Source organism: Rhizobium sp. PP-CC-3G-465 (assembly GCF_004343445.1).
Lineage (GTDB): Bacteria > Pseudomonadota > Alphaproteobacteria > Rhizobiales > Rhizobiaceae > Ferranicluibacter > Ferranicluibacter rubi.
On sequence record NZ_SLYH01000005.1, the window covers coordinates 230,686 to 285,356 of the forward strand.

General features: G+C 62.5%; 60 protein-coding genes (2 of these 60 only partly in view). 39 read left to right on the forward strand and 21 right to left on the reverse strand.

The genetic code is table 11. The features are described from left to right. Both zigA and C8J33_RS27095 read right to left on the reverse strand, forming a co-directional pair. Positions 1–237 carry the start of a zinc metallochaperone GTPase ZigA gene (gene zigA, locus C8J33_RS18725; protein ID WP_132665021.1) on the reverse strand. 969 nt of this gene lie to the left of the window's left edge, so 237 of the gene's 1,206 nt are visible here — the first part of the coding sequence; its start codon is at positions 235–237; its stop codon lies beyond the left edge, outside the window. A 112-nt stretch (positions 238–349) separates the two neighbouring features. Continuing rightward, positions 350–487: a hypothetical protein gene (locus tag C8J33_RS27095; protein ID WP_165910631.1), complete on the reverse strand. Its 138-nt coding sequence runs from the start codon at positions 485–487 to the stop codon at positions 350–352. Between the two features lie 72 nt (positions 488–559). Between C8J33_RS27095 and C8J33_RS18730 the strand changes: the two genes are divergently transcribed. The 3 genes from C8J33_RS18730 (at position 560) to C8J33_RS18740 (ending at position 3,866) form a co-directional block, all read left to right on the forward strand. Beyond that, positions 560–1,054 (forward strand): transposase, encoded by a 495-nt coding sequence (locus C8J33_RS18730; protein WP_110801635.1) that lies wholly within the window; start codon positions 560–562, stop codon positions 1,052–1,054. Between the two features lie 8 nt (positions 1,055–1,062). Continuing rightward, positions 1,063–1,656, forward strand: a complete 594-nt coding sequence (locus C8J33_RS18735) for a hypothetical protein (protein WP_110801636.1) — start codon at positions 1,063–1,065, stop codon at positions 1,654–1,656. Between the two features lie 506 nt (positions 1,657–2,162). After that, the gene (locus C8J33_RS18740) at positions 2,163–3,866 is read left to right on the forward strand and encodes a methyl-accepting chemotaxis protein (protein WP_422038613.1); all 1,704 of its coding nucleotides are present in this window, start codon (positions 2,163–2,165) and stop codon (positions 3,864–3,866) included. Between the two features lie 92 nt (positions 3,867–3,958). Here the strand turns inward: C8J33_RS18740 and pcaQ are convergent, their stop codons facing one another. Then, on the reverse strand, positions 3,959–4,897 hold the full coding sequence (pcaQ, locus tag C8J33_RS18745) for a pca operon transcription factor PcaQ (RefSeq protein WP_110801638.1): 939 nt from the start codon (positions 4,895–4,897) through the stop codon (positions 3,959–3,961). A gap of 89 nt (positions 4,898–4,986) precedes the next feature. Here pcaQ and pcaD point away from each other — a divergent pair, with 89 nt between their 5' ends. The 5 genes from pcaD (at position 4,987) to C8J33_RS18770 (ending at position 8,690) form a co-directional block, all read left to right on the forward strand. Next, the gene (gene pcaD / locus C8J33_RS18750) at positions 4,987–5,787 is read left to right on the forward strand and encodes a 3-oxoadipate enol-lactonase (RefSeq protein ID WP_110801639.1); all 801 of its coding nucleotides are present in this window, start codon (positions 4,987–4,989) and stop codon (positions 5,785–5,787) included. A 2-nt stretch (positions 5,788–5,789) separates the two neighbouring features. Then, positions 5,790–6,200, forward strand: a complete 411-nt coding sequence (gene pcaC / locus C8J33_RS18755) for a 4-carboxymuconolactone decarboxylase (RefSeq protein WP_110801640.1) — start codon at positions 5,790–5,792, stop codon at positions 6,198–6,200. 1 nt (position 6,201) lies between these two features. After that, a complete protein-coding gene (gene pcaH, locus C8J33_RS18760; RefSeq protein WP_092936626.1) occupies positions 6,202–6,951 on the forward strand; it encodes a protocatechuate 3,4-dioxygenase subunit beta in 750 nt (249 codons plus the stop codon). Next, complete coding sequence (gene pcaG, locus C8J33_RS18765; RefSeq protein WP_110801641.1) at positions 6,952–7,566, forward strand: protocatechuate 3,4-dioxygenase subunit alpha; 615 nt, start codon at positions 6,952–6,954, stop codon at positions 7,564–7,566. Between the two features lie 74 nt (positions 7,567–7,640). Next, positions 7,641–8,690, forward strand: a complete 1,050-nt coding sequence (locus C8J33_RS18770; protein ID WP_110801642.1) for a 3-carboxy-cis,cis-muconate cycloisomerase — start codon at positions 7,641–7,643, stop codon at positions 8,688–8,690. A 104-nt stretch (positions 8,691–8,794) separates the two neighbouring features. On the opposite strand, the gene pobA is transcribed toward C8J33_RS18770, so the two are convergent. Beyond that, a complete protein-coding gene (gene pobA, locus C8J33_RS18775) occupies positions 8,795–9,967 on the reverse strand; it encodes a 4-hydroxybenzoate 3-monooxygenase (protein WP_132665023.1) in 1,173 nt (390 codons plus the stop codon). Between the two features lie 126 nt (positions 9,968–10,093). On the opposite strand from pobA, the gene C8J33_RS18780 reads away from it, so the two are divergent. Continuing rightward, positions 10,094–10,984 carry a helix-turn-helix domain-containing protein gene (locus C8J33_RS18780; protein ID WP_132665024.1) on the forward strand — a complete coding sequence of 297 codons (891 nt, stop codon included), beginning with the start codon at positions 10,094–10,096 and terminating at the stop codon, positions 10,982–10,984. Here C8J33_RS18780 and C8J33_RS18785 read toward each other — a convergent pair. The 4 genes from C8J33_RS18785 to C8J33_RS18800 all read right to left on the reverse strand — a co-directional run bounded on the left by C8J33_RS18785 (position 10,965) and on the right by C8J33_RS18800 (position 14,368). After that, positions 10,965–11,969 (reverse strand): helix-turn-helix domain-containing protein, encoded by a 1,005-nt coding sequence (locus C8J33_RS18785; protein WP_110801644.1) that lies wholly within the window; start codon positions 11,967–11,969, stop codon positions 10,965–10,967. The genes C8J33_RS18780 and C8J33_RS18785 overlap by 20 nt on opposite strands. 76 nt (positions 11,970–12,045) lie before the next feature. Continuing rightward, positions 12,046–12,765 carry an SDR family NAD(P)-dependent oxidoreductase gene (locus C8J33_RS18790; protein WP_110801645.1) on the reverse strand — a complete coding sequence of 240 codons (720 nt, stop codon included), beginning with the start codon at positions 12,763–12,765 and terminating at the stop codon, positions 12,046–12,048. Further along, on the reverse strand, positions 12,762–13,835 hold the full coding sequence (locus tag C8J33_RS18795; RefSeq protein ID WP_110801646.1) for a 2,3-butanediol dehydrogenase: 1,074 nt from the start codon (positions 13,833–13,835) through the stop codon (positions 12,762–12,764). Before C8J33_RS18795 ends, C8J33_RS18790 begins: the two co-directional genes overlap by 4 nt. Next, entirely contained in the window at positions 13,835–14,368 is a 534-nt protein-coding gene (locus C8J33_RS18800; protein ID WP_110801647.1) for a 2,4'-dihydroxyacetophenone dioxygenase family protein, read from the reverse strand. Before C8J33_RS18800 ends, C8J33_RS18795 begins: the two co-directional genes overlap by 1 nt. A gap of 259 nt (positions 14,369–14,627) precedes the next feature. On the opposite strand from C8J33_RS18800, the gene C8J33_RS18805 reads away from it, so the two are divergent. Genes C8J33_RS18805 through C8J33_RS18825 form a run of 5 tightly spaced genes read left to right on the forward strand, consistent with a single transcriptional unit; the run spans position 14,628 to position 19,246 of the window. Next, positions 14,628–15,905: an ABC transporter substrate-binding protein gene (locus C8J33_RS18805; protein WP_132665025.1), complete on the forward strand. Its 1,278-nt coding sequence runs from the start codon at positions 14,628–14,630 to the stop codon at positions 15,903–15,905. After that, a complete protein-coding gene (locus tag C8J33_RS18810; protein ID WP_245420149.1) occupies positions 15,902–16,657 on the forward strand; it encodes an ABC transporter ATP-binding protein in 756 nt (251 codons plus the stop codon). The genes C8J33_RS18805 and C8J33_RS18810 overlap by 4 nt, the downstream gene beginning before the upstream one ends. Next, complete coding sequence (locus C8J33_RS18815) at positions 16,654–17,388, forward strand: ABC transporter ATP-binding protein (protein ID WP_110801648.1); 735 nt, start codon at positions 16,654–16,656, stop codon at positions 17,386–17,388. Before C8J33_RS18810 ends, C8J33_RS18815 begins: the two co-directional genes overlap by 4 nt. Next, positions 17,375–18,232, forward strand: a complete 858-nt coding sequence (locus tag C8J33_RS18820) for a branched-chain amino acid ABC transporter permease (RefSeq protein WP_110801649.1) — start codon at positions 17,375–17,377, stop codon at positions 18,230–18,232. The genes C8J33_RS18815 and C8J33_RS18820 overlap by 14 nt, the downstream gene beginning before the upstream one ends. A gap of 15 nt (positions 18,233–18,247) precedes the next feature. Then, positions 18,248–19,246 (forward strand): branched-chain amino acid ABC transporter permease, encoded by a 999-nt coding sequence (locus C8J33_RS18825; protein WP_110801650.1) that lies wholly within the window; start codon positions 18,248–18,250, stop codon positions 19,244–19,246. A 36-nt stretch (positions 19,247–19,282) separates the two neighbouring features. Here C8J33_RS18825 and C8J33_RS18830 read toward each other — a convergent pair whose 3' ends face one another. Together C8J33_RS18830 and C8J33_RS18835 are read right to left on the reverse strand one after the other, a co-directional pair. After that, positions 19,283–20,296, reverse strand: a complete 1,014-nt coding sequence (locus tag C8J33_RS18830; protein ID WP_110801651.1) for a LacI family DNA-binding transcriptional regulator — start codon at positions 20,294–20,296, stop codon at positions 19,283–19,285. Between the two features lie 33 nt (positions 20,297–20,329). Next, complete coding sequence (locus tag C8J33_RS18835) at positions 20,330–21,088, reverse strand: SDR family oxidoreductase (RefSeq protein ID WP_110801652.1); 759 nt, start codon at positions 21,086–21,088, stop codon at positions 20,330–20,332. Between the two features lie 141 nt (positions 21,089–21,229). On the opposite strand from C8J33_RS18835, the gene C8J33_RS18840 reads away from it, so the two are divergent. Together C8J33_RS18840 and C8J33_RS18845 are read left to right on the forward strand one after the other, a co-directional pair. Next, positions 21,230–22,177 (forward strand): 2-hydroxyacid dehydrogenase, encoded by a 948-nt coding sequence (locus C8J33_RS18840; RefSeq protein WP_132665038.1) that lies wholly within the window; start codon positions 21,230–21,232, stop codon positions 22,175–22,177. 10 nt (positions 22,178–22,187) lie between these two features. Continuing rightward, positions 22,188–23,219, forward strand: a complete 1,032-nt coding sequence (locus C8J33_RS18845) for an L-idonate 5-dehydrogenase (protein WP_110801653.1) — start codon at positions 22,188–22,190, stop codon at positions 23,217–23,219. A gap of 28 nt (positions 23,220–23,247) precedes the next feature. On the opposite strand, the gene C8J33_RS18850 is transcribed toward C8J33_RS18845, so the two are convergent. After that, entirely contained in the window at positions 23,248–24,186 is a 939-nt protein-coding gene (locus C8J33_RS18850) for a LysR family transcriptional regulator (RefSeq protein WP_132665026.1), read from the reverse strand. A gap of 124 nt (positions 24,187–24,310) precedes the next feature. On the opposite strand from C8J33_RS18850, the gene C8J33_RS18855 reads away from it, so the two are divergent. From C8J33_RS18855 to C8J33_RS18875, 5 genes are all read left to right on the forward strand, one after another. Then, a complete protein-coding gene (locus tag C8J33_RS18855; RefSeq protein WP_110801655.1) occupies positions 24,311–25,150 on the forward strand; it encodes a transporter substrate-binding domain-containing protein in 840 nt (279 codons plus the stop codon). Positions 25,151–25,268: 118 nt separating this feature from the next. Continuing rightward, entirely contained in the window at positions 25,269–25,967 is a 699-nt protein-coding gene (locus C8J33_RS18860; protein WP_110801656.1) for an amino acid ABC transporter permease, read from the forward strand. Beyond that, positions 25,967–26,677: an amino acid ABC transporter permease gene (locus tag C8J33_RS18865; RefSeq protein WP_110801657.1), complete on the forward strand. Its 711-nt coding sequence runs from the start codon at positions 25,967–25,969 to the stop codon at positions 26,675–26,677. Before C8J33_RS18860 ends, C8J33_RS18865 begins: the two co-directional genes overlap by 1 nt. After that, positions 26,674–27,405 carry an amino acid ABC transporter ATP-binding protein gene (locus tag C8J33_RS18870; RefSeq protein ID WP_110801658.1) on the forward strand — a complete coding sequence of 244 codons (732 nt, stop codon included), beginning with the start codon at positions 26,674–26,676 and terminating at the stop codon, positions 27,403–27,405. Before C8J33_RS18865 ends, C8J33_RS18870 begins: the two co-directional genes overlap by 4 nt. A gap of 20 nt (positions 27,406–27,425) precedes the next feature. Further along, the gene (locus C8J33_RS18875; protein WP_110729481.1) at positions 27,426–28,100 is read left to right on the forward strand and encodes a 4-carboxy-4-hydroxy-2-oxoadipate aldolase/oxaloacetate decarboxylase; all 675 of its coding nucleotides are present in this window, start codon (positions 27,426–27,428) and stop codon (positions 28,098–28,100) included. A gap of 57 nt (positions 28,101–28,157) precedes the next feature. Here C8J33_RS18875 and C8J33_RS18880 read toward each other — a convergent pair whose 3' ends face one another. Next, positions 28,158–29,084, reverse strand: coding sequence for a DMT family transporter (locus C8J33_RS18880; RefSeq protein WP_110801659.1), 927 nt, complete (start codon positions 29,082–29,084; stop codon positions 28,158–28,160). A 191-nt stretch (positions 29,085–29,275) separates the two neighbouring features. On the opposite strand from C8J33_RS18880, the gene C8J33_RS18885 reads away from it, so the two are divergent. From C8J33_RS18885 to C8J33_RS18915, 7 genes are read left to right on the forward strand one after another with little or no spacing between them, the layout of a single operon-like run. Continuing rightward, entirely contained in the window at positions 29,276–29,677 is a 402-nt protein-coding gene (locus C8J33_RS18885; RefSeq protein ID WP_110801660.1) for an acetyl-CoA carboxylase biotin carboxyl carrier protein, read from the forward strand. Next, positions 29,677–31,065, forward strand: a complete 1,389-nt coding sequence (locus C8J33_RS18890) for an acetyl-CoA carboxylase biotin carboxylase subunit (protein WP_110801661.1) — start codon at positions 29,677–29,679, stop codon at positions 31,063–31,065. Before C8J33_RS18885 ends, C8J33_RS18890 begins: the two co-directional genes overlap by 1 nt. Further along, on the forward strand, positions 31,062–31,463 hold the full coding sequence (locus C8J33_RS18895) for an acetyl-CoA carboxylase (RefSeq protein ID WP_110801662.1): 402 nt from the start codon (positions 31,062–31,064) through the stop codon (positions 31,461–31,463). Before C8J33_RS18890 ends, C8J33_RS18895 begins: the two co-directional genes overlap by 4 nt. After that, entirely contained in the window at positions 31,460–32,155 is a 696-nt protein-coding gene (pxpB, locus tag C8J33_RS18900) for a 5-oxoprolinase subunit PxpB (RefSeq protein ID WP_110801663.1), read from the forward strand. Before C8J33_RS18895 ends, pxpB begins: the two co-directional genes overlap by 4 nt. Then, positions 32,152–33,147 carry a biotin-dependent carboxyltransferase family protein gene (locus tag C8J33_RS18905; RefSeq protein WP_110801664.1) on the forward strand — a complete coding sequence of 332 codons (996 nt, stop codon included), beginning with the start codon at positions 32,152–32,154 and terminating at the stop codon, positions 33,145–33,147. The genes pxpB and C8J33_RS18905 overlap by 4 nt, the downstream gene beginning before the upstream one ends. 14 nt (positions 33,148–33,161) lie before the next feature. Beyond that, a complete protein-coding gene (locus tag C8J33_RS18910) occupies positions 33,162–33,932 on the forward strand; it encodes a 5-oxoprolinase subunit PxpA (RefSeq protein WP_110801665.1) in 771 nt (256 codons plus the stop codon). Between the two features lie 38 nt (positions 33,933–33,970). Continuing rightward, positions 33,971–35,173, forward strand: a complete 1,203-nt coding sequence (locus C8J33_RS18915; protein WP_110801666.1) for a pyridoxal phosphate-dependent aminotransferase — start codon at positions 33,971–33,973, stop codon at positions 35,171–35,173. A gap of 24 nt (positions 35,174–35,197) precedes the next feature. Here the strand turns inward: C8J33_RS18915 and nac are convergent, their stop codons facing one another. Then, entirely contained in the window at positions 35,198–36,112 is a 915-nt protein-coding gene (gene nac / locus C8J33_RS18920; RefSeq protein ID WP_110736957.1) for a nitrogen assimilation transcriptional regulator NAC, read from the reverse strand. 257 nt (positions 36,113–36,369) lie between these two features. On the opposite strand from nac, the gene C8J33_RS18925 reads away from it, so the two are divergent. The 5 genes from C8J33_RS18925 to C8J33_RS18945 are packed head-to-tail and all read left to right on the forward strand — an operon-like array spanning position 36,370 to position 40,265. Continuing rightward, positions 36,370–37,149 (forward strand): SDR family oxidoreductase, encoded by a 780-nt coding sequence (locus C8J33_RS18925; protein WP_110801667.1) that lies wholly within the window; start codon positions 36,370–36,372, stop codon positions 37,147–37,149. After that, complete coding sequence (locus C8J33_RS18930; protein ID WP_110736954.1) at positions 37,146–37,853, forward strand: amino acid ABC transporter permease; 708 nt, start codon at positions 37,146–37,148, stop codon at positions 37,851–37,853. The genes C8J33_RS18925 and C8J33_RS18930 overlap by 4 nt, the downstream gene beginning before the upstream one ends. Then, a complete protein-coding gene (locus tag C8J33_RS18935; protein ID WP_110729491.1) occupies positions 37,850–38,611 on the forward strand; it encodes an amino acid ABC transporter permease in 762 nt (253 codons plus the stop codon). The genes C8J33_RS18930 and C8J33_RS18935 overlap by 4 nt, the downstream gene beginning before the upstream one ends. Beyond that, the gene (locus tag C8J33_RS18940; protein ID WP_110801668.1) at positions 38,608–39,387 is read left to right on the forward strand and encodes an amino acid ABC transporter ATP-binding protein; all 780 of its coding nucleotides are present in this window, start codon (positions 38,608–38,610) and stop codon (positions 39,385–39,387) included. The genes C8J33_RS18935 and C8J33_RS18940 overlap by 4 nt, the downstream gene beginning before the upstream one ends. A gap of 41 nt (positions 39,388–39,428) precedes the next feature. After that, positions 39,429–40,265 carry an ABC transporter substrate-binding protein gene (locus tag C8J33_RS18945; RefSeq protein ID WP_110801669.1) on the forward strand — a complete coding sequence of 279 codons (837 nt, stop codon included), beginning with the start codon at positions 39,429–39,431 and terminating at the stop codon, positions 40,263–40,265. An 81-nt stretch (positions 40,266–40,346) separates the two neighbouring features. On the opposite strand, the gene C8J33_RS18950 is transcribed toward C8J33_RS18945, so the two are convergent. The 4 genes from C8J33_RS18950 to C8J33_RS18965 all read right to left on the reverse strand — a co-directional run bounded on the left by C8J33_RS18950 (position 40,347) and on the right by C8J33_RS18965 (position 44,274). Continuing rightward, on the reverse strand, positions 40,347–41,096 hold the full coding sequence (locus tag C8J33_RS18950; protein WP_110729494.1) for a GntR family transcriptional regulator: 750 nt from the start codon (positions 41,094–41,096) through the stop codon (positions 40,347–40,349). Between the two features lie 170 nt (positions 41,097–41,266). Beyond that, on the reverse strand, positions 41,267–42,397 hold the full coding sequence (locus C8J33_RS18955) for a sugar phosphate isomerase/epimerase family protein (RefSeq protein ID WP_132665027.1): 1,131 nt from the start codon (positions 42,395–42,397) through the stop codon (positions 41,267–41,269). A gap of 73 nt (positions 42,398–42,470) precedes the next feature. After that, the gene (locus tag C8J33_RS18960; protein WP_132665028.1) at positions 42,471–43,337 is read right to left on the reverse strand and encodes an amino acid ABC transporter permease; all 867 of its coding nucleotides are present in this window, start codon (positions 43,335–43,337) and stop codon (positions 42,471–42,473) included. A 4-nt stretch (positions 43,338–43,341) separates the two neighbouring features. After that, positions 43,342–44,274 carry an ABC transporter substrate-binding protein gene (locus tag C8J33_RS18965; protein WP_110801672.1) on the reverse strand — a complete coding sequence of 311 codons (933 nt, stop codon included), beginning with the start codon at positions 44,272–44,274 and terminating at the stop codon, positions 43,342–43,344. A 608-nt stretch (positions 44,275–44,882) separates the two neighbouring features. Here C8J33_RS18965 and C8J33_RS18970 point away from each other — a divergent pair. The 6 genes from C8J33_RS18970 to C8J33_RS18995 are packed head-to-tail and all read left to right on the forward strand — an operon-like array spanning position 44,883 to position 50,864. Then, complete coding sequence (locus tag C8J33_RS18970; RefSeq protein ID WP_132665039.1) at positions 44,883–46,007, forward strand: ABC transporter ATP-binding protein; 1,125 nt, start codon at positions 44,883–44,885, stop codon at positions 46,005–46,007. Between the two features lie 18 nt (positions 46,008–46,025). Continuing rightward, positions 46,026–47,066, forward strand: coding sequence for an ABC transporter substrate-binding protein (locus C8J33_RS18975; RefSeq protein WP_110801744.1), 1,041 nt, complete (start codon positions 46,026–46,028; stop codon positions 47,064–47,066). Positions 47,067–47,078: 12 nt separating this feature from the next. Beyond that, positions 47,079–47,906 (forward strand): ABC transporter permease, encoded by an 828-nt coding sequence (locus C8J33_RS18980; RefSeq protein ID WP_110807798.1) that lies wholly within the window; start codon positions 47,079–47,081, stop codon positions 47,904–47,906. Further along, a complete protein-coding gene (locus C8J33_RS18985; protein WP_110801675.1) occupies positions 47,899–48,720 on the forward strand; it encodes an ABC transporter permease in 822 nt (273 codons plus the stop codon). Before C8J33_RS18980 ends, C8J33_RS18985 begins: the two co-directional genes overlap by 8 nt. A gap of 43 nt (positions 48,721–48,763) precedes the next feature. Beyond that, positions 48,764–50,188 carry a M24 family metallopeptidase gene (locus C8J33_RS18990; protein ID WP_110801676.1) on the forward strand — a complete coding sequence of 475 codons (1,425 nt, stop codon included), beginning with the start codon at positions 48,764–48,766 and terminating at the stop codon, positions 50,186–50,188. Between the two features lies 1 nt (position 50,189). Then, positions 50,190–50,864: a flavin reductase family protein gene (locus C8J33_RS18995; protein WP_110801677.1), complete on the forward strand. Its 675-nt coding sequence runs from the start codon at positions 50,190–50,192 to the stop codon at positions 50,862–50,864. Positions 50,865–50,990: 126 nt separating this feature from the next. Here C8J33_RS18995 and C8J33_RS19000 read toward each other — a convergent pair whose 3' ends face one another. The 4 genes from C8J33_RS19000 to C8J33_RS19015 all read right to left on the reverse strand — a co-directional run. Further along, a complete protein-coding gene (locus tag C8J33_RS19000; RefSeq protein WP_110801678.1) occupies positions 50,991–52,082 on the reverse strand; it encodes an ABC transporter ATP-binding protein in 1,092 nt (363 codons plus the stop codon). Further along, positions 52,079–52,906, reverse strand: a complete 828-nt coding sequence (locus C8J33_RS19005; protein WP_132665029.1) for a carbohydrate ABC transporter permease — start codon at positions 52,904–52,906, stop codon at positions 52,079–52,081. Before C8J33_RS19005 ends, C8J33_RS19000 begins: the two co-directional genes overlap by 4 nt. Next, entirely contained in the window at positions 52,903–53,805 is a 903-nt protein-coding gene (locus C8J33_RS19010; RefSeq protein WP_110801745.1) for a carbohydrate ABC transporter permease, read from the reverse strand. The genes C8J33_RS19005 and C8J33_RS19010 overlap by 4 nt, the downstream gene beginning before the upstream one ends. A 122-nt stretch (positions 53,806–53,927) precedes the next feature. Next, a protein-coding gene (locus tag C8J33_RS19015; RefSeq protein WP_110801680.1) for an ABC transporter substrate-binding protein crosses the window boundary here: on the reverse strand, positions 53,928–54,671 show its 3' portion. It continues 489 nt past the right edge of the window; 744 of the gene's 1,233 nt are visible here — the last part of the coding sequence; its start codon lies beyond the right edge, outside the window — the gene reads right to left on this strand; it ends in the stop codon at positions 53,928–53,930.

A 54,671-nucleotide genomic window follows, 5' to 3' on the forward strand; every position in this document is an offset into this window, starting at 1 on the left:
GTCGCGAAGCGTGCAGCAGATGCAGCCATTGGTCATCTCCACAAGCTGCTCTTCCGTGCGCGACAGGTTCGCCCCGCCGTCACGCACCAGCGCGGCGTCAATGTTGACCTCGCTCATGTCGTTGACGATCAGCGCAACGCGCAGCCCCTGACGGTTGGAAAGGATGTGGTTCAACACCGTCGTCTTGCCGGCTCCAAGGAAGCCGGAGAGAACCGTGACAGGAAGTTTCTTGGCCATAATCGCGTCCATCCAGTTTTGTAACGTTATTTAGTTACGTATGCCGGAATACGCGATGGACGGTCAAGACGGTTTGGTCAAATTTTATCGCTCGTGGCGGTCGATACGGAGATCAGGCGCGGAATGAGCGCATCAGCACACGCATCTGCATCGAGACGCGCTGGGCGAACGCCGTCGTGGAGACGATGCCCGATCGCTCAAGGTGAACACGCGCAATTTTATAGTGGCCGTCAATAAACGCTTCTTTCAACGGAGCAACCTTGCTCTACTTGCATGTTACCGCTAGCAGATAAGCTTGACTGCGCTGTAATTGGAGAGTGCCATGATTGGCGACGAACATCAGAATGCACCGACTGACGTATCCGGGGATGTGCAGGACACGGACGTACAGCCATCAGATGACGGCGGCCGTAAAGCCCGGAAAAGGACACCCAAGAAGGTCCCGAGCGAAAAGCCCGTCACGCGCCAGATCCGGCGTCACACGCCCTCGGAACGCGCGGAAAAGATTCGCCGCATCGAAGACAGCCTTGCAAAGGACGGTCTTTCGCTGAAGGCTGCCGTTGAAGCCGTCGGAATCTCGGATCAGACCTATTACCAATGGAAGCGTGCAGAAAAGCCCGCAGACGTCTCCTCAACGCTCTCGGCATCCTCAGTACCTTCGGTATCCTCGCCATCCGCTACACCACCGGCCTCGGTCGGGAGCGAACTGGCCGAACTCATCAAGCTTGAAGAAGAGAACCAGAGACTGCGTCGGTTGCTCGGCGAGAAGCTTCGGGCGGAGAACGCCGAACTGCGTCGACGCCTCGAACTGGATTGACACGCGTCATGCGAAAAACCCAACCTAATTTTGTGGTGGAATACAAAGGCGGTCGGCGCCAGAAATCGTCGCCGAAGACGTCGATATGGGGAGCTGTAGACTTCACCAAGCTCACAAGCGAGATCGAATATGATCTTCCCCCTGAGGTGCGGAGCGACGTTGCCGACATAAACAACGGCGGCGGCCAGCATCCGGCCGAACATCACATGCCAAACAAGGATCTCGTTGCGGCGGACGTCGAGATCGGCGGCCGACCAGCCTCGTTAGCAGAGCCGTCGTTGACGAGCGATGTTGGTGGTGAAAGACGCGGCCGCATTCTGGAAGCTGTGCACACGCAAAGCGAAGAGATAGCCTCACCCGCGTCAGAACATCGTGTCCTTGAGCATGGATCGGATGGCGAGCCGAGACCCGAGGACCACCAGCATGGTCCAATGTTCGTATCTCGGGATGGCAGCGAACCTGCACTGTCAGCAGAGCCAGTTTCGCGACGGCAATTGGCGGCTCTCGAGAGTGAGAATAGAGAGCTCAAAAGGCTTCTTGTAGAAAGACTTACGGAAGAAAATCACTGTCTTGAGAAAATGCTGGAGCGATTCTTGGATTAGTGCGTCTTTTGCGGGAGCGAAGGCGAGCGTGTTCAGCGGTTAGAGCTGGAGCTTGCCGTTCTTGAACCCTGACAGCCTGCACCACATGCGGCGACAAGCGCAGGCTTGCTGCTGAGCGCATTCACGCCCAAACAATGGCCTTTCCATCACCGTCTAGCCGAACGTACCTATGACGTCCGTTAGACGAACTGTGATGTCCTCGAAATGCAGGTGACTACTTTTCGTATGGAAAAGCTGTCTTGAATTCATGTCAGCGCGATGGCAAAGCGTACTGATACAATATATCCTAAAAATAGGGGTATTAATTAGATATTCCGCATATATTACTATGATGAAAGCCCGAAATATTGGAGGGGAAATTCCTTAATTTCATATCTTCTCAAATAAAACGAAATTTTAAGCATCTTTATTTAATCTCATCCACAGTTCGGGTCGCGATTGCTTGGTGGTCCGCAAAGCAAACTGACGAGGGTGAATACGTGTTTGGGATATCGAAAATTGCTGGCATGCAGCGCGAAGCGATGAAGTCGATTACGGCGAACATCATGATCGCGGATGTCGATCTCAATATTCGTTACATGAACAATGCGGTGACGGATCTGCTGAAGGAAGCGGGGCCCGACCTGAAAAAGGAACTGCCACGGTTCGATTTCGACAAGTTGATCGGTAGCAACATCGATATTTTTCATAAGAACCCGTCTCACCAGCGCAATATGCTCGCGGCTCTCAAGACCCAGCACCGGGCAACGATCTGGATCGGCCACCGGGCCTTCGATCTGATCGTCACGCCGCTGACCAACGGGGCGAAGACGACCGGCTTCGTCGTCGAATGGAGCAATGCTAGGGAACGACTGCAGAATCTGGATTACCAAGCGCAGATGGTTGCCATCAGCCGCTCTCAGGGTGTCATCGAATTTACGACGCAGGGAGAGATCGTATCGGCGAACGCCAACTTCCTGAAAGCCATCAATTACAGCATGGATGAGATCAAGGAGCGCCCGCACAGCATTCTGGTGGAGCCGGGTTACGCGCAGTCGCCGGAATACAAGGCGTTCTGGGACGCGCTGCGACGCGGCGAGGTGCAGTCTGCCGAATTCACCCGATATGCCAAGAACGGCAAGGCGATCTTCATCAACGCGTCCTACAACCCGATCCTCGATGCCAAGGGAAAGGTCACCAAGGTCGTCAAGTTCGCGACCGATGTAACCGAGCGGGTGGAGGCCGTGAGTGCCATCGGCGAAGCCCTGACGAAGCTTGCGAATGGTGACCTCTCGTTCAGCCTTGATCAGCCGTTCGCATCCGACTTCGAAAGCCTTCGCAGCACGATGAACGTGGCTCTCAGCCAGATGCGGAACACGCTCGGCGCCGTTGCCCGGTCAACTGCCCAGATCGATATGGGGACGCGCGAAATCAGCCAGAGCGCCGAGGATCTCTCCAGGCGCACGGAGCAGCAGGCAGCGTCCCTTGAGGAAACGGCAGCAGCGCTCGATCAAATCACCGTCAATGTCTCCAACGCCGCCAAGCGTGCGGAAGAGGCGCGTCGGTCTGCCTCGACGGCCAGTCAAAATGCCGAACGCTCGGGCAATGTCGTGGCCGATGCCGTCGGTGCCATGTCGCGCATCGAAGCATCCTCGAACCAGATCTCCAACATTATCGGCGTTATCGACGAGATCGCGTTCCAGACCAACCTGCTCGCGCTGAACGCCGGTGTCGAAGCGGCGCGTGCGGGCGAAGCGGGCAAGGGTTTTGCCGTTGTCGCCCAGGAGGTGCGCGAGCTTGCGCAGAGGTCCGCGCAAGCGGCAAAGGAGATCAAGGAGCTGATCCGCAATTCCTCAAGCGAGGTCAGCACCGGCGTCAAGCTGGTCAGTGAGACAGGAGAGTCTCTGCAGACGATCCGGAGCAACATCGTCGTCGTCAACGAGCACATGGAGGCGATTACCAGCTCCGCGCGCGAACAGGCGACCGGCTTGTCCGAGGTGAACGCAGCCGTCAACCAGATGGACCAGGTGACACAGCAGAATGCGGCAATGGTCGAGGAAACCAATGCAGCCAGCGCCACGCTTGCGCAGGAGACCGCAACGCTGCGCGACCTGATCCGGCACTTTGAACTCGGACAGGACGCGACGAGAACGACCTCCCTTCCGTCGTCGCACTCGGCCTCCTCCTATCAGCGCACAGAGGCTCCCGCGCGGCGGGCATCGATGCGATAGCCACATATCGGCGCGGTTTCGATTTCGCTTCGAACCGCGCCGGCTTCGTTGACTGCCTGCACAGCAATGCCGAGATGTTTACGTCCCAGATATCAGCCTGGCCGCGACATGAGCTGGTGCGCTTCTGACGCAGCCTCGCGGATCGTCTGCAGCAGGATCGAGAGGGGCAGCGAGGCCATGCTATCCGCGCGCATGGTCAGCCCCACGGGACCGCGGGTTTCCCGGGTGTCGATCGGCAGTTTTGCCAGGGCGCCATTTTCGATATCGCTGGCGACGACGCCTTCGGAGATGATCCAGACGGCGTCGCTCATCTGGATGAATGCGCGTCCGAAGGCGTCCGAGACTGTTTCGATCTGGTCGGGGAGATGCCCCATCCCGTTGACGATCAGGAGGTTGTCGACGAAGGGGCGGATGATCGCGGTGCGCGTCGGCATCAGGATCGTATAATCGCTGAGACGGGAAAGCGGCGAGCTGTTGCGCGCCAGTAGCGGATGTCCTGCCCGGACGGCGAAGACGACCTGCTCGGAATAGAGATGCTCGAAGGTAAATCCGGTCATTTTCTCCGCTGCCGCCAGGCGGCCGATCACCAGTTCGAGATCGCCGACACGAAGCTGCTCGAGAAGCACGGCATTTTCGCCCGTGACGATCTTGACGCGGCTCCAGGTCTTTTCGTTCATGAAGAGCTGCATGGCGCGCGGCATGATATGCGTGGACACGGTCGGCAGTGCGCCGATGCGGATCGTCGGCGTCTCGCCGGAACGCTCACCAGACACCGAGTCGACGCCTTGCCGTAGCGCTGTAAGAGCCGCTCCGGCGTGTCTCAGGAAGACCTCACCATGCCGCGTCAACCGGATGCCGCGTCCCTCGCGTTCGATGACGGCGACACCGAGGATTTGTTCAAGCTCGCGGATGGTCTTGGTCACGGCTGGCTGACTGACGTGGAGGCCGGCCGCTGCCTTGACAACGCTTTTCTGCCGGGCGACCTCGACGAACGTCTGCAAGTGCCGGACCTTGATGCCGGATTCGCTCATGGATACATAACTCGTTGGTTATCGGTATCACCTGAATTATCATTTTACAGCACCGGATCAAGGCGCCATTCTGCGGCTGGGAGGTGAGCATGCGATTTGTAACCGTCAACCGCGTCACGATTCATCACGAGATCATCGGCGATCCGGCGAAAAAACCGGTGCTCGTCTTCATCAATTCGCTCGGCACCGATTTTCGTATCTGGCACGACGTGGCAGATCGTCTGCGGCACGCCTTCGCCATCGTTCTCTATGACATGCGGGGACATGGCCTTTCGGACATTGGTGGTGAGGCCTCAAGCATCGAGGATCACGCGGACGACCTGTCCGGCCTTCTCGATCATCTCTCCATTGGACGCGCCGTCATTTGTGGCCTGTCCGTCGGCGGACTGATTGCGCAGGCGCTGTACCAGCGCCGGCCGGATCTGGTGCGGGCGCTCGTTCTCTGCGCCACCGCGCACAAGATCGGAACGCCTGACATGTGGAACGGACGGATAAGGGCCGTCGAGGAGGGTGGGATCGAGGGTATTCTCGATGCCGTGATGGAGCGCTGGTTCACGCCGGCCTTTCGAAGCCCTGAAAATGCCGCCTATGCCGGCTATCGCACGATGCTGGTCCGGCAGCCGGTCGCGGGATATGCAGCCACATGCACCGCGATCCGCGATGCGGATTACACGGCTGCCGCCGCTCGCATAGCGGTTCCCACGCTCTGCATCGTCGGGGATCAGGACGGCTCCACGCCGCCGGACCTCGTGCGCTCCACCGCGACACTGATCCTGGGTTCCCGTTTCGAGATCATCGCCGATGCCGGGCACATTCCTTGTGTCGAGCAACCGGACGCACTGTCCGAAACCATAAGCACCTTCCTCCTCACTCTCGATCAAGAGGCTTGACGATGTCCGCGTTGAATTCCGAGCGATACCGGCAGGGCATGGCCACGCGGCGTGCTGTGCTGGGAGATGCACATGTGGACCGGGCCGAGGCTGCGGCCACCGAGATGGATCGGCCGTTTCAGGCGCTCATTACCGAGGCGGCCTGGGGCCATGTCTGGTCGCGCGATACGCTGACGAAGCGGGAACGCTCGATCGTCACGATCGCGCTGCTGGCGGCGCTTGGTCAGGACGAGGAGGTTGCCATGCATATTCGGGCGACGCTGAACACGGGAGCCTCGCGTGAGGATATCGGCGAGGCCCTACTGCATGTGGCGATTTATGCCGGCGTTCCCGCCGCCAACCACGCCATCAAGATTGCCAAGCGGACCTATGCCGAAATGGATGCCGCAGCGGAGCAGGGGGAGAGAGGATAAGATGTCGATACCATCCAATGACAAGCCGGAAACCGGCGCGTTCTTCGGACGAGACCGAACATGGCACTCGCCGGCACTCACCCCCGGCTACAAGACCTCGGTTCTGCGCGCGCCGCAGCGCGCGCTTCTGTCGCTGGATGGCACGCTGTCGGAAACGACAGGCCCGGTCTTCGGCCACGGAATGATCGGGGAGCAGGACAACGACCTGATCCATAATTTCGCCAAGCCCGGCGAAAGCGCGATCGGAGAGCGGATCGTTGTGCACGGTCGCGTACTCGACGAGCGTGGCAAGCCGGTGCGCGGCGCTCTGCTCGAGTTCTGGCAGGCCAATGCGGGCGGTCGCTACCGGCACAAGAAGGAGACCTACCTTGCTGCCCTCGACCCCAATTTCGGCGGCTGCGGTCGCGCGATCTGCGACGATGACGGCCACTATGCCTTTCGCACGGTCAGGCCCGGCGCCTATCCCTGGCCGAATGGCGTCAATGACTGGCGCCCGGCCCATATCCATTTTTCCGTGTTCGGACATGGCTTTGCCCAGCGGCTGATCACGCAGATGTATTTCGAGGGCGATCCGATGATCTGGAAATGTCCCATCGTCAATACGATCCCCGACAAGGCCGCCATCGAGCAGCTGATCGCGCCGCTCGACTGGAACAACACGATCCCCATGGACGCGCGCGCCTACCGCTTCGATATCATCCTGCGGGGCCGCCGCTCGACGCTGTTCGAAAACCGGCTGGAGGGAAACTAGATGCTCCGGTCAATCGACATACTGAAGGAAACGCCTTCGCAAACAGCCGGCCCCTACGTCCATATCGGCCTCATGCCGAACAGCTGCGGCATCGACGGCGTCTATGCCGGCGATCTCGGATCTGCGCTGGTGAACGAAAAGACGCTCGGGGACCGGATCACCGTCAGTGGCCGCATCTTCGACGGTGCGGACACGCCGGTGCGCGACGCTATCGTGGAGATCTGGCAGGCCGACAGTGCGGGCCTCTACAACAGCCCGTCAGAGAGACGGGGAACCGCAGACCCGAACTTCACCGGATGGGGACGCAGCGCGACGGCTGCCGAGGACGGTGTCTTCCGCTTCGAAACGATCAAGCCCGGCCGCGTGCCCTTCAAGGACGGGCGGATGATGGCGCCGCATGTCACCCTGTGGATCGTCGCGCGGGGGATCAATATCGGCCTGCACACACGGCTCTATTTCCCGGAGGAGGCCGAGGCCAACGCGGCCGATCCCGTGCTGCTGCGGATCGAACATCGGGCCCGCGTCGAGACGATGATCGCCAGCCGGAACGGCAACGACTATACGTTCGACATCCATCTGCAGGGAACGTCGGAGACCGTGTTCCTCGATATCTAGGGCATGTCCGGTGAACCCGTGTTTACCGGATATGCTTGAGGGCACGATATCGGAAACTAAGAAAGAGCCGACCCATGAGCATCGCCGCCTTCGATCATCCTTTCCTCTCCGGTCTTCTCGGCGATGACGAGGTTGCGGCTTTGCTTTCGGTGGACGCCGATATCAGGGCCATGCTGACCTTCGAGGCGGCGCTGGCACGCGCGGAGGGCGGGCGGGGGCTGATCCCGACAGCCTCCGCAGAGCGTATCGCCGAGGTTTGCGCAACATTCGCCCCGGATATCGCGTTGTTGAAGCAGGCGACCGCGACCGATGGGGTCGTCGTTCCCGAGCTGGTCCGGCAGCTTCGTCAGGCGGTCGGCGGTGCGGCAGCGGCACATGTCCATGTCGGCGCGACGAGCCAGGATGTCATCGACAGCAGCCTCGTCCTCTGCCTCAAGACGGTTTTCTCCCTGTTTGCCGGACGCATCGACGACCTCATTCTCAAGCTGGACGGGCTTGACGAGAGCTTCGGCGGGCAGCCTTTGATGGGGCGAACCCGCATGCAGGCGGCGATCCCGATCACGGTTTCGGATCGCCTGCGCAGCTGGCGCGCGCCCTTTGTACAAGAGCGGGAAAGGCTGGCTCACCAAATCCTTCCGCTCCAGTTCGGCGGTGCTGCGGGCACGCTGGAAAAGCTGGGTGCGGAGGCAGACGCCGTGCGCACCCTGATCGCGCAGGATCTGGGGCTGGCGGATACGCCACAATGGCAGAGCCAGCGCGGGTTTGTCGCCGATATCGGTCACCTCCTGTCGCTGATCACGGGGGCTGCCGGCAAGATGGGGCAGGACATCGCCCTGCTTGCGCAAGGTGGCGACGAGATCGCTCTCTCCGGCGGTGGCGCATCGTCTGCCATGCCGCACAAGCAGAATCCGGTCGCGGCGGAAACGCTTGTGGCGCTTGCCCGGTTCAATGCGGTTCAGGTTTCCGCCCTTTACCAGTCGCTCGTGCATGAGCAGGAGCGTTCCGGCGCCGCCTGGACGCTGGAATGGCTGATCCTTCCACAGATGGTCATGGCCACGGCCGCATCGCTGCGCCTGTCTCTTCAGATGCTCGATACGATCGCGCGCCTTGGCGCGAAGGCCTGAGAGAGGTTTTTTCAGCCCCAAGTAGCGGATGAGATGTTGCTCACCGGAGCCACCGGCAGGGATTTCCACCTGCCGGAAGAGCTCTCACGTCATCGGTGCCGCGCTCAGTAAGGCAGGCCGACATAGTTTTCGGCCAACGCTTTCGAGGCGGCTTCCGAATGGGTGAGGTAGTCGAGCTCGGCTTCCTGGATCTTCTGGTCGAAGGGGCCGGAGTCGGGAAAGCGGTGCATCATCGTCGTCATCCACCAGGAAAAGCGCACGGCTTTCCAGACGCGTGCCAGCGCGCGCTGGGAATAGGCGCCGATGCCGGCATTCGAGCGATCGGTGTAATGCTCCAGCAGACCCGAAAACAGGTAGTTCACGTCGCTTGCGGCGAGGTTCAGGCCTTTCGCACCGGTCGGCGGCACGATATGGGCGGCATCGCCGACGAGGAAAAGGCGACCGAAGCGCATGGGTTCGGCAACGAAGGACCGGAGCGGCGCGATCGACTTTTCGAAGGACGGGGCCGTCTGGAGGGCCTCCGCATGATGCACGGGCAGGCGCCGGCGCAGCTCATCCCAGAAGCGGTCGTCGGTCCAGCTCTCCACCTTCTCGTAGAGCGCGCACTGGATATAGTATCGGCTACGCGTTTCCGAGCGCATCGAGCACAGCGCAAATCCGCGCGGATGGTTGGCATAGATGAGTTCGTGACTGACGGGGGCGACGTCGGAGAGGATGCCCAGCCAGCCGAAAGGGTAGACCCGTTCGTATCCGGTGATCGCACCCTCGGGCACCGCCTTGCGGCTTACGCCGTGAAATCCGTCGCAACCGGCAATGAAGTCGCAGTCCAGCCGGTGCGCTGTCCCGTCCTTCTCGTAGGTTATGTACGGTTTTTCAGTATCGAAACCGTGCGGCTGGACATCAGTGGCGCCGTAGATCGTCAAGGCGCCGCCGGCTTCGCGGCGGTCCATCAGGTCGCGGGTCAACTCGGTCTGGCCATAGACCATGACGCGCTTGCCACCGGTAAGACCGAGAAGGTCGATCCGGTGATCGCGGCCGTCGAAGGCCAGCGAAAAGCCGTCATGCGGAAGGCCTTCGGCATGGAGCCGACCACTGGCCTTCGCCTTGTCCATCAGCGCGACGGTGCCTTCCTCCAGCACCCCGGCCCGGACGCGCCCGAGAATGTAGTCCCGGTCCGCACGGTCGAGAATGACGTTGTCTATTCCGGCCTCCGTCAGAAGCTGGCCCAGCAGAAGCCCCGACGGGCCCGAGCCGATGATGGCGATCTGGGTGCGCATATTTCCTCCCACGCTTCCACCTCCCACAGGTACGTTCGGCCCCGATTGTCGGCGGAGGAGGGCGTGACGACAATGGACAATCCCGGCAGAAAATTGCACAAATCGAACATCGGAAAGGAATGCATCATGCCGGGTGCCGTGCCCACCTACGATCTCTATGGCGAGCAGTCCGGTCAGGTACCAAGCCTCTGGCTGCACTGCGAAAGTATCCCGTCGCGCAGCCGTCTGCACCACTGGGAAATTCGCCTTCACCAGCACGAGAGCCTTTTCCAGATCCTGTACATTCAGACCGGATCCGCCGATGCTATCTTTGGTGAGGAGCGCCTTCTCGTAGAGCCGGATACGGTCATCACCGTTCCCCCCGGCGTGAGCCACGGCTTCCGCTTCTCCAGGGACACGGACGGGTTGGTCATCACGATCCTTGCCTCTCGCCTGAAGACGATGCCGGGCGGACGAAGCCCCCTCGGCGCCTGGCTTGCGGAACCAAGGGTGACCCGGCTCGACAGAGCCGATCCGGACGCGGCGTATGTCGCGGAGACGCTTCTGCGGCTCGGCCGGGAATATGCCGGGCAGCGAAACGGGCGTAACGATCTGCTCGACGCCTATGTCACGCAGGCCTTGCAGCTGGCAGCCCGTCTTTCGCAAGGCGGCGATGGCGGGACGGCGGATGAGCGAAGCCGCCGGATGGAGCAACTCGACGCCCTGATCAACCGCCATCTCCGCTTGCACAAGCCGGTTGCCTTCTACGCCGCCGAACTCGGCATTTCACCGACGCATCTGAACCGCGTCGTAAAGGCCACGAGCGGGCAGGGCGCGCACGAACTTCTCGCCGGTCGGTTGCTCGACGAAGCCAAACGCGAGCTGGTTTTTACCTTCGGAACCGTTCGGGAGATCAGCGACCGTCTCGGCTTTGCCGATCCTGCCTATTTCTCAAGGTTTTTCGTCAAGCATACCGGCAGTGCCCCGCGCGCGTGGCGCGAGGCAGAGCGCACGAAACTCAAGGATTCGAACGCCTAGCCATCTCGGCAAAGCCCGAAGGAGATATGCCGAACTCGTCCCGGAACCGCTTCGAGAAGTGGGATAGATTGCGGAAGCCCCAATTGAACGCGATGTCCGACACGCTTTTCGGAAAAGGGCCCGGGCGCGCGAGGTCGGCACGACATTTCTGTAGGCGACGCGTGAGGATGAGCGAGGCGAGCGTATTCGCGTCGCCTTCGAACAGGCGATTGAGCTGGCGCAGGCTCATGCCCATTTCGCGCGATATGCCGGTGGGACAGAGCTCGGGATCGTGGAGGTGGGTTTCGATGTATTGACTGACGCGTGTTCTGACGGCGGTGTGATAGGCCGAACGCACCTTCCCGTTCGAAAAGGCATGGGCGGTTTCAAGGACGGTCCACAGACGCTCCTCGTGGGATTGCCGCTGGGCAGTCGTCTCGACAAGACTGAGATCAGTTTCCACGACCTCCCGCAGCGCCCGTGAAACGATGCGCGTGGGATTGAGGAGGGCATCGAAGCGGACGGCCTCGTTCAGCTCCCAGCGCGGAAATCTCTTGCGGAAATCCTCTCCGGGAATTTCATAGATCACATGGCGCATCTGGGCTGGGAAGCCATGCATATAGGGCTTATTGGTGTCGTAGATAACAACGTCGCCCTCGCCGAGCATGCTGCAGGACTCGGCCCGGTTCACGAATGCCGAGCCTTTGCGCAGGAAGGTCAGGAAGACGCTGTCCTTCTCGAAGAGCCGGAGAAGGGACGGCGAACGCTCGATCACATGCTGGTTGCCGGTGATGTCGATCATCTTGATGGAGCCGAAGTCGCAATATTCGAACCGCGCTTCCAGCCCGCCCTCGGACATGCTGGTGCAGCGCAGGCCGACCACGCGCTCTGCGCAACGTTCCTCCCAGTAGTCGATACGGTCGTTGACGGCGACGTCACGCGTATCGAACGCTATGCCCGGATGCGCCTTGGCGCCACGCGGCACGACATGAGTACCTTCGAGCATTTCATCCTCCTCACCTCACATGGCCCTCCCAAGCCATGCGTATTGCATAAGGATCATATCTAAAAAACGGAACGGGTCAAACGGTGAGGTAGCCGCCATCGATCGGCAGGACGATGCCGGTAACGTAGCTCGCGGCCGGACTGGCGAGGTAGACGATCGCATCGGCGATCTCCCGGGCTTCGCCCCAGCGGGCAAAGGGGATGCGCGCCATGATGGGGCCGGAGGCGGCCTCGTTGGCGAACAGGCCCTTGCTCAGCGGCGTGACGATCCAGCCGGGCGCGACCGCGTTGACGCGCACCTCCGGCGCAAATTCCTGCGCAAGAGATTTGGTCAGCTGGACGATGGCACCCTTGGAGGAGGCGTAAGCCGGCCTATCGGCAGCGCCGAAGGTCGCATACATCGAGGCGATGTTGACGATCGCCGAGCCGCTGCCCATCTTCGGCCGCGCCAACCGGGACGCTTCCATGACGGGGAAGAAGTTGATGGACATCACATCCGCAAACGTCTCGGGATTCCACTCGTTCCGGTCGCGACTGACGCCGGCACAGTTGATGAGCACGTCGATGCGCGGCAGCGGATCGAGAAGAGCGGCAAGCACCGCGCCATTGCGGACATCCAATTCCGTTACCGAAACATGCGGTCCAGCCGGCGCTTCCGGACTGCCGGCGTTCAGGCCTGCCACGTGCACCTCGGCACCCAGTTCCGCAAAGGCTGCCGCCGCCGCTGCCCCGATACCCGAGGTGCCGCCGATGACGACGACGGTCTTTTCCTTGAACAGATCCGGCACAAAGCTCATGATCGTTCTCCTTTTTCTTGGGGATTGATGAGGATTTTCACATCGTCGCCCGGCTTGCGCAGGCGCTCGAGACCGTCCGTCACCGCGTCGGTCAGCGGGACGTCCCGCGTAACGATCCGCGACGGATCGAAGAGGCCGCTTGCGATCATGCCGATCAGGTCGGGATAGATGTCCCGATAGCCGACGGAGGCGATGAGCTCCAACTCGCGGTTGACCATGTCGAAGCCGTCGAGTGAGACCCGACCGTTACAGAGACCAACGAGGACCACGCGGCCGCCCTTGCGAACCGAAGCGAACGCCGCGTCGAGCGTCGATTGGATGCCGACGGCCTCGAAGGCGACATCCACGCCGTTTGCGACAGCCGCAAGATCCTGATCCGTGGCGTCTACGATGTCGGTGGCGCCGAGATCGCGCGCCAGGGCCAGGCGCACTTCGGAAACGTCGCTGACGACGACCCGTCTTGCCCCCGCCACACGGGCGAGTTGCGCGATCAGAAGCCCGATCGGACCCGCGCCGGCCACGGCAACGGTATCGCCGGCGCGAACGCGGCCGCGCCGCAAAGCATGCAGGGCAACCGCCGCCGGCTCCAGCACCGCTGCTTGGCGATCCGTCACGGCATCGGGCAGGGGATGCAGCATATAGGCGGGGACGATGGCTTCCTCGGACATTCCGCCCGAACCCATCAGGCCCGCAAATCCCATGTCGATACAGAGATTGTATTCGCCGCGCCGGCAGGCTTCGCAGCTGCCGCATCGATATTCGGGCTCCACCGCCACCCGCGTGCCCACGGCGATCGCGACGCCTGCCGCAGCCTCGGTCACCACGCCCGTGAACTCGTGGCCGATCACGAGTGGCGCCGTTTCACCGGAGACGCGATGCGGTTTCCCAACCGGGATCGCGTGCGGCCCATTCGCATATTCGTGCAGGTCGCTGCCGCAAATGCCGCAAAAGGACACGGCGAGGCGGACCTCGCCGTTTCGCAGCGGTCGGCGCGGGCGACGTTCGATCCGAACATCGCCCGCGCCATGCCAGACAGCAGCCAGAAAGCCGGTGTCGTTTTCCCGAGACATCAGCGGATCAGGGCGTTGATGTAATCGGCGCCGAGGCCGACCTTCTCGTAGTGTTCGCGTGCCATGCGGATGTAGTCGTGCACGTCGAAATAGCCGTTCGGTTCGCCATCCTCGTCCAGCCAGACCAGCGGCCCGGTGACCTTGAAGTGCACCCGCATCGGCTCGTCGCTCTCATAGGCGATCAGCGTGTGCCCTTCACCGGGCGTCTCGTAGACGAAGTCGCCGGCTGTCGCGGTCCAGTCATGTTCGAGGTAACCCCACTTGCCGGAGATCGTGTAGGCGAAGACCTCGTGCGGGTGATAGTGGCGGTTCACGAGCCCGGCCTTCTTCGCCATGAGCACGTCGCACCACATGTTCTTCTCCGGAGAGATCCAGAGCGGCCTCGATGAGACCGTTTCCGTGAACGGGACGTAATATTTGTCGTCCTCGGTCGGAGCATTCGGAAGATAGACTTCCGGTTTCGCGTCCGGCTGAAAGACCTTGGTGATGGGCTTGATATCGCGCCAAAACTCGCTTGTCGCTGCTTCGGGCATGGTGTTCCTCCCTGGATGCCTTCAAGAACGCGCAGCAAAACTGCCGCCATGCTTACAATAGTGATCCTGATCGATCGGGCTTTGCTGAGAAGGACAGAGCTTTTTGCTCTGAGGGAACATTGCATTCCCGGGCCGCGACAAGGCGATTTTCTGGCGCTAACACCGATGTCGGCACGCACTGACGAGGGGGATGCGGGAGGAGCCCGGCTACCGGGAACGCATCGTCTCGTTGGGCGAAACGCCGAAGGGAGGAACCATCATGACGATACCGAAGGTACTGACGCGTCGCACAGCCCTCAAGGGGCTCGGCGTCGGGGCGCTTGCCCTTTCTGCTCCAGCCTATCTGAAAGCAGCCTCCAACCCGACGATCCGCATCGGCTTCGTCAGTCCGCAGACCGGAGCCATGGGCTCGTTCGGCGAGACGGATGCCTATGCGCTGGATTTCATCCGCAAGCATATCGGCGCCGGACTGGACATTCGCGGCACGACCTATGCCGTCGAGATCATCGAGCGGGACTCGCAGTCGAACGCCAACCGGGCGGCGGAAGTGGCCGGCGAGCTGATCCTCAACGAAGAAGTCCAGATCATCATTCCCGCCTCCACGACGGATGTGACATTGCCCGTTTCGGAGCAGGCGGAGCTGAACGGCGTCCCCTCCGTCTCCTCCACCGCCCCCTGGCAGGCCGTCATCATGCCGCGCGGCGGCGATGCCTTCGAGTGGACCTACCATTTCTTCTGGGGCCTCGAAGACATCATCGCGTCGTTCGTCAACATGTGGTCGAGCGCGGAGACGAACAAGAAGGTCGGTCTGCTGCTGCCGCGAAACACGGATGGCGAGGTCTGGGGCAGCGAGGAATTCGGTCTGCCGCCGGCCCTGCGCGCTGCAGGCTTCGAGGTGGTCAAGCCCTCGCTCTTCGAGCCGCGCACCAACGACTTCTCCGCACAGATCGCCGCCTTCAAGAGTGCCGGCTGCGATATCCTCGGCGGGCTCGTCTTTCCTGGCGACTTGCGCACGGCGGCCATCCAATGCGCGCAGCAGGGTTTCAAGCCGAAGATTGCCACGATTGCCGCCGGCCTGCTGTTTCCCTCCGCCGTCGAGGCGCTGGGAAGCCTCGGCAACGGCATGTCGACCGAAGTCTGGTGGACGCCGGCCTTTCCCTATGCCTCCACGCTGACAGGGGAAAGCTCCGCTCAACTGGCGGCCACCTGGGAAGAGAAGACCCGCAAGCAGTGGACCCAGCCCTTGGGATACTCACATGCTATCTGGGAGGTCGTGCTCGATACGCTGAAGCGCGCCGAGGATCCGCTCGATCGGGCTTCTGTGCGCGATGCATTGAAGGCGACCGATCTCACCACAATGGTCGGCAAGGTCAAGTGGGCGAACGGCCCGCACCCCAACGTCTCTAAGACCCCGATTCTCGGCGGGCAGTGGCGCAAGGGCGAAAAATGGCCCTATGATCTGAAGATCGTCGAGGCGAAGACCTATCCGATCATGGAACCCCAGGCCAAGCTGGAGATGATGTCTTGGCAGGGCTGACGGATGCAAGCCCGGAGGGCCACGCCGGACGCGCGGCTCTTCTGTCCGCCCGGAACCTGTCGAAATCCTTCGGTGCTCTGCGCGTGACGCAGGACCTGTCGTTTGAGGTGGGTCGGGGCGAGGTGTTCGGGGTGCTCGGCCCGAACGGGGCCGGCAAAACAACGGTCTTCAACCTCATCAGCGGCGATATCGCCGCCGATGTCGGTGCCGTGGTTCTGGATGGTCAGGATATGACCGGTATTCCCGCCTTCAAGCGGGCCGCAAAGGGGATCGGCCGGACCTACCAGATCCCCCGTCCCTATACGCAGATGTCGACGTTCGAGAACCTGCTGGTCTCCGCGACGTTCGCCGGGCAGATGCGGGGGCAGGCCGCCTACGATCATTGTGCGACGACGCTGGACGAATGCGGACTGGGCGACAAGGCGAACCGCCCGGCGGGCAGCCTGACACTGCTCGACCGCAAGCGGCTGGAACTGGCCCGCGCCATGGCGGGTAAGCCGAAGCTCTTGCTGCTGGACGAGATCGCCGGCGGGCTGACGGATGGCGAGGCGAAGGATCTCGTGACGCTGATCGCGCGGCTGCGGGATCGCGGCGTGACGATCATCTGGATCGAGCACGTGCTGCACGCCATCATGGCCGTCGCGGACCGGATGATGGTGCTGAGCTTTGGTGAGAAGATTGCCGAGGGCAAGCCGGATGCGGTGATGCGGGACGCCGAAGTCCGCCGCGTCTATATGGGGATCGAAGCATGAGCGAAATGCTATTGAAAGCCCGCGCGCTCTGTGGCGGCTACCGCGATTTCCAGGCGCTGTTCTCGATCGATTTCGACGTGGCAAAGGGCGAGGCCGTCGCGCTGGTCGGCGCCAATGGTGCTGGAAAATCCACCCTGTTCAAGACGCTCGTCGGTTTGCTTCCGGTCAAGAGCGGCACACTGACCTTCAATGGGCGCGATATCGCCGCCATGCCCGCGCACACACTGTCGCGCCAGGGACTGGCGCTCGTCCCCGAAGGACGTCGGCTTTTCAAGGGACTGACGGTCGAGGACAATCTGCGCGTTGCTCTGGATCACGCGCGCACCGTCGAGCCGGGTGAAACCGTCTGGACCCTCGAGCGTCTCTACGATCTCTTCCCGATCCTCGCCGAACGGCGTCGGCAGGTGGTCGAGAAACTGTCGGGCGGGCAGCAGCAGATGGTGGCCATCGGCCGCGCGCTCATGGCGCAGCCGAAGCTGCTTCTCTGCGACGAGATCAGCCTCGGCCTCGCACCGAAGGTCATCGGCGAGATCTACGCGATGATCCCCAGCATCCGCGCGACCGGCACTGCCATCGTCATCGTCGAGCAGGACGTATCCCTCGCACAGCGATGCGCCGACCGTATCTACTGCATGCTGGAAGGCCGGATCACCCTGACGGGAGCGTCGTCGGACATCTCTCGCGAGCAGATAACAGAAGCCTATTTCGGGGTGAAACATGCGGTGGGTTGATGCAATCATTCAGGGCACGCTGCTCGGCGGGCTCTATGCCCAGTATGCCATCGGTATGTCGCTGATGTTCGGGGTGATGCGGATCGTCAACATCGCGCATGGCGACCTCGTCGTCCTCTTGGCACTGATCGGCATTTCGCTCGCGGCTGTCTTTGGGCTCGGCCCCGGGTTCCTGGTGCTGCTGCTGGTGCCGATCGGTGCGCTCGTCGGCTGGGCACTTCAACGGTTCATCCTCAACCGGCTCGTGGGCGACGATCCGCTGCCGTCGCTGATCGCGACCTTCGGCATATCCATTGCGCTCCAGAATGCCATGCTCGCCATCTGGTCCGCCGATACGCGGTCGCTCGACGCGGGCGCGTTGGCCAGCAAGTCGTTCCAGATCGGCGAGATGTATATCGGTCTGCTTCCCATCCTCGTCTTCGTCACAGCCGTCATCCTCACGGCGGGCCTGTCCATGGTGCTCAAGGGCACGAAGTTCGGCCGGGCCTTGCGGGCTGCCGCCGCCGACCGGGATGCCGCGACCCTCTCCGGCATCGATACGAAGTCGATCTATGCCAAGGCAACGGCCGTGGCGGTGGGTATTCTGGGGATTGCCGCCGTCTTCCAGGCCACCCGGACGACCATTGCGCCGGCTGATGGCGGCGGGCAGCTGATCTACGCCTTTGAGGCCGTCATCATCGGCGGCATGGGCTCCATCTGGGGTGCCTTCCTCGGTGCGATGGTTCTCGGTATCGCCCAGGTCATCGGCTCGCGGATTGATCCCGGCTGGGGCGTCCTCGCCGGACATCTCGTCTTCCTCGTCGTTCTCGCATGGCGCCCGCAGGGCATCATGTCCCGCAAGTAAAGGAGGGATTGCGACATGACAGATCCTCATTTCGCGACGGTGCACCGTCACACGTCCTCGAGCCGGATTGCCATCGGCTGCGGCCTCCTCCTCGTGCTTGCCATTCCCAGCATGCCGTTCTGGGCGTCGAGCGGCCACATCCGCTGGGCCGTCGAACTCGGCTGCTTCATCGCCATCGCACAGATGTGGAACCTGCTCGCCGGCTATGGCGGCATGGTCTCGGTCGGGCAGCAGGCCTTCATCGGCCTCGGCGGTTACGCCCTCTTCGTTCTCGTCACGCTTTTCGGGGTCGATCCGTTCCTCGCCGTCCCGCTCTCCGTCATCCTGCCCGCGCTCGTCGCGGCACCGGCCTACATGCTGCTGCGGCGCCTCGACGGCCCTTACTTTGCCATCGGCACCTGGGTGCTCGCCGAAGTCCTGCGGCTGATAACCTCCAATATCGGAGCGGTGAATGCGGGTTCCGGCATGACGCTGAAGGCGATGGCGAAGTACAGCGCCCATCAGCGCGAGATCGGCCTGACGCTGCTGGTTGCACTGCTCCTGTTGCTCACCGTCGGCGGAACATATCTGCTCCTGCGCTCGCGGCTGGGTCTGGCGCTGACGGCCATGCGTGACGATGCGGTCGCTGCGTCTTCGCAGGGCGTCAACGTCGGCCGCATGCGCTTCTCGGTCTATCTTCTGGCTGCCGTGGGCACGGGGCTGGCGGGCGCCATCTACTTCATGGCGCAGCTGCGCATATCTCCCACAAGCGGGTTCGATCCCAACTGGTCGTCCATCTGCATCTTCATCGTGATGGTCGGCGGCATCGGGCGCCTCGAAGGTCCGATCATCGGAGCGCTTCTCTACTTCTTTGCCACCCGGCTCTTCGGCCAGTACGGCTCGGCCTACCTCGTCGTCCTCGGCCTCCTCACGCTTGTGGTCGCTATTCGCGCACCCACCGGCCTCTGGGGACTGATGACCCGCCTGCGCCCCTGGCCGTGGTTTCCGACCGGCTACATTCTGACCAAGGGCTAGCGTCGGACGAAGACCATCGGCTCTGTCGCGGAAAATTCAGAGGCTGCTTTGTCGGATGATCAGCCCGGGCTCGATGTTGACCTGCATCGAGCCGGAGGCTCCATTGAGGAGATCGAGAATAAGACTGCCGGTGCGCCGGCCTATCTCACGCGAATGCGCATCGATTGTCGTAAGCGAGGGGACGCAGACACCGGAAATTTCGTAGTTGCCGAAGCCACCGATGGCGATCTGGTCGGGTACGACGATACCGCGCCTCTGGCACTCCGTGAGGGCGCCGAAGGCGGAGAGGTCGGAGACGCAGATAACAACCTCCGTATCTGGGTACTCCTGCAGAAGCCGCGCCATGGCATCGGCGCCTTCCCGCATGGAAATCGGCGGTGCGCCGGCCGCTATCAGGCGAATGTCGTCGTGCCCATGCGCTTTCATGGCCGCGACAAAGCCGCGCCGCCGGTCGCTTCCGCGCGTGTCCCGCCCTTGGTCGCCGCCGATAAACGCGATCCGCTTGTAGCCGACCGAAACGAAATGATCGACCATGGCGCGCACGGCATCGGCGTTCGAGAACCCCACATAATGGCCGATCGGCTGGTCCGGTACGTCCCAGGTCTCGACCACCGGGATCCGGGCATTCTCCAGCAGCCGGCGTGCGCGCGGCGTATGTCGCCCGCCCGTGACGACGATTGCCTGAGGATTGCGCCGCAGCAGCTGCTCGATCAGTTGTTCCTCGACGTCCATGTCGTAATTCGTATAGCCGAGCAGTGTCTGCATGTTTCGGCCGGACAGGATTTCCGACAGGCCTGCGACCGTATCGGCAAAGTTCGCGTTGTTGATCGACGGGATCGTGACCGCGACGAAATCCGTCTTCTGCGAACGAAGGTTTGAGGCCGTCGCATGGAAGATGTAACCGAGTTCCTCGGCCGCGGTTAAGATGGCGCTGCGGGTCTCCGGGCTGATGACGCTATCGGCCTTCAGAGCGCGCGAAACCGTCATGGCGGAAACGCCAGCCTTGCGAGCGACGTCGCTCATCGTCGGCGATTTCCGATCCGAACTCATGGGAAAAGGCTTATCTTCAGGCACGGGCGCATGTCACAGCGAGGCGGTGATGCCACCATCCACATAGAGGATATGGCCGTTGACGAAGGACGATGCGCCGGATGCAAGGAAGATGCAGGCGCCGACCAGCTCTTCGACCTTGCCCCAGCGACCAGCCGGCGTGCGCTTTTCCAGCCATGTCGAAAACGTCTCGTCGGCGACGAGCGCGGCGTTCAGCGGCGTGTCGAAATAACCGGGCGCGATGGCATTGCACTGCAGGCCGTACTTCGCCCAGTCTGTCGCCATGCCCTTCGTCAGATTGCCGACGGCACCCTTGGTCGCGGTATAGGGCGCGATACCGGGGCGGGCGAGCGCCGTCTGGACGCTCGCGATGTTGATGATCTTGCCGGCACCCCGCGCGATCATGTGGCGGGCAACGGCCTGGCCAACATTGAAGACGCTCGACACGTTGGTGCGCAGCAGCCTCTCGAAGGCGTCGGCCGGGAACTCTTCCAGCGGCGTGCGATACTGCATGCCGGCATTGTTGACCAGGATATCGATGGGGCCAACATCCGCCTCGAACCGATCCACCGCCACGCGCGCCGCCTGATGATCGGTGGCGTCGAAGGCGAGATGGTCGACCGGCGTTTCGAATTGCGCTGCCGCTGCCGAAAGCTTCCCCGCATCGCGCCCGTTGAGCACGATATGCGCGCCGGCGGCCTGCAGGCCATGGGCAAGCGCAAGGCCGATCCCTTGTGACGATCCGGTGATCAGAGCCCGTTTCCCGGAAAGGTCGAACAGCCGTAGCGACATGTTTTTCTCCTGATGTCTCTCGACAAAGTCTTCTGGCTCCGTTTATGTTATCGATAACATATCCTGTCAAGCCATTCCCTGGACATGCGGGCCCTGAACATACGGGCCCTTAGCACGAAAGCCCCGAACGCGAGAGCCATGATGACAAAACCGCATATCCTTCAGGTCGGTCCCTATCCGGAATGGGACGAGACTCCCCTGAACGCCGCGTTTGCGGTCCATCGCTATTTCGAGGCGGCGGATAAGCAGGCCTTTCTGGCCGAGATCGGGCCCGACATCCGGGGCATCGCGACGCGTGGCGAACTGGGCGCCAGCCGCGCCATGATCGAGGCGTGTCCGAACCTCGAGGTCATCTCCGTCTATGGCGTCGGTTACGATGCGGTCGATCTCGCCGCCTGCCGGGAACGGGGCATCCGCGTGACCAACACGCCGGACGTGCTGACCAAAGACGTGGCTGATCTCGGCGTCGCCATGATGCTCTGCCAGTCGCGCGGCGTGATCGGTGCGGAAACCTGGGTGCGGGATGGAAGCTGGGCCGGGCGGGGTCTCTATCCCCTGCGCCGCCGGGTCTGGGGCCGTCGTGCGGGCATCCTCGGCCTCGGCCGCATCGGCCTGGAGGTCGCAAAACGGCTGAAGGGCTTCGATATGCAGATCTCCTACAGCAGCACCCGGCCCAAGCCTGAGGCCGATGGCCTGACATTCGTGGCCGATCCCGTCGCGCTCGCGCGGGACGTGGATTTCCTGTTCGTCACGCTGGCGGCCTCTGCCGCCACGCGCCACATCGTCGGCCGCGAGGTCATCGCGGCACTTGGGGAGAATGGAATGCTGATCAACATCTCCCGTGCGTCCAACATCGACGAGGAGGCGCTGCTCGACGCCTTGGAACAGGGAACGCTCGGCTCGGCGGCACTCGACGTGTTCGAGGGCGAGCCCGCGCTCAATCCGCGCTTCCTGGCGCTCGACAACGTCCTCCTCCAGCCGCACCACGCTTCGGGCACCATCGAGACCCGCAAGGCGATGGGGCAGCTGGTTCGCGACAATCTGCAGGCGCACTTTGCCGGCGCGCCGCTCCCAACGCCGGTCCTGTGAGGTTGTTATCATGAAAGCCATTATCGCCCATGCCGCAAAGGATCTCCGCATCGAGGAGACGGCGGACGAGCAGGCCGGTCCCGGCGAGGTCCGGCTGCGGCTTGCCACCGGCGGCATCTGCGGCAGCGACCTGCACTACTATCATCACGGCGGCTTCGGCGCGGTGCGTCTGAAGCAGCCGATGATCCTCGGTCATGAAGTTTCCGCCTATGTCGAGGCTCTGGGCGAAGGCGTTGACGGGCTGGAGATCGGAGACCTCGTCGCCGTGTCGCCATCCAGGCCGTGCCGTACGTGCAAATATTGCCAGCAAGGCCTGCACAATCAGTGCCTGAACATGCGTTTCTACGGCAGCGCCATGCCGTTTCCGCATATTCAGGGCGCCTTCCGCGAGACCCTCGTTGCGGACGCCTACCAGTGCGTTCCCGCCGGCGATCTGTCGCCCGGCGAAGCGGCCATGGCGGAGCCGCTGGCGGTGGTCTTGCATGCGACGCGCCGGGCGGGAGACCTGCTCGGCAAGCGGGTGCTCGTCACTGGCTGCGGACCGATCGGCGTGTTGTCGATCCTGGCTGCGCGGCGTGCCGGTGCCGCGGAGATCGTGGCGATCGACCTTTCCGACTTCACGCTCGCGATGGCAAAATCAGCCGGCGCCGACCGTACGATCAATACGGCAAGCGAACCCGATGCGCTGGCGCCTTACGCGGTGGACAAAGGCACGTTCGACATTCTCTACGAATGCTCGGGGGCTGCACCGGCGTTGCTCGGCGCCATTCCCGCCCTGCGTCCGCGCGGCATCATCGTCCAGCTCGGCCTAGGCGGCGACATGACCCTGCCGATGACGGTGATCACCGCCAAGGAGCTGGACCTGCGTGGCTCGTTCCGCTTCCACGAGGAGTTTGCCACGGGCGTCGCGCTGATGCGCAAGGGCTTGATCGACGTCAAGCCGTTGATCACGCACACCGTTCCGCTCGATGATGCTCTCTCCGCCTTCGACATCGCCTCCGACCGCAGCCGAGCGATGAAGGCGCAGATCGTGTTTTCCTGACGTGCGGCCAGGGAAAGGCCGGCCCTCGTTACCGGCCTTTCCCTGATGTACTGCCCGTCCAACTCCAGTGACCCTCGGCCCCCAGCCTCTCCACGACCGAGAGAACGATGTTACGGACCTCGATGACGGCCCGGCTGGGCGGATGGTTGACCGGCATGTCGAGAACGAGCCGGCGCTGGAGGCCGGGCTTCACCAGTGTCGCGGTCGACAGGCGTTCGTTCTCGTGATCGGCGTAGATGGCACCACGCCCGAGGATCGTGACGCCCAGTCCGGCACGGATGGCGGCCTTCGTGCTCGCCACGCCTTCGATTTCCCGGATGATATTGATCTCGCGCCCGAGCATCAGCGCCTGTCGTTCGAGAAGAATGCGAATCCCGTGTCTGCGCGTGGGCAGGATCAGCGGTAGTCCGAGCGCCTTTTCGATCGTCAGCGTTTCACCGTGCGCAAACTGCCCGTTTGCGCCGACGGCAAACAGCACCTCATCGAACAAAGGGATGGCGGCCGGCTTGGCAACGCCCTCGAGGGTGACGGCGAGATCGTAGAGCTTCGTGTCCACCCCGACGCGCAGCGCCTGGCTGTCCCCCTCGCTGATCGTCAGTCGCACCTTGGGAAAGCGCTGCGCGCACGCTTCGATGACGGGAATGCCGAGGATCGGGCTGATCGAGCCGAGAATGCCCAGCGACACGTCGCCGCTCGGATGTTTTGCCTGTTCCTTCGTCGCGATCTCCGCCTGATCGACGGCCCTGAGGATCGCCTGGGCGTGGGTCAGCAGCGTCTGGCCGGCCGCCGTCGCCGTCACGCCGCGCGGCGTCCTGTTGAGCAGCAGAACCCCAAGCTGCTCCTCCAGTGCCCGCATGTGCGAACTCAACGCCGGCTGCGCGACACCCAGTTCACCGGCTGCGCGGGTAAACGAACCGAGTTCCGCGATCTTGCTGAAATACCGCATCTTCAAAAGATCGAGCGTCATCGTCTCATGCCCAGTCCATATCGAATGCATATATCTATTATGCTCAATATATATTTGTTCGAATGCCCGGCAATCGGTAAATGTTTTCCACCAGCGAGAGGATGCGCTGTTGGGGAGGATCGATATGAACATGAAGCAAATTCTGGGGGCCGTCATCTTTGTCGGCGCAGCCTCACTATCCACGACAGCGAAGGCGGAACTGCTCGACGATATCAAGGCGGCGGGAACCCTGAACTGCGGCGTGCTGACCAATTCGCCGCCGCTCGGTTTCCAGGATGTGAAGACACGCGAGCCTGCCGGCTACGAAATCGAGATTTGCCAGAAACTTGCAAAATCGCTCGGCGTTACGGCGAAGCTCACCGCCGTTTCTCCCCAGACCCGCATGGCGGAGCTGACGCAGGGACGCGTCGATATCCTGGCGTCGCTGCTCAGCTACAGCAAGCAACGTGCCGAACAGGTCGATTTCAGCGGTGCCTACATCGCCGAAGACTTCAACTTCGTCGTCCTCGATAAGTCGGACATCAAGACGGTGGACGATCTCGCAGGCCAGCGCATCGGCCTCGTCAAGGGCTCGGTGCTGATCCCGATCACAGAGAAGCGGCTTCCGGACGCCCGTGTTCTTTCCTTCGAGACGAGCGCCGCTTCGTTCCTCGCCCTGCAGCAGGGTAAGGTAAAGGCGACGGTCTATCGCTACTCCGAAGGCAAGGCGGTCGAGCGCAATGCCGGGGCGGATATCAACAAGCTCCGTTTCCTCGATGAGCCGCTCCTGTCCATGCCGTCCGGCTTCGCGTTCCGCAAGGGATCGCCGGAACTCGTCAAGGCGACGAATGCCTTTCTCGCATCGCTGGAAACATCCGGCGAGGGACAGGCCCTCTACGACAAGTGGCTGGGCAAGGACAGCGACCTGAAGGCGACCCGGAAATTCGAATTCGGCAAGCCGCAGGAAACCTGGTTCACAAACTGAGACATCATCGGCATTGACGGTTCCGCGGCCTTCCGGCGCGGAACCGTCCCACAGGTCAGGACGGCGACGGTGATGCGCGTGGAAGCGTGTGTCCTGTCCCAGGCGAGACGTTTTTCCTATGGGCTATCAGCTTGATTTCAGAAAGGTTCTGCAGGGCGAGTACTTCGGTCTCATTCTGCAAGGGCTCCAGACGACGATGGTTCTCTTCGTCATTTCCTGGGTACTGGGGCTGATCCTCGCAATCTTCCTGACGGTGGTGCGGGCCATCGAATTCCGGCCGACGCAGTTTCTGGTCGCAGCCTTCGTCGAGTATCACCGCAACGTACCGATCCTGATCCAGCTGTTCGTCTGGTACTTCGGCTTCGCCGTGGTGCTGCCGGATGTCGTCAACGACTACCTCAACGATGTCGGTGCCGAGATCGGTTACGCCATCGTGGCGCTGGCGCTGAACAAGGCGGCCTATATGTCGGAGGATTTCCGCAGCGGGCTTCGCTCCATCCATCCGGCGCAGATGGAAGCCGCCCGCGCCATCGGTCTTACCTATCTCGGCGCGATGAAATGGGTGATCCTGCCGCAGGCCTGGCGGCTGGCGCTGCCGGCCCTGCTCGGCCAGACGCTGATCCTGTTCAAGGGCACCAGCCTTGCCGCCGGTATCGGCGTGGCGGAACTCAGCTATCAGGCACGCTATGTCGAGGAGCAATCCTTCCGGATCTTCGAGGCCTACGGCGTCGTCACCGCGATCTACATGGTGATTTCGTTTGCGATCATGTGGGCCTCGTCGGTTCTGTCCTCACGCTACCGGCTGAGGGTCAAGTGATGCTGGATATCCTTCAGGAATACGGCGTTCTCCTTCTCATCGGCGAGTATCCGCACGGCAAGCTCGGCGGTCTGGCGATGACGCTCATCATCTCCTTCGTCAGCCTGATCGTGACGTTTCCCTGCGCCATTCTCATCGCGCTCGCCCGGACGGGAAAAAACAAGCCTCTGAAAAGACTGGCCAGCGGCTTCGTGCACTGCGTGCGCGCCATTCCGCTGCTGATGTTGATCTTCTGGGCCTATTTTGCGCTTCCCGTCGTCATCGGCATACCGATCGATGCGACCTATACGCTGATCATCGCCATCGTCATCTATCAGACAGCCTATCTCGGCGAGATCATCGCTTCCGGCATCGAAGGTCTGCCCAAGGGGCAGATGGAAGCGGCCGAAGCGCTCGGTCTCGGTTACATCCCGACGACGTTCCGCATCCTGTTGCCGCAGGCGCTGTTCAACGTCATCCCCGGCATCGTCAACCAGTTGACGACGATCATCAAGGAATCCTCGCTAGGCTCGATCATCGCCGTGCCGGAACTCTCTTATGCCATGCTTCAGGTGAACTCGAACGAGGTCACCAAGCCCTTGCAGATCTTCGGCATTCTCGCCGCCACCTATTTCGTTCTCTGCTTTGCGCTGAGCCAGGCAACGGGCGTGCTGGAACGGCGCATTTCCAACCGGCGAACCGGCCGGGTCGTCGTGGGGGCCGTGGCATGATCGAGTTTCACAGCGTCTCCAAGCGCTATGGCGCGCTGCAGGTCATCCACGATGTCTCGGCCACGGTCGAGAAAGGCACGACCATCGTGCTCTGTGGTCCCTCGGGTTCGGGCAAGTCCACGCTGGTGCGCACGGTCAACCGGCTGGAGCCGATCCAGTCGGGACGGATCACGGTCGCCGGGCGCGATATCCACGAGAAGTCCGTCGATGTGAATACGTTGCGCTCGGGCATCGGCTTCGTCTTCCAGCAGTTTAACCTGTTTCCGCACCTGACGGTCGTTGACAACGTAATGCTGCCGCTGCGTCGCCTTCGCGGGCAGTCGCGCAGACAGGCGCTGCCGACGGCCATGCTGATGCTGGAACGGGTCGGCCTTGCCGATCGGGCGCAGTCGCTGCCGGCCGATATCTCGGGCGGGCAGGCGCAGCGGGTGGCCATTGCCCGTTCGCTGATCCTCAAGCCCGAGATCCTGATCCTCGACGAGCCGACCAGCGCGCTCGATCCGGAAATGGTTGGCGAGGTGCTGAAGCTGCTGCGCGAGCTTTCCGCCGGCGGCATCACGCTGATGTGCGTCACCCACGAAATGGGCTTCGCCCGCGAGGTGGCCGACCGCATCTGGTTCCTCAAAAGCGGGCGACTGACGTTCGACGCCAGCCCTGACCTGTTCTTCTCGCAAGAGGCGCATCCCGACGTGCGGGGCTTCCTCTCCTCCATCCACCGCAATCACTGAAACAGTCGAAAGATCCGATCATGATCCATATCAAGCAAATCCCGGAGCGTCCGAGCGCGGAAGACATCAAGGCGCTTTCGCCCTTCTCGCCGGCAACCATCCATGAGGCTCAGGGGCGTCGTGGCGCCCTGTCCTCGCGCATCAAGCCGGTCGATTACCGCATGAAGCTGTGCGGACCGGCCTTTACCGTGAAAAGCGCACCGCGCGACAATGTCATGCTGCAGCTGGCGATCAACTATGCGAGCCCGGGCGATATCATCGTCGTCTCCGGCGGCGCGTACGAGGAGGCCGGCTCCTTCGGCGACGTGCTGGCCAATGCCTGCCTTGCCAAGGGCATCGGCGGCCTCGTGACCGATACCGGCGTGCGCGATACGCTGCAGCTCCGCGATCTCGGCTTTCCCGTGTTCTCGCTCAGCGTCTGCATCAAGGGCACGGTCAAGGAAACGCTGACCTCGGTCAACGATCCGATCATCGTCGGCGACGAACTGATCTATCCCGGCGACATCATCGTCGGCGATGCCGACGGGCTGGTGGTCGTCCGTCGTGGCGAGGCGCAGGCGGTGGCGAAGCTTTCGCAGGAGCGCGAAGACGCCGAAGCCGGCTATATCGCCGCCTACAAGGCAGGCAAATCGGTGATTGAGGTCAGCAATCTGGAACCGGTGTTGAAAGCCAAGGGCTTCCGGTCGGATATCTAATCTCATACCAAGTGTCGATGACAGAAACCTATAGGTTCCTATCGACGACACTTGGTATCAGGCCTCGGCGGCGGCCAGCGCCGTCTCCGTCATCTGCAAGCTCCGCTGCAGCCGGCTCTCGCGCCATACGGCGAATAGACCGGCTGCAGCAACGATGACGCCGCCCGTGATCGTGGTGATAACAGGTAACTGGCCGAAGGCGAGATAGCCGATGACCACGGACCAGATCAGCGTCGAATATTCGAACGGAGCAAGCAGCGAGGCTTGCGCATGGCGCAGGCTCAACGTGATCAAGATCTGTGCCATACCGCCGGAAATGCCGGCGGCGAGCAGGAGACAAAGCTGCGTGACGCTCGGCATCGTCCAACCGAAGACAGCCGTCGCCAGGCCGATGACAGTGGTGACGAGAGAAAAATAGAGCACGATGGCGCCCGGCTGTTCGGTCTTTGCGAGGTGACGGATCTGCACCGAGGAAACCGCGGAGAAGAACGCCGCAACGAGCCCCGCCGCACTGCCGAGCAGCATGCCCATGCCGATGACGTCAGCTTTGAATATATCGAGATGCGGCGCCAGCATCACCAGCACGCCGGTAAAGCCGACCGCGACCGACGTCCAGCGGTAGACCCGGACGACCTCGCCCAGAAGCAAGGCTGCAAGGATGACGGTGAAGAGCGGTGCCGCGTAGCTTAGCGCCGTCGCGTCCGCGAGCGGCAGATAGGCAAGCGCGAGATAGCCGAAGAACATGCCGCCGGTGCCGGAGATGCTGCGGACGAGGTGCCCGCTAAAATGCTTCGTGCGGGTGAGGGCAACAAGGTTTCCCTGTAGCCCGAGCCAGATGCCCAAGGGGAGGAGCGCGCCGACAGACCGGAAGAACACGACTTCCCCTGTCGGAATCTCACCATTCAGCCCCTTCACGCTCGCCGCCATCAAGGTCGCGCAGAGGGCTGCCAGAAGTTTGAGCAGAATGCCTTTTCCGGGGTTCATTACTATTCACCGTCGCCAAACCTCCCGAACTGGCCTCCCTGTCGCCATTCACCACGAACCGTCTCGGACGGAAACCGGAAAGGCGCTCCATCAAAACTTCGTCTGACCCCATCGCCCCACCGCTGATGTAGCAAGAATGGCGCCCTTCGCCGCGTCTGTCAGCGAACCGGGACCTTGCAAACAGGTGGCGAATGGACCTCTCGAAAATCAAAACCCTGATCGACTTCGTCGGCCAATCCGACATCACCGAACTCACGGTAAGCGAGAAGGATACGACGGTCCGGATCTTCCGGACGAAGACGACGGGCGAAACCGCCGGCCCGGTTGCCGGGCCTGCCGCGGCCGCGGAAGAGGCCGGCTCGACGCAGGTGACCGCGCCGATCTTCGGAATTTTGCACGCCGCATCGGCACCCGGCGAGAAGCCGTTCGTCGCCGTTGGCGATATCGTCGAGGCCGGCCAGACGCTGTTCATCATCGAGGCCATGAAGGTCTTCAACAGCATTGCCGCGCCGTGCGCAGGTCGTATCGTAAGGCTCGCGGGCGTGGATGGTGCCGAGATCGAGGCGGGCGACCTGCTGGCGGAGATCGCCTGATGTCCGGGGACGCTACAAACGCGCAGGAAGCACGCAGCTTCGATACCGTCCTCATCGCCAATCGCGGCGAAATCGCGCTGCGGGTGCTCCGGGCCTGCAAGGATCTGGGCCTGAAGACGGTCATGATCTGCTCGCAGGCCGACCGGGACGCGCAATACGGTGCGCTGGCAGACAGGTTCCTTTGCATAGGCCCGGCAAGCGCCGGCAAGAGCTATCTCAATCAGGATGCGATCCTGCTGGCGGCGCGCCTGACGGGTGCCGGCGCCATTCACCCAGGTTACGGCTTTCTGTCCGAGAATGCTGCTTTTTCCAATGCTATCGAGACGGCCGGGATGGTCTTCATCGGCCCGACCGCCGCCTCGATTTCGACCATGGGCGACAAGATCGCCGCGAAGTCAGCGATGATGGCGGCCGGTGTCCCATGCGTTCCTGGCCCCGATACGGCCCTTCCGGACGATCCGGCCGCAGTCCAGGCCATTGCCGCCGAGATCGGCTATCCGGTAATCGTCAAGGCGGCCGGCGGCGGCGGCGGGCGCGGCATGCGCGTGGTGCACGAGGCGGGACATCTGCAGGAGGCGGTGTCGCTGACCCGCGAGGAAGCGCGGCAGGCATTCGGCAGCCCGGCGCTCTACATGGAGAAATTCCTCCAGCATCCGCGCCATATCGAAATACAGGTTCTTTGCGACGTGCACGGCAACGCCATCTGGCTCGGGCACCGCGATTGCTCCATGCAGCGCCGCCACCAGAAGGTGGTGGAGGAGGCCCCCGCGCCAGGTATCGCGCCGGAACGCATCGGCCCCGTCGCCGAAGCCTGCCTCACCGCCTGCCGGCTGATCGGCTATCGCGGCGTCGGCACCTTCGAGTTTCTCTATGAGGAAGGGGAGTTCTTCTTCATCGAGATGAACACCCGGCTTCAGGTCGAGCATCCCGTGACCGAGATGACGGCAGGCATCGACATCGTACAGGCGCAGATCCGAGTGGCGCAGGGCGAACCGCTGTCGCTGGGGCAGGGGGATGTGGCGACCGAAGGGCATGCCTTCGAATGCCGCATCAATGCGGAAGACCCCGAAACGTTTCTGGCCGCAGCCGGCACCATCACCGGCATCGCCCTGCCATCCGGCCCCGGTATCCGGGTCGATACGCATGTCCATGCCGGCTACAAGGTGCCGCCCTATTACGACTCGCTGATCGGCAAGCTGATCGTGCATGCGCCGAGCCGGACGGAGGCCATTGCCGCCATGCGTAGCGCGCTTGCCCAGACGCGCATCGACGGCATCGCCACCAACCTGCCGCTGTTGCGCGCGCTGTTCGACGATGCCGGCTTTGCGGCCGGGGGCACGGACATTCACTATCTCGAGAAATGGTTGAAGCAGCGGAGCGCCGCATGAGCAAGCTGGACTTCACCGATCCCGCCCTCCTCGACGCGCTTGCCGCCGCCCTGACGGCCGCCGGCGTGGACGGCATCGAGATCGAGCAGTCGTCGCGCACGCTGCGGCTGGTCGTAGAGGGGAAGACCCCGCGCGCGACGGTGCGCCCCCATGCCGGCCATGCATCAGCAGCCGATATCATCACCGCGCCAATGGCCGGTATCTTCGACCTCGATACGATCCCGAGCGAACTGCCGCGAACCGTTCGTGCCGGAGACATTCTTGCCTGCCTGCGCATCGGGCCGGTGCTGGTGCCCGTCAGGGCCTCGAAAGCCTGCACCGTCACGCGGTGCCTTGTCGTTGCAGATACCCTTGTCGGCTTCGGCGACCCCCTGTTCGACATCGAGGCACACCCATGAGCCGCGCAGCCACCTCCCTTGCCAGCCGACCGCTGATCCGGTCGCGACCCAAGATCTCGGCCATCGGCGCGCGGGCGTTCCTGCTCGATGCGCCGGGCGAGTTCGACCTTGCCGCGCAACGCCGGATCTGGGCGCTGACGCAGACCGTGCGGCAGTGGCCCGACGTGATCGAAACCGTGCCGGGCATGACCAATCTGCTGGCTGTTTTCAAGGCCGTGCCGGAAGACCCCGACAGCGTGATATCTAGGCTGCTCGACGCCTGGGAACGCGCCGAAAGTATCGACATCAAAGGCAAGACGATCGACATTCCCGTGCATTACGGCGGCGCGCATGCGACCGATCTGGCAGCCCTCTGCGATCTTTGCGGCCTTGCCGACAAGGAAGTCGTGCGGCTGCACCATGAGGGCACCTATACGGTGTTTGCGCTTGGTAGCGCGCCGGGCTTCGGCTACCTGCATGGGCTCGATCCGCGCCTCCATATGCCGCGCAAGACCGTGCCGTCTCTCCGGATGGAAAAGGGCTGCGTCACCATCGGTGGCATGCAGACGGGCGTTGCCGTTCTGACCGGGCCGAATGGCTGGAATTCGATCGGCTTTGCCGACCTGCCGATGTTCGACCCCGCAGCAGAGGTGCCCGCCCTGATGGCGCCGGGCGATATCGTGCGCTTTCTCCCTGAAAGGATCGAGCTGTGATCGAGATCGTCGACACCGGGCCGCTGAACACAATCCAGGACCTCGGCCGGCCGGGCTACCGCGACATCGGCGTCACGGTGAGCGGAGCGATGGACCCGCTGGCATTGACGATCGCCAATCTGCTGGTCGGCAACGATGCGGGAGCCGCGGCGGTCGAACTCCAGACATTTCCCGTGCGGATCCGTTTTGAGCAGAATACTGCGTTCTCCGTCACAGGCGGCGGCTCCGCGGCGCTTGACGGGGAAACCCTTCCGCCCTGGTGGATGCAGATTGCAGACGCCGGCCAGATCCTTGAAATCCTGCCGTCGAAAACGTCGGCCCGCGCCTATGTGGCCTTCGAGGGTGGCGTCGATGTCGCGCCGGTCATGGGCTCGCGCAGCACCTCATTGCGCGGTGCATTCGGGGGCAATGACGGTCGCGCGCTGCGCAAGGGCGACGTGCTTCGGCTGGGGTCTCCGGCTGCCGATGTCCTCCCCGCGGGCGGCTTCGGCGTGGTGCCTCCCCTGCGCGAAATGGCGTCTCTCTTCCCTGTGGCCGAAAACGGCGCCTTGCTGATCCGGGCGCTGCCGGCCGGCGAACACGATCTGTTCGGGGCGGATGCCGAGCGATTCTGGACCGAGGACTGGAAGATCTCCGCGCAGAGCGACCGGACGGGCTACCGCCTTTCGGGCAATCCCATCCGTCTGACGGAACCGGTCGAGATGCGCTCCCACGGCATCGTCGCAGGTGTCGTTCAGGTGCCGCCCGGCGGCGAGCCCATCGTGCAGATGAGCGATGCCAATACGGCGGGCGGATATCCGAAGATCGCCGGCATCGTCGAGGCCGATCTCTGGCGGCTGGGCCAGGCGCGTATCGGCACCCGTCTGCGCTTCGTGCGCGCGACGCATGCGGAGGCGCGGATGCTCGACCAGGCGATTGCCACCTATATCGGCGACGTCGAAACCACCGCGAGACAAGTCGGGCGGGCGTTGAAGGCGATGGCAGGCCGATGACAGGAGGTAAACCCGTGAAGGTCGACATAAATTCCGATATGGGCGAGGGCTTCGGTCCGTACAGTCTGTGCGACGACGAAGCCCTGATGCAGGTCGTTTCCTCCGCCAATATCGCCTGCGGTTTTCATGCCGGCGATCCCGAAACGATGGCGCGGATGGTGCGGCTTGCCAAGGCGAACGGCGTCGGCGTCGGTGCGCATCCAGGTCTGCCGGACAGGCTCGGCTTCGGCCGCCGCGAGATTCCCTCGTCGCACGACGAGCTGCGCCAGCAAATGCTCTATCAGCTCGGCGCACTGACGGCGGTCGCGAAAGGGGAGGGCGTGCCCGTCGCGCATATCAGCTTCCACGCTGCCATGGGCAATATGGTCAATCGCGATCCCGTGCTCGCCGACCTTATCATGGACGCCGTCCGCACCGTCGATCCGAACCTCATCGTCTTTGCCATGCCGGACAGCGTCATCGCGACAGCTGCCGCGCGTGCCGGGCTGAAGACGCTGCTGCTGTTCCTTGCCGACCGGGCCTACGATGCGGAGGGCAAGCTGGTTGCACGCGGCCTGCCGGGCGCCGTCATCAAGCAGGAGGACGCGCTTCGCGCCCGCGTTCGCCAGTTCCTCCGGCACGGCACCGTCACCACCATTGATGGCGCGACGCTGGCCATGCCGGCACGCTCCATCCTCGTCCATAGCGATACGCCCGGGTCTCTCGACCTCGCGCGGATCGTCCGCAGCGAGATCGAGGCCAGCGGCGCGACCATCGCCCCGGCGTCTCAGATCGTCGAATCCTGATCCGGACCCCAACCACAAAGACCGAAAGCGCAACCCCGATGCCCGCCATTGCCGACCGCCTCAAGCACGTTTCCATCTCCGCGTCCGCCGCCATGACCCAGCGCGCGCGCGATCTCGCAGCACAAGGGATTGGCGTCATCAGCCTGTCGGCCGGCGAGCCGGATTTTCCGACGCCCGCCCACGCGACCGAAGCGGCCCATGCCGCAGCGCTCGCGGGCGACACGAAGTACCCGTCGATGGATGGGACGCCGGCGCTGAAGGCTGCGATCTCGCGAAAGTTCAAGCGCGACAACAATCTCGACTACGATGCCAGCCAGATCGTCGTCTGCGGCGGCGGCAAGCAGGTGATCTTCAACGCCATTCTCGCCACCTGCAATCCCGGCGACGAGGTGGTCATTCCCACGCCGTCCTGGATCAGCTACGCCGATATCGTCCGCTTTGCCGGCGCCGTGCCGGTGCCCGTTGCCTGCCCGCAGCAGACTGGGTTCAAGATCCGGCCGGAGGATCTGGAAGCGGCGATCACCCCCCGCACCAAGTGGCTCTTTCTCAACTTCCCCAACAATCCGACAGGCGCTGCCTGCTCGCGGGAGGAAATGAAGGCGATCGCCGAGGTGATGCTGCGCCATCCCGACGTCTGGATCATGACCGACGATATCTACGAACATCTGATCTATGACGGTTTCGAATTCTGCACGATCGCCGAGGTCGAGCCCCGTCTTTACGACCGGGTCCTGACCATGAACGGCGCATCCAAGGCCTATGCCATGACCGGTTGGCGGCTCGGCTTCTGCGGTGGTCCGAAGGATCTGATCAAGGCGATCAGCAACGTCAACGGCCAGAACGGCGGGGGCACCGCGACCGTCGTGCAGGCCGCAGCCGTCGCTGTGCTCGACGGACCGCAGGATCTCTTGAAGGAGCGCGCCGCCATCTATAAGCAGCGGCGCGATTTCGTGCTCGGCAAACTGGCGGAGATCGACGGTATCCGGTGCCACAAGCCGGAAGGCGCGTTCTATATCTTCCCCAACATCGCCGGCCTGCTCGGCAGGACATCGAAGGGCGGCCGCAAAATCGAGACGGACACCGACTTCGTCATGGCACTGGTCGAGGAACATCACGTCGCGACCGTTCAGGGTGCGGCCTACGGCATGAGCCCGTTTTTCCGCATCTCCTATGCCACCAGCATGGAGAAGCTGGATGAAGCCTGCGCCCGGCTTTCGCAGTTCTGCGCCGATCTCCGCTAAAACGGTCTTCGCTGATGCCGAAGGTCAGCCGCGCGGCAGTTTCAGCCGCGCGGTGAGTTCCAGCAGGATATCCCGCACCGCCGTTGCGGGCTCGGACAGCGACATCCCATCCGCCACGCAGAGCGACAGCGTTTCCTCGATGCGCGGCGTCACCATGCGGCAGACCAGCGGCTCGCCGGACTCGGTCACGATCCGGTCCGCAATCGCCTTCGGCATGATCGTCGCGCCGAGACCGGCGCTGACGGCGCGGGTCAGTGTGCGCACGATCTCTACCTCGCCCACGACCTTCAGATTGACCCGGCTGCGGGTAAAGGCAGTATCGACCGCGCGACGCACGAAGTTGTAGGCCGGCGGCATCAGCAAGGGCAGGCCGTCCAGCGCCGCGACGGCAATGGGCTTCTCGTCCGCCTCGATGGCGAAGTTCGGATGCGCGACGAGGAAGAATTCCTCGCTGAGGATCGGCTCGAATTTCACGCCCTTGAGCGGTCCAACGCCATGGATCAGCGCCATCTCCAGGCGGCCGGTCATGATCATCTGGCTGTAGGTCTGCCCGACGCTCTCCGTCAGATGCAGGAGAATGCCGGGATGCCGCTTGCGTGTTTCCGCCAGCAGATCGACCGACAGCGTCGCCGCACTGCTGAAGGGCACGAGGCCGACGGATACGCGCCCCGCAAGCGAATTGCCGGCGGCGGAGGCATCGGCCTGGGCCTGGTCCATCTGCCGCAGGATAATTTGCGCATGGCGATACACGGCATGGCCCGCATCCGTCATGCTCACGCCCTGCTGGCTGCGCAGCAACAGCTTCTGGCCAAAGTGCTCCTCCAGCGAGGCCAGCTGCTGGCTGAGGGCCGGCTGGGCAACGTGAAGGATATCAGCTGCCCGCGTGATGCTGCCGGTATCCACGATGACGATGAAAGATTTTAAACGCCTGATATCCACGTTCTGCCCACAGATCGCCCCACTTGCCGCCACTCTACAATCCGGCCCTGATATTTCAAAGCCAAATCCATCACTTAGCAGATCGTCTCATTGTGCATTGCACGCACATTCTGCTGCATTTGCAAGCGTAGCCCGGAGCGCTCTGCTTATTTTATGATCACCATAAGGCTTGCTTATTGCTCCAGAGATAATCGGTCTTATTCAGCATCGGACAGTTTCGTTACTGTGAAAAAAACAGACGGTGAAGGGGAATAAACATGTCATTTTCCGACTACAGGACAGCCCTTGTCACCGGCGCTTCGTCGGGCATCGGCGCCGCCGTCGTGGAGCGGCTGTGCCGTGAGAACATCGAGGTGCATGCGCTGGCGCGCAGCGCCGAGCCGCTGAAGGCGCTTGCCGCGAAGACGGGATGCATCCCGCATGTCATCGACGTCACGGACCGCGCTGCGCTCGCCCGGCTGACCGCCGAAACCGAATTCGACATTCTCGTCAACAATGCCGGCGTCGACAGGCCGAAGAAGTTTCTGGAAGCCGACGAAGCCGACATCGATCTTCTGGTCGACGTCAACCTTCGCGCCGTCCTGCATCTCTGCCGCATGGTCGTGCCGGGCATGGTCGCGCGGGACAATGGCCATGTGATCAACATCTCGTCCATCGCGGGCGCCTACAACTTCGGCGGAAACTCCTCCTATCACGCAACGAAGGCCGGGGTGAGCATGCTGTCCAACCAGCTGCGCATCGATGCGTTCGGCAAGCGCGTCAGGGTCACCGAGATCTGCCCCGGACGCGTAGCGACCGATATCTTCGCCCATGTCCATGGCGACGATCCGTCCATCCGCGAGCGCTTCATCGACGGCTTCGAACTGCCGGAAGCCTCCGATATCGCCGATGCCATCGCCTTTGCTATCGCTGCCCCCATCGCCGTCAATATCGGCCACATGGAAATCACGCCGACGCTTCAGGTCATGGGTGGCCTGCAGACCGCGCGTCCGGAAACGGTGCGTCCCAAGGCGCCTGCGTCGGACAATAAGCCGTGAGCGGGTTCGATATTACGGCGATCCTGTCCAATCCGGACTATGTCGCGATGCTGATCGAAGGCATCAAGATGACCTTCGTGATCGCCATCGGCTCCTGGGTATTGGCAATGACGCTCGCCGTGCTGCTGCTGGCGCTGCGCTTTTCGCCCGGCCGCTTCGGCAACGCCTTCGTTTCGGCCTATGTCTCCTATCACCGCAATGTGCCGACGCTGGTGCAGCTGATGCTCTGGTATTTCGGCATCTTCACGCTGCTGCCGGACTGGCTGACCTTCTGGCTGTCGAACCACAATGCCGAGGCGATCTTTGCCGTGGTGGGGCTTGGGCTGTGCCAGGCGGCGTATTTCAGCGAGGATCTGCGCTCCGGTCTTCGCTCCGTTAGCGTCGGGCAGATGGAGGCGGCGCGCGCGCTCGGCCACGGTTATCTCTCGGCCATGCGCTACGTGCTGATGCCGCAGGGGGTTCGCAACGCCCTGCCGCCGCTGATCAACCACAGCGTTTCCCTGTTTAAGAACAGCAGTCTCGGCATCGTCATCGGCGCGTCCGAGCTGACGCATGCGGTGAAGGAGGTCGAGAACCTGAGTTTCCGCACCTTCGAGATCTACGTGATCGGAACCGTGCTCTACCTGGCCTTCACCCTGCTGATCATGGCGGCCGGCGCCGTGGTGACCATGCGCACCGACGTCTCACGGAGGGCGCGCGCATGATCACCGATATCGTCACGATCTTTCAGGACTACTGGCTGCTGCTGCTTATCGGGCAGTACCCGAACGGCCCGCTGGGCGGTCTTGCAAATACGCTGATCCTGTCGGCGCTCAGCATCGCGCTCGCCTTTCCCGTCAGCATTCTTATGGCGCTCGCCCGGCTTTCCAAATGGCGGCTGCTGCGCTGGCCCGTCACCGTGCTGGTCTATGTCACGCGCGGCGTACCGCTGCTGATGCTGATCCTGTGGAGCTACTTCCTCGTGCCGCTGATGACCGGCGCCGACGTGCCGAGCTTCGTCACCATGCTGACCACGCTCGTCATCTACCAAGGCGCCTTCCTCAGCGAAGTCGTGCGCGGCGGCATCGTCGCTCTCAGCCACGGGCAGATGGATGCGGCGAAGGCGCTGGGTCACAGCTACCTCGGCGCCATGCGCTTCGTCATTCTGCCACAGGCGCTCTACAATATGATCCCGAGCATCCTCTCCACCTTTGTGTCCACCATCAAGGATACGACGCTCGGCTACGTCATCAACGTTCCCGACCTGACCTTTGCGGCGAGCCAGGTGAACAACCAGCTTCTGACGCAGCCCTTCCAGGTCTTCCTCATTCTGGCCGTGATCTACTACGTGATCTGCTGGAGCCTGACCCACGCCACCCATCGTCTCGAACGCCGCATCACCCGCAGGCGTGCCGGTCTGTCCGCAGGCCGCACCGCTCCCGTGGTTGCGCCGCCGGTCAAAATCGCAACGGAGCAGCCATGACAAGCCTCGATCGAACAGGCCCGCAAAATGGACAGGATCCGACGGCCATCCGGATCGCCGGAGTCTCCAAGACATACGGCACCTATGAGGTGCTCAAGGGCATCGACGTCGAAGTGGCGCGCGGCGAAGTCGTCGTCATCTGCGGCCCCTCGGGCTCCGGCAAATCGACGCTGATCCGTACGATCAACCGGCTGGAGGAGATCAACAGCGGCGCGATCACCTTCGACGGCCAGAACATTCACGCGCCGATGAAAACGCGGGACCTCAACCGTTTGCGCAGCCGCATCGGCTTCGTCTTCCAGAGCTTCAACCTCTTTCCGCACCTCTCCGTGGTCGACAATGTCTCGATGTCGCCGATCCGGGTGAAGGGCGTCTCTCGTGATGTCGCCCATGACAAGGCCTTGCTGCTGCTCGACCGCGTCGGCCTTGCCGACAAGGCGACTGCCTATCCGGGCCAGCTTTCCGGCGGCCAGCAGCAGCGCGTCGCCATTGCCCGCGCCCTGGCGATGGAGCCCCCGGTGATGCTGTTCGACGAGCCGACAAGCGCGCTCGATCCGGAGATGGTCGGCGAAGTGCTCGCGGTCATGAAGAGCCTCGCCAAAGACGGCATGACCATGCTGTGCGTCACCCACGAGATGGGCTTTGCGCGCGATGTCGCAGACCGGATCTGGTTCATCGATGCCGGCGAGATCATCGAAAAGGCAACGCCCGAAGAGTTCTTCACCCATCCCCGCCATCCGCGCGCCCAGCGCTTCCTTGCCGACCTGCGGCACTGACGGACGTCACTTTCTACCCATAATAATCAAAGGAGAACAGCATGACCCTGACACGCATCACACTCGGCCTCGCTTTGGCAGCGACGGCTCTAGCCACCCCTGCGAAAGCCGATCAGCTCGCCGATATCCTGTCTGCAAAGACCCTGCGTTGTGCGACCTTTGCCGACGTTCCGCCTTTCGCCTCGCCGGATCCGAAGACCCGCGAAATGGCCGGCTTCGACGTCGACCTCTGCAATGCCATCGCCACGGAACTCGGCGTCAAGGCCGAAGTGAAGCCTGTCTCCGTCGAAGCGCGCGTGCCGGAAGTCAAGCTCGGCCGCGTCGACATCACCGTTGCAAACCTTGCCTACACGCTCAGCCGCGCCGAGCAGATCCAGTTCAGCGACCCCTATTACCTCGCCAAGGAAATGCTGATCGTTCCCGATGCAGATCCGGGCAAGACGAAGGCCGACTTCGAAGGCCAGCGCATTGCCTCCACCAAGGGCTCGACCTCGGAAATGTCGATCAAGCTCAACAAGTCCACGCCGCTGACCTTCCAGGATACGGCATCGGCCTATCTCGCCGTTCAGCAGGGCAAAGCGCGCGGCATGGTCGCCAACACCATGACGACGACGAAGTTCGTCAACCAGTCCCAGACCCAGGGCAAGAAGATGCGCATGATCCCGGATCCGATGATCTTCCAGCCCATCGGCGTCGGCATGCAGAAGGATCAGCCCGCGCTGACCGCCAAGATCAACGAAGTGCTTCGCAAGCTCGACACGTCGGGCGAACTCGGCAAGATCTGGGACAAATGGCTCGGCCCGAACACGGAATACAAGATCGTCCGCAACGACAAGGTCGTGCCGCTCAGCGAGCTGAAGTTCGAGCCCATTCCCTGAACTAAATGCCGATAAGCTTAAAACACAGGGCGCAGCCGATGCGCCCTGTGTTTTGCTATTTTGGCCAAGGCGCTTGGGCGCTTACGAAAAGCTTTCCAGCACAGCCAGAAACGTATGCCGGTCGCCCTGTCCCTCGGTCAGTCGCACGCGCGCTTCGATGTCGGCGAGGTGGTGGTCCATGAGGTCCTGGGCTTTGCGCAGGTCCTTGGCCTTCAGGGCGGCGACGATGAGGCGGTGGTGGTCGGCGCCGCAGTCGTCCTTGCGCTCTTCCTCGTAGAGCGACATGACGAGGGAGAGGCGGGCGACGATCTTGGCGAGCATTTCGGTCAGGACCGGGTTGCCGGCAAGCTCCGCCAGCACGATGTGGAACTTGCCGGAAAGTACGGTCTTCGACTTCTCGTCGCCGTGATGGTGGATGTGCTCTTCCTCGTCCGTCAGCGTCTGCAGGGCATCCAGCTCCTCCGTCGTCGCGCGCGCGATGACGAGGTCGAGGAGAAGGTGCTCCAGCTTGCGGCGAGCTTCGAAGAGGCTCTTCGCCTGTTCGATGCTCGGCTCGGCGACGAAGGTTCCGCGGTTGCGTTTGCGCTCCAGAAGATGGTCGCTTTCGAGCACGCCGAGCGCTCCGCGTACGACAGTGCGGCTAACGCCGAAATGCTCGGCGATCGCTTCCTCGAGAATCTTGGTGCCGGGCTTCAGCGCGCCTTCGCCGATGGCGGCGGCCAGCGTGTTACGGATGCGCTCCGAGACGTCGTCATTGCCGGTATCCGCCGTTTCCACAGCGCCGCTGGTGCCCGACGGGGCTTTCGTATTTTGCCGGCGCGGCTTTCTCATGGGCGTCTCCACATCACGTCTGTATGGCTTCCGAACGACGGTCGCCCTTCGTTCCAGATATCCCTATGTCGTAATACTTTCCATAAGAATGTTCCTGCGCATATCGCACAATCCAAAGGATCGCTCCGGGTGTCGGATGCCGTTTGCGGGCCCGACACCCGGATCGACAATCAAGCCGCTTGCTGCTTCGCCTCGGGGGAGGCAAGGGCGATGCCCTTGTCGCGGCAGATCGAGCGGATGTGGTCGGCCGACTGCTGGATAAAGGCGATCGCGGCATTGAACCCATAGGACTGGTTTTCATAGGTCGGATAGCCGTATCGGCTGGCTTCATAGGCCTCCCAGTCCGGCACGGCGCCCGACTTTACCCGTACTTCGTAGGCATCCACCATCGCCATGTAGGCAGCGAGCTCGTCCTCTGTCAGGTCGGGATGGCCGGCGCGCCAGATCGGGTCGTCGATCTCGATGCACTGGCGCGGATTGGCGCGGCGCGGCTTGTCCTCGACCGATTGGGCGACTTCGAGCGAGAGGTTGAGGGCCGGGTTGGCGTCGGCGAGGATCGGCAGGATGGTGGCGAAATCGACGATGCCGCCGCCGCAGGGGCGGGTCTGGAAATCGAGGCCGCCGGGCGCCCGCCCGACATAGGCATCCTTGATGTGCGTCTGGCGGATATACGGGGCGAGGCGGCGGGCGGCGAAGACCGGATGCTCGCCGCGCTGCAGGCCGTTCCCCGTATCGAACACCACGCCGACGCAGTCCTCGCCGACTTTCTCGATCAGGCGCAGGATTTCAAACGACGTGATCTCGTCATGGGTCTCGATGTTCATGTGCGCGCCATGGGCACGGGCGACCGGCGCCAGCTTCCGCAACACCTTTTCCATCCCGTCCAGCTGGTCCTGCCAAGTCACATCCGTGCGAAAGCGGTCGTTCGCCAGCCGGCCGCGATATTCGGACTTGAAATTGCCCGGTGCGACCCAGAGTTCCAGGCAGCCGATGGCGGCGCTCGACTCGATCATGCGGGTGAAGCCGGCGATGATATCGCCACCGCCGGCTGCCCGAAGGGCTGGCTCCTCCGCGCTGCAATAAGGGTTGATCTTGCCGATGCCGCTTTCGAGGTAGAGGCCGAGATCGTCGGCCTTGGCGCGGATGTCGCGGAGGGCGCCGGGCTCGAGCGTCGGGCTCATGTCCAGCGCGGTGCTGAAGAAGATGCCGGCAAGTCCCAGCTCCTTCACGTGGTCGAGGCTGGCAAGCGGTCCGCGCGTCTTCGATTGGGGCAGCTTGATGCTGTCGATTCCGAGTTTCATGTCGAACGTCCTTTTCGTGTTTCCGGATGCGACGCGCTTTGGTGGCGTCTTATGGGTGAGGTGGGTAAGGGGATCACGCCCGTGCCGGCGCGGTCGTCGCGCTTCGGTTCTTCGGCTGGAGGCTTTTTTCAAGATAGTGCTGACCGACCGAGGCGACAGTGGTGATGGCGAGGTACCAGATGGAGGCGACGAACAGGAGTTCGATGACGAGGAAGTTGCGGGCGTAGATCGCCTGCGCCTGCGTCAGCAGGTCCTGCATGCCGATGACGGAGACGATGGCGCTCGCCTTCAGCATGCCGATCGCCTGATTGCCGGTCGGCGGCACGATAAGGCGCGCCGCCTGCGGCAGGATGACGGTCTGGAACGTCTGCCGCGGCTTCAGCCCGAGGGCGGTTGCCGCCTCGCGTTGACCCTTATCGACAGCGACCAGTCCTGCGCGGATGATCTCCGACATGTTCGCGGCTTCATGCAGGCCGAGCGCCAGGAAGCCGGCGAAGGCCGGAGTGACCAGATCGTTGATAGATATGCTGTAGTCGCCGATCCCGACCTGCGGAATGAAGAGGGCGATATTGAACCAGAAAAAGATCTGCACGATCAGCGGCACGCCCCGGAACCACCAGACGAATGCCGCGGCGATGACCTTCAGAACGAGATTTTTGGAAGTTGCCATCAGCGCTAGGATGCAGCCGAGCGCGATGCCGAAGATCATCGCAACCGCCGTGAGCTGCAGGGTCAGCACCACCCCCCGCAAAATCGAGGGGTGAACGAGATAGCGTGGGATTTCAGCCCACTGGATGCTCTGGCTCTGGGCCACGATCATCGCGAAGACGGCCAGCACGAGGATCGCGCCGGTCCCTGTCAGAAGCTGCCCCCACCGGATCGACCTGCCGGCCGGGGGTGCGAGGTGAAGGGAGATGGGGGGAGCCGCAAACAGGGACATGGGCTCATTCCACCGGCATGTTTGCGGCGTCGTTAACCTTGACGGTCTTCACCGCGAGCGGTCCGAGGCCCCACTTCGTCATGATGGACTGGTAGGCGCCGCTGTCGACCATCTGTTGCAGGGCCGCGACGACCGTGTCGCGCAGCTCCGGATTGTCTTTGGACGTGAGCATGCCGAGATAACCGACGGCCAGCCGGACATCCGGCAGTGCCTGCAGGCCCTTGCCTTTGCCGGTCTGGTTTGCCGTCGTGTAGACGCTCGTGGCATAGCCGTTCACGGTCGCATCCGCCCGGCCGGTGCGCACGGCCTGCAGAACGTCCGGCATTTTCGGTATGGACATGATGTCGATCGGCGTCGCGCATTTCGCGGAGGCGGCCTCGACCAGCTTGCCCTGGAAGGTGCCGACGGGAACCGCGACCTTCTTGCCGCAGAGATCGCCCATGTCCTTGATGCCGAGCGGGTTGTCCTTGATCGTCATGATCGTCGTCGCGTCGAACATATAGTCGATGACATCGACCTGCTTCTGCAGTTCCGGATCGTCGTTGATGCCGGAAATCGAGATGTCGAAGCGCTTCGACAGGATCGAGGGCACGATCGCCGCACCGGCGCCCACATCCGTCATCTGGATCTCGACGCCGAGGATGACACCGAGGGCCGCCGCGAGATCGGCATCGATGCCCACCAGCTTGCCTTCGTCACTGTGGAAGCTGATCGGCGGGGTGAGGTCGGTCGCGACCTTGAGAACGCCAGCCTTCTTGATGCCCACCGGCAGGCCGTCGGCCAGTGTTTGCGAAAGGGCGACGCCCGGCAGTTTCGCGATGTCCGTCTCCGGTACCATCTTTACGGCTGCGCCTTCCGCAGCCAGCGCGGATGCTGCCGAAAGCGACATCACCACGCATGCCAGGCCTGCCTTCATAAGTGTCTGCACGTTTTTCATGGGATGCCCTTTGACGATTCCGATTGTTAAGTCTCGAAATCATCGAAGCAAATGCCATGCCAACTTTTCATATGAACCGGTAAGAGACTGAAATAAAATCAATTATTTTATTGTATCGTGCAATCGGCAAAATCTACGAAAGTATATGCGAATAAAAATTCGCACAGACGCTGCTCGTTTTTTGATCGTCAGCGCGTTTTTGAAGGCAGGAGGCCGGACAATGTTCATCCATGGAGGGAACTGGCGCATCTGCCATGTAACGTCCACGCGCGGTTTTAAAGGGACAGCGGATGATTGCGCCCGGTTCAGGCAGGTATCGAAATGCTTATAAAATACACAATAACGGTCAAATGATGCCCATATGCATTTAAATTGATCTTTGATATTTTAATTACGAATAAATATGCGAAACTATGTAGATCATAAATATCGTATTAAAATGAGTTGGATACAAGATTTCCTCTGGCGTTTGCCGTGTTTGGCACACCTCTTGCAGCAGCCTTTGCATGAACACGATCGAAGCACCACGCCCGCCGCAAACGCCTTCACGCCCCACGGTGACGCGGAACGGGCTGTCGATCGTCGCAACGCCAGAACAGGGAAGCCCGATGCCGGACATCGCAACAATGGCAGATCGCAAGCGGCTCAGCGTTCGCGGGGTCACCCACAGCTATGGTGGCCAGAACGCCGTGAGCGACATTTCCTTCGATGTCGAGGCGGGCGAGATCGTCGCGCTGCTAGGTCCGAGCGGCTGCGGCAAATCGACGGTGCTGCGCGCCATTGCCGGGCTCATCCAGCCGAAGGCCGGCAAGATCATTCTCGGCGATGACGATCTCGCCCATATCTCGGCGCGCTCGCGCGGCATCGGCATGGTCTTCCAGAACTATGCGCTCTTCCCGCATCTCACAGTTTCGGAAAACATCGCCTATCCCCTGGCCTGCCAGAAGGTACCGCGCGTCGAGCGCAAGGCGCGCGTCGAAGAGATGCTGGCACTTGTTCGCCTCGATGGCTACGGCAACCGGTTGCCGCGCGAACTTTCGGGCGGGCAGCAACAACGTGTGGCCGTGGCGCGCGCCATTGCGGCAAGACCCTCTCTGCTGCTGCTCGATGAGCCCTTCGGCGCGCTCGACCGGGCGCTGCGCTTCGACCTGCAGGTCGAGCTTCTGCACCTGCAGAAGACGCTCGGCATCACAACGCTCATCGTCACCCACGACCAGGAAGAGGCGCAGAGCCTCGCCAACCGTCTGGTGCTGATGAACAAGGGCAATGTCGAGCAGATCGACACGCCGATGGCCGTCTACGATAGGCCAAAAACCCTGTTCGTGAACACTTTCATCGGCCAGGCCAACATGCTGCACGGCACGGTTGCCGCGCTGGAGGCCGCAAGCACCGGGATCGTTCTCGAAAACGGTTCGTCGCTCCGCCTGCCGCGCCGCCTGAACTTCACCGTCGGCTCCAGGGTCACGGTCACCGTCCGCCCGGAAGAGGTGCGCCTGTCGTCGCAGCCGGGCGAGAACACGCTTCCCGCAACCGTCACCGTTTCCGTGCCGCTCGGGCCGTCGCTGGTCCACGACATGGTGCTCAGTGACGGCTCCGGCCTTCGCGCCGCCGAAGTGCGCGGCCCCGCCACCGTCATTCCCGAGCCGGGGATGACGCTCTTCGCCGAGATCGACACCGCAAGGTGTCACGTCTTTCCGGCCATTCCGGAAACCATCCCGTCGTCAGAACACTAATCAACAGAGGTGAACATCATGCATGACTTCAAACTCAGCCGTCGCCATTTCGGCATGCTTGCAGCCGGCGTTGCCGCATCGGCAGCATTGCCATTCTCCGTGCGCGCTGCCGGCGGCACGGCGATCGCCGCGACCTTCCCCGGTAACTGGGAGGACGGCTACCGCAAGGCGCTGACGCCAATCCTCGAGGCGGAAGGCTTCGGGCTGACGGTTGCCCCGGCCATGGCGCAGGACCAGCTCGCCAAGGTCATGGCGAGCCCCGGCAATCCGCCCTACGACACGCTCCTGATGTCGCCCGGCCAGATGGCCACAGCCATCGAGAACGACCTGATCCAGAAGATCGATCCCAGCCGGTTGAAGAACTGGAACATGCTCGACCCCGCCTTCCAGGGCGAATACGGCCCAACGGTCACCATCGAGGTCAACGGTATCGCCTACAACCCGGACATGGTGCCGCGCCCCAAGGGCTATCGCGACCTGTTCGAGAACCCGGCCTATCAGGGCAAGGTGTCTTGGACCGGCTTTGCCTCCAACACCGCCGTCATGGCCTATACCGAGATGGCGAAAATCTTCGGTTCCGGTCCGAACGACATGGATGCCGTGTTCAAGCTGTTCAAGGACCATCCGGAGCAGCTGCAGGGCGTGGTCGACAGCACCAATCACCAGATGACGCTGTTCCAGCAGGGCGAGATCGCCGTGTTCATGTGCTCGACCGGCAATGTCGCGCGGCTGAAGTCGCTCGGCATGAACGCCGAATTCGTGCAGCCGGAGACCGGCTCGCCGGCAGCCCCCGTCAACATCCACCTGACCAAGGGCGCGAAGAACCTCGATGCGGCCTATGCCTACATGGATGCCGCGATCTCCAAGGCCGCGCAGGACATCCTGAAGATGCCGCCGACCGAGATGTTCCCGACCAACAAGGAGGTCGCGCTGACACCGGGCATCGAAGCCTACGTCACCCGCGATCAGCTTTCCAAGATGGTCTACCCGGACTGGGCGGCGATCAACAAGAACCGTGCGGCGTGGATCCGCACGTTCGACGCCCTCGTTGCCGGCTGAGGATCGAAGATCATGAAGGCGAGCGGTTTTCCCTATGTCGTGCCGATGCTCCTGCTATCGGTGGCGTTCTTCGCGACGCCGCTCGCCGTCCTCGTGGGCTTCAGTTTCTCCGGGCCAGGCGGTGCGACCGTCGAACATTACGGTCGCTTCTTCGGCGATGCGTTCAATTTCCGGGTGCTCGTCTCCACGGCGAGACTCGGGCTGGAAACGGTGGTGGGCACGACCTTGCTCGGCGTGCCCATCGCGCTGCTCTACTGGCACAGCGGCCGCACCGCCCGCCAGGTCATCATCTTCCTCACCCTCATCCCCATGCTCACCAGCAATGTCGTGCGCACCTTCGCCTGGATCGTCATTCTCGGCCGGCAGGGGCCGATCAGTGAAACCTTGATGGCGCTGGGGCTGACCGGCAGTCCGATCAGCCTGATGTTCACGGAGTTCGGACTTCTGATGGCGATGTGCCAGATCGACCTGCCGCTGATTATCCTGCCGCTGATTGCCATCCTCTCGCGCACGCCTGTGCAGTTCACCGAAGCCGCGCAGGTTTCGGGCGCCGGTCCTTGGCGCATTCTCGTCACCGTGCTTCTGCCCCTGATGCTGCCGGGGCTGCTCGCCGGGTGGATCCTGGTCTTTGCCAGCACCAGCAGCTCCTTCGTCACGCAGGCCGTCATCGGCGGCGCGCGCAATGTCTACGTGCCGCAGCTCATCTACCGTGAGGTCGGCACCCTGTTCGACTGGCCGCTTGCCTCTGCCATCGCGGTCGTCCTGCTTATTTCCACCGGCTGCCTTCTGGTCGCCATGACGATGATTTCCCGCCACAGGAGGCTGGTCGGCCATGCGTGACATGAAGGAAAATCCGGTTCCGGCACTCCTCTACAAGGTGTTCGTCTTCGGCTTCGGCAGCCTCTGCGTCGTCTATCTCGTCGCCCCCATTGTCATAGCGCTGACGATGTCGTTCACCTCGGGACAGACGCTCAAATACCCGCCGGAAGGTTTTTCGTTCCGCTGGTACGAGGCCCTGCTCGACCCGGTCCGCTCGGCGACCGAACATGCCGCTGCCTGGAACTCGCTGAAGATCGCGGGTCTTGCCGTGCTCGGCGCGCTCCTCTTCGCCGTACCCGCCACCATCGGCATGACGCGGATGCGGCGCAGCACGGTCGGCACCATCGAGCCGCTGCTTCTGGCGCCGCTCGTTCTCCCGAGCCTCGTCTATGGTCTGGCGGCCCTCATCGTCGCGAACTTCGTCGGTCTCCAGCCCTCGCTCTGGCTGACGGTCACCGGCCATGTCGTGGTGTTCGGGCCCCTGATGTACCGCGCCGCATCCGTCGTGGCGCAAGGGCTCAACCCGTCGCTGGCGGAGGCCTCGACCGTGATGGGTGCGTCCTGGTTCACAACGTTGCGCCGGGTGACGATCCCGCTTCTGATGCCAGGCATTCTCGCCGGTGCCTTCCTCGTCTTCATCCAGTCGCTCGACAATGTCTCGGTCTCGCTCTTCCTTGCCGATGCGCAGACGACGGTGCTGCCGTTGCGCATGTTCGCCCTGATCGAGGAGTCTCTCGACGTCCGCGTCGCCGCCATCTCCGGCATCCTCATCGGCCTGACCCTCTTGGTGATGCTCGTCGCACGGCGCGTGCTCGCGCCACAGAGACAGGCCTAACCCACCCTTTTCAAACTTTGCCAAACGTCCAAGGAAATTGCTCATGAACATGCGTCCGACCCAGACAGGCGCCTACCGCATCGGATCGCTGCTTGCGGACTTCGCGCCCGACTTCGATTTTTCAGCGCCCCTGCCGCTGCCCGTCGAAGAGTTCGAGGAGCGCCTGCGCCGCATCCGCCGGCAGGCCGTTGAAGCCGGGCACGACGCAATCATCGTCCACACCGGCGGCGTCGGCTGGTTCCACACGTCGAATGCCTATCTCCGCTACATCTGCGACTGGATGCGCGAAGGCGTGCTGATCATCCCGACGGACGAAGACAAGCCGCTGACGCTTCTGTCCTTTTTCACCCAGTCCGTGCTCCTGCCGCCCGGCGGCGAACCCGTGCTCGTTGAGGACATCTGGCAGATCGGCCCCATCGGCCGGGAATATGCCGATCGTCCGGGCGACAGCGTCATCAAGACCGCGGAGAAATGCGCGGAACTGCTTGGCAATCTCGGCCTCGCCAAGGGCCAGATCGGCCGCATTGGCGACCGGACGTCGCTCACCTTTTGGGCCGGGCTGGAGGAGCTTCTGCCCAAAGCGAAGTTCGTTGCCGACAACCCCATCCTCGACCGCCTGCAGAAAGTCCGCTCGCCGCGCGAGATCGAGATGTTTCGCGCCGCAGCGCAACTGGTCAGCATCGGCACCCAGGCCGCCTATCATGTCGCCAGACCCGGTGTCACCGACCACGAAATCTACGCGGCCTTCAGCGTCGCGCAGATGTCGCTCGGCGGCGAAACGGGTGACGGATACCAGATCGGCATCAACGAATTCGGCACCCATTGCGGCAAGCCCTACGGCCACATCGTCCGCCCCGGCGACCTCATCAACCTCTACATTTCCAACGTCACCTATCGCGGATACACCGCCCAGACGGCCCGCATGATCGCGGTCGGCGACATCACCAGCCGCCAGGAAGAGGTGCTGGCCGCCTGCACCGACGGCGTGAAACGCGCAGAAAAGCTGATCCGGTCCGGCGCCCTGATGCGCGACGTCAACAATGCCGCCTTCGAGCCGATGATCGAGCGCGGCATGCTGTCCTCACCCGAGGCCCGTGGCATGCCCTATAACTGGGCGCCGATGGAGGATGGCAGCGCCCGCCTCGTTCCCCGGCAATATGTGAAGAATATCGATTGGGAGGCGCAGGGCCGCACGCTCATGCACCTCTACCCGGCGACCGAGGGGCCGCATAACCCCAACCTCGGCCACTCCGTCGGCATGGCAGGCGGGCAGAACAGCTTCAACATCTCCTCCCACAATTACGACAGGCTGGAGGAGGGGATGGTGTTCGTGATGCATACGCAATGGCTGGAGCCTTTGTCCGCGGGCTGCAACATCGGCGACATGTATGTCGTGACCAAGGAGGGCTTCGAGAACCTCAGCCGCCACACACCGCTCGAAACCCATCGCATTGCCACGGACGCCTGACATGACCAACAACAAAGTCCATACGCATTTTGATTTCGCCAAACTCACCGAGCGCGAGCGCTACAAGATCCTCATCGGGACGGTCATCCCGCGGCCGATTGCGCTGGTGACGACGGTGAACAAGGCGGGCCGGCCGAATGCCGGGCCGTTCAGCTTCTTCAACGTTCTAACCCATGATCCAGCCATCGTCGCCATCGGCGTCGAGAACTATTCCGACATGCGCTTCAAGGACACTGCCCGCAACATCCGCGAAACCGGCGAATTCACGGTCCATATCTGCGATGATGCGCTCGTTGCCCAGATGGAAATCTGCGCCATCAAGTTCGGTCCCGAGGTCGATGAGCTCGACGAAGCCGGGCTCGACACCGTGCCCGGCAACATGGTCCGCAGCCCCCGTATCCTCGCAGCACCCGCAGCGCTGGAATGCCGCCGCCACACGACCCTCCAGGTCGGCCCGGCCCGCGAGATCATCCTCGGCGAAGTCGTCGGCGTCTACGTCCGCAGCGACGCGGTCAACCCGGCCAACCTGCATATCGACCAGCAAATGATGGACGCCGTCGGCCGCATGGGCGGCCATACCTATACGCGGACCCGGGATCAGTTCGACGTCAAGACGCAGACGCCGGAGGAATGGGACATGCGGACCAGCGTAGACCGGGGAAGGCGGAAGGGTTGAAGATAAGCGGAAGATCGTGATCCTGTGAGATCATCTTCGCGCCTCTGCCTTTTCTGAAGACCGCGTCGATACCAATATGCCGCTCCTCCCTATCACGGTCGAACGCTGCGCCTTCCCGCGAGGATATCAACACTCCGTCGCTATCCTCGCCTCGGTCTCCGCATCGAAAAGGTGGATATGTTCGGGGGCTATACCGATCGAGATCCTGCTTCCGACACCTACGGGACTGCGCCCGTTGGTGACCAGAACGATTTCCGGCTTGCTGTTCGTGGCGATATAGCTGTTCGATCCCGTACTCTCGACCGTCGCGACATCGAGGTGGATCGGCCCGGCGCCGGTGGTATCGATGACGAGATGCTCGGGTCTCAGACCCGCGATCAGTGAGCGCCCACGGGGCACCGGGCGGTTGACCGGAAGGTGCTGTCCTTCCCCGAACGGAAGAATGATCGAACGCCCATCGTCAGCGGCAACCGCCGGTACGAAGTTCATGGCGGGCGAGCCGATGAAGCCGGCGACGAAACGGTTGACCGGACGATCGTAGAGATCGAGCGGCGCGCCCTGCTGCTCGATGATGCCCTGGCGCATGACGACGACGTGGTCGGCCATGGTCATCGCCTCGATCTGGTCGTGCGTGACATAGACGGAGGTGGCACCCAGCCGGTCGTGCAGCGCGCGGATCTCCTTGCGCATATGGACGCGCAGCGCGGCATCCAGATTGGACAGTGGCTCGTCGAACAGGAACGCCTTGGGATGCCGGATGATGGCGCGGCTCATGGCGACGCGCTGGCGCTGGCCGCCGGAAAGCTCGCGCGGGTAGCGCGCCATCAAGCCGGAGAGTCCAGTCGTCGCCGCCACCTCTTCGGCTGCCTTCTTGGCCTCGGCCTTCTTCACGCCGCGGATGCGCAGGCTGTAGGTCAGGTTCTCTTCCACCGTCATGTGCGGATAGAGCGCATAGGACTGGAACACCATGGCCAGATCCCGCTTGCGCGGCGGGACGGCGTTCATCCGCTCGCCGGCGATGACGAGATCGCCGCTGGTGATCGTCTCCAGCCCGGCCATCGAGCGCAGCAGGGTGGACTTGCCGCAGCCGGATGGCCCGACGAGTGCGACGAACGACCCCTTGGCGATGCGCAGGTCGATATTCTTCAGGGCATGATAGGCGCCGTAATGCTTGTTGACGCCTGTCAACTCGATCTGCAGTTCGGTCTGGTTGCTCATTTGAGGGCTCCCGAGGTGAGGCCGGAGACGATGCGGCGCTGAAGCAGGACGAAGATGGCGAGGATCGGCGTCACATACATCGAGGCATAGGCCAGGATGTTGTTCCACTCGTTTGTGTTCGGCCCCATGAAGGAATTGAGCCCGACGCTGGCCGGTTGCAGCTCGATGTTCTGGATCATCGACTTGGAATAAACGAACTCGCCGAAGGCCTGCATTAAGATGAGGATGCCGCTGACGAGGATGCCGTTGCGGGCGAGCGGCAGCACGATGTTAAAGAAAGCCCCGATGCGCGAGTTCCCATCGACGAGCGCGGCCTCTTCCAACTCCATCGGCACGCTCATGAAGGTGGAGCGGACGAGCACGACGTAAAAGGGCATGCTTTTTGCGGCAATCGCGATGATGACCGCCGTGCGCGGCGTGGAGAGAAGGCCCAGCTGCGAGAAACCGACGAAGATCGGCGTGATCAAAAGTGACGCCGGAAGGACCTGCAGCATGAGGATGAGAAACAGGCCGACATCGACCCAGCGGTTGCGATAGCGTGCAAGCACATAGGCGCAGCCAGTGCCCAAAAAGATGATGAGAGCGACGGACCCTGCCGCGATCACCAGCGAATTCCACATGTAGCGGCCCATGTCGCGGGTTTCCCAGACATAGGTATAGACGCTCCATTGCGGATCACTAGGGAAGAGGCCCGGCGGGGTCGCGAACATGGCGGACCCGCTTTTCAGCGAGGTCACGTACATCCAGTAGAGCGGAAAGAGATAGATCGCCGCGAGGATGCAGGCGATCGCCAGCATCAGGCGGTGTTTCGACGCTTCGCTCATCCGCGCACCTCATGTCGTGTCGAACGCACATAGACGATGGCCGCGATCATCACGAACACGATCATGACGACAGAAATGGTCGCGCCCTGCGCAAAATCATACTGTCGGAACGACAGGTCCCACGCCCAGTACTGGGTGACGTTGGAGGAATTGTTCGGCCCGCCGGAGGTGATGGCCGCGAACAGGTCGAACTGCTGCAGGGTGAAGATCAGCCCGAGGGAGATGATGGCGCCGATGGTGGAACGCATCATCGGCAGCGTGATCGTCGTGAACCGCTGGAAAGCATTGGCACCGTCGAGTTCCGCCGCCTCGAACAGGTCCTTGGGAATTGCGGACAGGCCGACGGACAGGAGGATCATGTTGAAGGAGGTGCCGAGCCAGATATTGGCGATGATGACGGCCCAGAGCGAATAGTTCGGGTCGGAGCGCCAGAAGATGTTGCTGTCGATGATGCCGAGCGCGTTCAGCAGGTAATTGAGGACGCCGAAGTCGCCCGAGAGGATCCAATTCCAGATGGCGCCGACCACGAGGCCGGGCATGACCCAGGACACGAGAAACAGCCCGCGCAGCCACGATGCGCCGGGAAAGTTGGTCCAGAAGAACAGGGCGAGCGAGAAGCCGACGATGAACTGCCCGGCGATCGACGCGACGACGAAGATCGCGGTATTCTTCAGGATCGGCCAGGTCTCGGGCTGGGAAAACAGTGTCACGTAGTTCTTGAAGCCCACGAAGGGACGCGCGAAGGTGCCGAGGCTGAACATGTCCACTTCCTGGAAGCTCATCACGACGTTGTAGATCAGCGGCAGGCCGGCCATCACGAACAGGAAAGCGAAGGGCAAGACGATCAGGGCGACGTCGAAGCCCTTTCCGTCCGCCATGCTGGAAAAAATGCGTTTCATCGTCGCTCCCATGTTGGGGCTTTTCTGCGGGGTGCCGTGGGGGTGTCTTGCCGACACGGTGCCGGGGGAGGCAATCGAACCTTGCTCCTCCCCCGGCACCATGCTCTCCGGGAGGAAACCCGTTAGCCGAGGACCGACTTGATCTTCGCCGCAGCCTGATCCAGCGCATCCTGCGCACTCATCTGGCCGGTCAGGGCGCCCTGGATAGCGTCCTGGATGGCCTTGGAAATCTTCGGCCATGCCGGATGCGGGCCGCGGGGCTTGGCATACTTCAGCTGCTCGACGAACACCTTCAGCGCCGCATCCTTCTTTTCGTTTCCGGTCGGCGGAATGGCGATGTCCGAGCGGGCGGGAAGCTGGCCGAAGTTCTTGAACATCTGGTCGTCCTGCGATGCGAAATATTCGAGCACCTTGAAGGCTTCGTCCGGATGCTGCGTGGTCGAGAAGATCGCCCAGTTGAAGTCACCCATGGCGGAGGAGCGCTCGGCGCCGACTTCAGGCACCGGCAGCAGCGTTACGGCCCAGTCGAACTTTGCCTCCGTGCTCATCCGGTCGAGTTCCCAGGGGCCGGAAATGGCCATGGCGGCATTGCCGGAATTGAAGGTGCCGGTGGAATCCCACTGGCCACGGGTCAGGGAATCGGGCGAGGCAAGCTTCTCGTCCATAATGGTTGTCCACGTCTCCAGCGCCTTCACGGCACCTGGTGCGTTGATGTTCTGGTAGCTGCCGCCACCCATCTGTGCCCAGGGCAGGAACTGGAAGGTACCCTCTTCGTTGGCCTTGGCGGAAAAGGCGAGGCCGTAGACGTTCTTGGTGGGATCGTTCAGCTTCCGTGCGGCATCGAGAAGCTCGGCCCAGGTTTGTGG

What these genes read in the sequence shown, in the direction of transcription:
- C8J33_RS18955 (WP_132665027.1), bottom strand. Translation starts at nt 42,397, where the DNA reads ATGAAACTCGGAATCGACAGCATCAAGCTGCCCCAATCGAAGACGCGC.
- C8J33_RS18835 (WP_110801652.1), bottom strand. Translation starts at nt 21,088, where the DNA reads ATGTCGCTACGGCTGTTCGACCTTTCCGGGAAACGGGCTCTGATCACC.
- C8J33_RS18770 (WP_110801642.1), top strand. Translation starts at nt 7,641, where the DNA reads ATGAGCATCGCCGCCTTCGATCATCCTTTCCTCTCCGGTCTTCTCGGC.
- C8J33_RS18830 (WP_110801651.1), bottom strand. Translation starts at nt 20,296, where the DNA reads ATGAGTTCGGATCGGAAATCGCCGACGATGAGCGACGTCGCTCGCAAG.
- pcaD (WP_110801639.1), top strand. Translation starts at nt 4,987, where the DNA reads ATGCGATTTGTAACCGTCAACCGCGTCACGATTCATCACGAGATCATC.
- C8J33_RS18940 (WP_110801668.1), top strand. Translation starts at nt 38,608, where the DNA reads ATGACAAGCCTCGATCGAACAGGCCCGCAAAATGGACAGGATCCGACG.
- C8J33_RS18740 (WP_422038613.1), top strand. Translation starts at nt 2,163, where the DNA reads ATGCAGCGCGAAGCGATGAAGTCGATTACGGCGAACATCATGATCGCG.
- C8J33_RS18975 (WP_110801744.1), top strand. Translation starts at nt 46,026, where the DNA reads ATGCATGACTTCAAACTCAGCCGTCGCCATTTCGGCATGCTTGCAGCC.
- pxpB (WP_110801663.1), top strand. Translation starts at nt 31,460, where the DNA reads ATGAGCCGCGCAGCCACCTCCCTTGCCAGCCGACCGCTGATCCGGTCG.
- C8J33_RS19010 (WP_110801745.1), bottom strand. Translation starts at nt 53,805, where the DNA reads ATGAAACGCATTTTTTCCAGCATGGCGGACGGAAAGGGCTTCGACGTC.
- C8J33_RS18985 (WP_110801675.1), top strand. Translation starts at nt 47,899, where the DNA reads ATGCGTGACATGAAGGAAAATCCGGTTCCGGCACTCCTCTACAAGGTG.
- C8J33_RS18950 (WP_110729494.1), bottom strand. Translation starts at nt 41,096, where the DNA reads ATGAGAAAGCCGCGCCGGCAAAATACGAAAGCCCCGTCGGGCACCAGC.
- C8J33_RS18820 (WP_110801649.1), top strand. Translation starts at nt 17,375, where the DNA reads ATGCGGTGGGTTGATGCAATCATTCAGGGCACGCTGCTCGGCGGGCTC.
- C8J33_RS18800 (WP_110801647.1), bottom strand. Translation starts at nt 14,368, where the DNA reads ATGCCCGAAGCAGCGACAAGCGAGTTTTGGCGCGATATCAAGCCCATC.
- pcaG (WP_110801641.1), top strand. Translation starts at nt 6,952, where the DNA reads ATGCTCCGGTCAATCGACATACTGAAGGAAACGCCTTCGCAAACAGCC.
- C8J33_RS18845 (WP_110801653.1), top strand. Translation starts at nt 22,188, where the DNA reads ATGAAAGCCATTATCGCCCATGCCGCAAAGGATCTCCGCATCGAGGAG.
- C8J33_RS18935 (WP_110729491.1), top strand. Translation starts at nt 37,850, where the DNA reads ATGATCACCGATATCGTCACGATCTTTCAGGACTACTGGCTGCTGCTG.
- C8J33_RS18945 (WP_110801669.1), top strand. Translation starts at nt 39,429, where the DNA reads ATGACCCTGACACGCATCACACTCGGCCTCGCTTTGGCAGCGACGGCT.
- C8J33_RS18925 (WP_110801667.1), top strand. Translation starts at nt 36,370, where the DNA reads ATGTCATTTTCCGACTACAGGACAGCCCTTGTCACCGGCGCTTCGTCG.
- C8J33_RS18880 (WP_110801659.1), bottom strand. Translation starts at nt 29,084, where the DNA reads ATGAACCCCGGAAAAGGCATTCTGCTCAAACTTCTGGCAGCCCTCTGC.
- C8J33_RS18805 (WP_132665025.1), top strand. Translation starts at nt 14,628, where the DNA reads ATGACGATACCGAAGGTACTGACGCGTCGCACAGCCCTCAAGGGGCTC.
- C8J33_RS18890 (WP_110801661.1), top strand. Translation starts at nt 29,677, where the DNA reads ATGTCCGGGGACGCTACAAACGCGCAGGAAGCACGCAGCTTCGATACC.
- C8J33_RS18840 (WP_132665038.1), top strand. Translation starts at nt 21,230, where the DNA reads ATGACAAAACCGCATATCCTTCAGGTCGGTCCCTATCCGGAATGGGAC.
- C8J33_RS18970 (WP_132665039.1), top strand. Translation starts at nt 44,883, where the DNA reads ATGCCGGACATCGCAACAATGGCAGATCGCAAGCGGCTCAGCGTTCGC.
- C8J33_RS18895 (WP_110801662.1), top strand. Translation starts at nt 31,062, where the DNA reads ATGAGCAAGCTGGACTTCACCGATCCCGCCCTCCTCGACGCGCTTGCC.
- C8J33_RS18860 (WP_110801656.1), top strand. Translation starts at nt 25,269, where the DNA reads ATGGGCTATCAGCTTGATTTCAGAAAGGTTCTGCAGGGCGAGTACTTC.
- C8J33_RS18885 (WP_110801660.1), top strand. Translation starts at nt 29,276, where the DNA reads ATGGACCTCTCGAAAATCAAAACCCTGATCGACTTCGTCGGCCAATCC.
- C8J33_RS18730 (WP_110801635.1), top strand. Translation starts at nt 560, where the DNA reads ATGATTGGCGACGAACATCAGAATGCACCGACTGACGTATCCGGGGAT.
- pcaC (WP_110801640.1), top strand. Translation starts at nt 5,790, where the DNA reads ATGTCCGCGTTGAATTCCGAGCGATACCGGCAGGGCATGGCCACGCGG.
- C8J33_RS19000 (WP_110801678.1), bottom strand. Translation starts at nt 52,082, where the DNA reads ATGAGCAACCAGACCGAACTGCAGATCGAGTTGACAGGCGTCAACAAG.
- C8J33_RS19005 (WP_132665029.1), bottom strand. Translation starts at nt 52,906, where the DNA reads ATGAGCGAAGCGTCGAAACACCGCCTGATGCTGGCGATCGCCTGCATC.
- C8J33_RS18780 (WP_132665024.1), top strand. Translation starts at nt 10,094, where the DNA reads ATGCCGGGTGCCGTGCCCACCTACGATCTCTATGGCGAGCAGTCCGGT.
- C8J33_RS18785 (WP_110801644.1), bottom strand. Translation starts at nt 11,969, where the DNA reads ATGCTCGAAGGTACTCATGTCGTGCCGCGTGGCGCCAAGGCGCATCCG.
- C8J33_RS18875 (WP_110729481.1), top strand. Translation starts at nt 27,426, where the DNA reads ATGATCCATATCAAGCAAATCCCGGAGCGTCCGAGCGCGGAAGACATC.
- C8J33_RS18960 (WP_132665028.1), bottom strand. Translation starts at nt 43,337, where the DNA reads ATGTCCCTGTTTGCGGCTCCCCCCATCTCCCTTCACCTCGCACCCCCG.
- C8J33_RS18990 (WP_110801676.1), top strand. Translation starts at nt 48,764, where the DNA reads ATGAACATGCGTCCGACCCAGACAGGCGCCTACCGCATCGGATCGCTG.
- pobA (WP_132665023.1), bottom strand. Translation starts at nt 9,967, where the DNA reads ATGCGCACCCAGATCGCCATCATCGGCTCGGGCCCGTCGGGGCTTCTG.
- C8J33_RS18995 (WP_110801677.1), top strand. Translation starts at nt 50,190, where the DNA reads ATGACCAACAACAAAGTCCATACGCATTTTGATTTCGCCAAACTCACC.
- C8J33_RS18915 (WP_110801666.1), top strand. Translation starts at nt 33,971, where the DNA reads ATGCCCGCCATTGCCGACCGCCTCAAGCACGTTTCCATCTCCGCGTCC.
- C8J33_RS18865 (WP_110801657.1), top strand. Translation starts at nt 25,967, where the DNA reads ATGCTGGATATCCTTCAGGAATACGGCGTTCTCCTTCTCATCGGCGAG.
- C8J33_RS18855 (WP_110801655.1), top strand. Translation starts at nt 24,311, where the DNA reads ATGAACATGAAGCAAATTCTGGGGGCCGTCATCTTTGTCGGCGCAGCC.
- C8J33_RS18790 (WP_110801645.1), bottom strand. Translation starts at nt 12,765, where the DNA reads ATGAGCTTTGTGCCGGATCTGTTCAAGGAAAAGACCGTCGTCGTCATC.
- C8J33_RS18980 (WP_110807798.1), top strand. Translation starts at nt 47,079, where the DNA reads ATGAAGGCGAGCGGTTTTCCCTATGTCGTGCCGATGCTCCTGCTATCG.
- pcaH (WP_092936626.1), top strand. Translation starts at nt 6,202, where the DNA reads ATGTCGATACCATCCAATGACAAGCCGGAAACCGGCGCGTTCTTCGGA.
- C8J33_RS18795 (WP_110801646.1), bottom strand. Translation starts at nt 13,835, where the DNA reads ATGTCTCGGGAAAACGACACCGGCTTTCTGGCTGCTGTCTGGCATGGC.
- C8J33_RS18735 (WP_110801636.1), top strand. Translation starts at nt 1,063, where the DNA reads ATGCGAAAAACCCAACCTAATTTTGTGGTGGAATACAAAGGCGGTCGG.
- C8J33_RS18850 (WP_132665026.1), bottom strand. Translation starts at nt 24,186, where the DNA reads ATGACGCTCGATCTTTTGAAGATGCGGTATTTCAGCAAGATCGCGGAA.
- C8J33_RS18965 (WP_110801672.1), bottom strand. Translation starts at nt 44,274, where the DNA reads ATGAAAAACGTGCAGACACTTATGAAGGCAGGCCTGGCATGCGTGGTG.
- C8J33_RS18815 (WP_110801648.1), top strand. Translation starts at nt 16,654, where the DNA reads ATGAGCGAAATGCTATTGAAAGCCCGCGCGCTCTGTGGCGGCTACCGC.
- C8J33_RS18825 (WP_110801650.1), top strand. Translation starts at nt 18,248, where the DNA reads ATGACAGATCCTCATTTCGCGACGGTGCACCGTCACACGTCCTCGAGC.
- C8J33_RS18870 (WP_110801658.1), top strand. Translation starts at nt 26,674, where the DNA reads ATGATCGAGTTTCACAGCGTCTCCAAGCGCTATGGCGCGCTGCAGGTC.
- pcaQ (WP_110801638.1), bottom strand. Translation starts at nt 4,897, where the DNA reads ATGAGCGAATCCGGCATCAAGGTCCGGCACTTGCAGACGTTCGTCGAG.